Origin of the sequence: Kitasatospora sp. NPDC089797 (assembly GCF_040684795.1) — a bacterium.
Classification (GTDB): domain Bacteria; phylum Actinomycetota; class Actinomycetes; order Streptomycetales; family Streptomycetaceae; genus Kitasatospora.
This window is the reverse complement of record NZ_JBFBGS010000060.1, coordinates 1-56745: the sequence shown is the minus strand read 5'-3', so window position 1 is coordinate 56745 and position 56745 is coordinate 1. Positions and strand designations below refer to the sequence as shown.

51 protein-coding genes and 1 riboswitch (1 of these 52 only partly in view) are annotated in these 56745 nt (G+C 72.9%); of the genes, 29 read left to right on the top strand and 22 right to left on the bottom strand.

What is annotated here, in order from left to right; translation table 11 throughout:
• Nucleotides 1–1356: the 3' portion of an aspartate aminotransferase family protein gene (locus tag AB0O91_RS35105; RefSeq protein WP_363441934.1), read on the top strand. 51 nt of this gene lie to the left of the window's left edge; the window shows 1356 of its 1407 coding nt (coding positions 52–1407); its start codon lies beyond the left edge, outside the window; its stop codon occupies nt 1354–1356.
• Between the two features lie 57 nt (nt 1357–1413).
• On the opposite strand, the gene AB0O91_RS35100 is transcribed toward AB0O91_RS35105, so the two are convergent.
• Nucleotides 1414–1689, bottom strand: a complete 276-nt coding sequence (locus AB0O91_RS35100; protein ID WP_363441932.1) for a DUF6343 family protein — start codon at nt 1687–1689, stop codon at nt 1414–1416.
• Nucleotides 1690–1766: 77 nt separating this feature from the next.
• Here AB0O91_RS35100 and AB0O91_RS35095 point away from each other — a divergent pair, with 77 nt between their 5' ends.
• Complete coding sequence (locus tag AB0O91_RS35095) at nt 1767–1985, top strand: I78 family peptidase inhibitor (protein WP_363441930.1); 219 nt, start codon at nt 1767–1769, stop codon at nt 1983–1985.
• 50 nt (nt 1986–2035) lie between these two features.
• On the opposite strand, the gene AB0O91_RS35090 is transcribed toward AB0O91_RS35095, so the two are convergent.
• Both AB0O91_RS35090 and fabG read right to left on the bottom strand, forming a co-directional pair.
• On the bottom strand, nt 2036–2683 hold the full coding sequence (locus AB0O91_RS35090; protein WP_363441927.1) for a phosphatase PAP2 family protein: 648 nt from the start codon (nt 2681–2683) through the stop codon (nt 2036–2038).
• 396 nt (nt 2684–3079) lie between these two features.
• Nucleotides 3080–3847, bottom strand: coding sequence for a 3-oxoacyl-ACP reductase FabG (gene fabG, locus AB0O91_RS35085; RefSeq protein WP_363441925.1), 768 nt, complete (start codon nt 3845–3847; stop codon nt 3080–3082).
• 403 nt (nt 3848–4250) lie between these two features.
• Between fabG and AB0O91_RS35080 the strand changes: the two genes are divergently transcribed.
• A complete protein-coding gene (locus AB0O91_RS35080; RefSeq protein ID WP_363441923.1) occupies nt 4251–5117 on the top strand; it encodes a MarR family transcriptional regulator in 867 nt (288 codons plus the stop codon).
• A 214-nt stretch (nt 5118–5331) separates the two neighbouring features.
• Here the strand turns inward: AB0O91_RS35080 and AB0O91_RS35075 are convergent, their stop codons facing one another.
• Nucleotides 5332–6195: an aldo/keto reductase gene (locus AB0O91_RS35075; RefSeq protein WP_363441921.1), complete on the bottom strand. Its 864-nt coding sequence runs from the start codon at nt 6193–6195 to the stop codon at nt 5332–5334.
• A 485-nt stretch (nt 6196–6680) separates the two neighbouring features.
• On the opposite strand from AB0O91_RS35075, the gene AB0O91_RS35070 reads away from it, so the two are divergent.
• The 12 genes from AB0O91_RS35070 (at nt 6681) to AB0O91_RS35015 (ending at nt 18856) form a co-directional block, all read left to right on the top strand.
• Entirely contained in the window at nt 6681–8441 is a 1761-nt protein-coding gene (locus tag AB0O91_RS35070) for an ABC transporter ATP-binding protein (protein ID WP_363441919.1), read from the top strand.
• Between the two features lie 109 nt (nt 8442–8550).
• The gene (locus AB0O91_RS35065; protein ID WP_363441917.1) at nt 8551–10323 is read left to right on the top strand and encodes an ABC transporter ATP-binding protein; all 1773 of its coding nucleotides are present in this window, start codon (nt 8551–8553) and stop codon (nt 10321–10323) included.
• 180 nt (nt 10324–10503) lie between these two features.
• A complete protein-coding gene (locus AB0O91_RS35060) occupies nt 10504–10749 on the top strand; it encodes a LapA family protein (protein WP_363441915.1) in 246 nt (81 codons plus the stop codon).
• A gap of 47 nt (nt 10750–10796) precedes the next feature.
• Nucleotides 10797–11525: an amino acid ABC transporter ATP-binding protein gene (locus AB0O91_RS35055; RefSeq protein ID WP_363441950.1), complete on the top strand. Its 729-nt coding sequence runs from the start codon at nt 10797–10799 to the stop codon at nt 11523–11525.
• 10 nt (nt 11526–11535) lie between these two features.
• Nucleotides 11536–12459, top strand: coding sequence for a glutamate ABC transporter substrate-binding protein (locus tag AB0O91_RS35050; RefSeq protein ID WP_363441913.1), 924 nt, complete (start codon nt 11536–11538; stop codon nt 12457–12459).
• Nucleotides 12460–12471: 12 nt separating this feature from the next.
• Nucleotides 12472–13116 (top strand): amino acid ABC transporter permease, encoded by a 645-nt coding sequence (locus AB0O91_RS35045; RefSeq protein WP_363441911.1) that lies wholly within the window; start codon nt 12472–12474, stop codon nt 13114–13116.
• Nucleotides 13113–13982: an amino acid ABC transporter permease gene (locus tag AB0O91_RS35040; protein ID WP_363441909.1), complete on the top strand. Its 870-nt coding sequence runs from the start codon at nt 13113–13115 to the stop codon at nt 13980–13982. The genes AB0O91_RS35045 and AB0O91_RS35040 overlap by 4 nt, the downstream gene beginning before the upstream one ends.
• 229 nt (nt 13983–14211) lie before the next feature.
• The gene (locus tag AB0O91_RS35035) at nt 14212–15117 is read left to right on the top strand and encodes a LysR family transcriptional regulator (RefSeq protein WP_363441948.1); all 906 of its coding nucleotides are present in this window, start codon (nt 14212–14214) and stop codon (nt 15115–15117) included.
• Between the two features lie 88 nt (nt 15118–15205).
• Nucleotides 15206–15787, top strand: coding sequence for a cysteine dioxygenase family protein (locus AB0O91_RS35030; protein WP_363441907.1), 582 nt, complete (start codon nt 15206–15208; stop codon nt 15785–15787).
• Between the two features lie 14 nt (nt 15788–15801).
• On the top strand, nt 15802–16851 hold the full coding sequence (locus AB0O91_RS35025) for a putative sulfate exporter family transporter (protein ID WP_363441946.1): 1050 nt from the start codon (nt 15802–15804) through the stop codon (nt 16849–16851).
• 162 nt (nt 16852–17013) lie between these two features.
• Nucleotides 17014–17721, top strand: coding sequence for a spermidine synthase (locus tag AB0O91_RS35020; protein WP_363441905.1), 708 nt, complete (start codon nt 17014–17016; stop codon nt 17719–17721).
• A gap of 16 nt (nt 17722–17737) precedes the next feature.
• A complete protein-coding gene (locus tag AB0O91_RS35015) occupies nt 17738–18856 on the top strand; it encodes a TetR/AcrR family transcriptional regulator C-terminal domain-containing protein (RefSeq protein ID WP_363441903.1) in 1119 nt (372 codons plus the stop codon).
• Between the two features lie 22 nt (nt 18857–18878).
• Here the strand turns inward: AB0O91_RS35015 and AB0O91_RS35010 are convergent, their stop codons facing one another.
• The 3 genes from AB0O91_RS35010 to AB0O91_RS35000 all read right to left on the bottom strand — a co-directional run bounded on the left by AB0O91_RS35010 (nt 18879) and on the right by AB0O91_RS35000 (nt 22385).
• Complete coding sequence (locus AB0O91_RS35010; protein WP_363441901.1) at nt 18879–20759, bottom strand: hypothetical protein; 1881 nt, start codon at nt 20757–20759, stop codon at nt 18879–18881.
• A 139-nt stretch (nt 20760–20898) separates the two neighbouring features.
• Entirely contained in the window at nt 20899–21816 is a 918-nt protein-coding gene (locus AB0O91_RS35005) for a TetR/AcrR family transcriptional regulator (protein WP_363441900.1), read from the bottom strand.
• A 44-nt stretch (nt 21817–21860) separates the two neighbouring features.
• Entirely contained in the window at nt 21861–22385 is a 525-nt protein-coding gene (locus AB0O91_RS35000; RefSeq protein WP_363441898.1) for an NUDIX domain-containing protein, read from the bottom strand.
• Nucleotides 22386–22470: 85 nt separating this feature from the next.
• Between AB0O91_RS35000 and AB0O91_RS34995 the strand changes: the two genes are divergently transcribed.
• Nucleotides 22471–23694, top strand: coding sequence for a serine hydrolase (locus AB0O91_RS34995; protein WP_363441896.1), 1224 nt, complete (start codon nt 22471–22473; stop codon nt 23692–23694).
• A 2-nt stretch (nt 23695–23696) separates the two neighbouring features.
• On the opposite strand, the gene AB0O91_RS34990 is transcribed toward AB0O91_RS34995, so the two are convergent.
• From AB0O91_RS34990 to AB0O91_RS34980, 3 genes are all read right to left on the bottom strand, one after another.
• The gene (locus AB0O91_RS34990) at nt 23697–24020 is read right to left on the bottom strand and encodes a nuclear transport factor 2 family protein (RefSeq protein ID WP_363441894.1); all 324 of its coding nucleotides are present in this window, start codon (nt 24018–24020) and stop codon (nt 23697–23699) included.
• Nucleotides 24021–24288: 268 nt separating this feature from the next.
• Nucleotides 24289–25812 carry an aldehyde dehydrogenase family protein gene (locus AB0O91_RS34985; RefSeq protein ID WP_363441892.1) on the bottom strand — a complete coding sequence of 508 codons (1524 nt, stop codon included), beginning with the start codon at nt 25810–25812 and terminating at the stop codon, nt 24289–24291.
• Nucleotides 25813–26235: 423 nt separating this feature from the next.
• A complete protein-coding gene (locus AB0O91_RS34980) occupies nt 26236–27183 on the bottom strand; it encodes a terpene cyclase (RefSeq protein ID WP_363441890.1) in 948 nt (315 codons plus the stop codon).
• 337 nt (nt 27184–27520) lie between these two features.
• On the opposite strand from AB0O91_RS34980, the gene AB0O91_RS34975 reads away from it, so the two are divergent.
• Nucleotides 27521–30520, top strand: a complete 3000-nt coding sequence (locus tag AB0O91_RS34975) for an AAA family ATPase (protein WP_363441888.1) — start codon at nt 27521–27523, stop codon at nt 30518–30520.
• 181 nt (nt 30521–30701) lie between these two features.
• Nucleotides 30702–31778, top strand: coding sequence for an aldose epimerase family protein (locus AB0O91_RS34970; RefSeq protein ID WP_363441886.1), 1077 nt, complete (start codon nt 30702–30704; stop codon nt 31776–31778).
• A gap of 30 nt (nt 31779–31808) precedes the next feature.
• Here AB0O91_RS34970 and AB0O91_RS34965 read toward each other — a convergent pair whose 3' ends face one another.
• The gene (locus AB0O91_RS34965; protein ID WP_363441885.1) at nt 31809–32315 is read right to left on the bottom strand and encodes a GNAT family N-acetyltransferase; all 507 of its coding nucleotides are present in this window, start codon (nt 32313–32315) and stop codon (nt 31809–31811) included.
• A 308-nt stretch (nt 32316–32623) separates the two neighbouring features.
• Here AB0O91_RS34965 and AB0O91_RS34960 point away from each other — a divergent pair, with 308 nt between their 5' ends.
• The 5 genes from AB0O91_RS34960 to AB0O91_RS34940 all read left to right on the top strand — a co-directional run bounded on the left by AB0O91_RS34960 (nt 32624) and on the right by AB0O91_RS34940 (nt 38806).
• Complete coding sequence (locus tag AB0O91_RS34960; RefSeq protein ID WP_363441883.1) at nt 32624–33904, top strand: extracellular solute-binding protein; 1281 nt, start codon at nt 32624–32626, stop codon at nt 33902–33904.
• A 94-nt stretch (nt 33905–33998) separates the two neighbouring features.
• Nucleotides 33999–35000, top strand: coding sequence for a sugar ABC transporter permease (locus AB0O91_RS34955; protein ID WP_363441881.1), 1002 nt, complete (start codon nt 33999–34001; stop codon nt 34998–35000).
• Nucleotides 35001–35054: 54 nt separating this feature from the next.
• Nucleotides 35055–35990: a carbohydrate ABC transporter permease gene (locus tag AB0O91_RS34950; protein ID WP_363441879.1), complete on the top strand. Its 936-nt coding sequence runs from the start codon at nt 35055–35057 to the stop codon at nt 35988–35990.
• Between the two features lie 73 nt (nt 35991–36063).
• Nucleotides 36064–37761 (top strand): glycoside hydrolase family 13 protein, encoded by a 1698-nt coding sequence (locus AB0O91_RS34945; protein ID WP_363441877.1) that lies wholly within the window; start codon nt 36064–36066, stop codon nt 37759–37761.
• A 25-nt stretch (nt 37762–37786) separates the two neighbouring features.
• Nucleotides 37787–38806 carry a LacI family DNA-binding transcriptional regulator gene (locus AB0O91_RS34940; protein ID WP_363441875.1) on the top strand — a complete coding sequence of 340 codons (1020 nt, stop codon included), beginning with the start codon at nt 37787–37789 and terminating at the stop codon, nt 38804–38806.
• A gap of 91 nt (nt 38807–38897) precedes the next feature.
• On the opposite strand, the gene AB0O91_RS34935 is transcribed toward AB0O91_RS34940, so the two are convergent.
• From AB0O91_RS34935 to AB0O91_RS34925, 3 genes are all read right to left on the bottom strand, one after another.
• Nucleotides 38898–39098, bottom strand: coding sequence for a hypothetical protein (locus tag AB0O91_RS34935; RefSeq protein WP_363441873.1), 201 nt, complete (start codon nt 39096–39098; stop codon nt 38898–38900).
• A gap of 221 nt (nt 39099–39319) precedes the next feature.
• The gene (locus tag AB0O91_RS34930; RefSeq protein WP_363441871.1) at nt 39320–40669 is read right to left on the bottom strand and encodes a transglycosylase family protein; all 1350 of its coding nucleotides are present in this window, start codon (nt 40667–40669) and stop codon (nt 39320–39322) included.
• 7 nt (nt 40670–40676) lie between these two features.
• A riboswitch (cyclic di-AMP (ydaO/yuaA leader) is annotated at nt 40677–40847 on the bottom strand.
• A 467-nt stretch (nt 40848–41314) separates the two neighbouring features.
• Nucleotides 41315–42256, bottom strand: a complete 942-nt coding sequence (locus tag AB0O91_RS34925) for a hypothetical protein (RefSeq protein ID WP_363441869.1) — start codon at nt 42254–42256, stop codon at nt 41315–41317.
• A 560-nt stretch (nt 42257–42816) separates the two neighbouring features.
• On the opposite strand from AB0O91_RS34925, the gene AB0O91_RS34920 reads away from it, so the two are divergent.
• Nucleotides 42817–43080, top strand: coding sequence for a DUF397 domain-containing protein (locus tag AB0O91_RS34920; protein WP_363441867.1), 264 nt, complete (start codon nt 42817–42819; stop codon nt 43078–43080).
• Between the two features lie 343 nt (nt 43081–43423).
• Here the strand turns inward: AB0O91_RS34920 and AB0O91_RS34915 are convergent, their stop codons facing one another.
• A complete protein-coding gene (locus AB0O91_RS34915) occupies nt 43424–44005 on the bottom strand; it encodes an ATP-binding protein (protein ID WP_363441865.1) in 582 nt (193 codons plus the stop codon).
• A 418-nt stretch (nt 44006–44423) separates the two neighbouring features.
• Here AB0O91_RS34915 and AB0O91_RS34910 point away from each other — a divergent pair, with 418 nt between their 5' ends.
• Nucleotides 44424–45290: a helix-turn-helix transcriptional regulator gene (locus AB0O91_RS34910; protein WP_363441863.1), complete on the top strand. Its 867-nt coding sequence runs from the start codon at nt 44424–44426 to the stop codon at nt 45288–45290.
• Between the two features lie 118 nt (nt 45291–45408).
• Here AB0O91_RS34910 and AB0O91_RS34905 read toward each other — a convergent pair whose 3' ends face one another.
• Both AB0O91_RS34905 and AB0O91_RS34900 read right to left on the bottom strand, forming a co-directional pair.
• A complete protein-coding gene (locus AB0O91_RS34905; RefSeq protein WP_363441861.1) occupies nt 45409–46014 on the bottom strand; it encodes a helix-turn-helix domain-containing protein in 606 nt (201 codons plus the stop codon).
• Nucleotides 46015–46240: 226 nt separating this feature from the next.
• The gene (locus tag AB0O91_RS34900) at nt 46241–47755 is read right to left on the bottom strand and encodes an MFS transporter (RefSeq protein WP_363441859.1); all 1515 of its coding nucleotides are present in this window, start codon (nt 47753–47755) and stop codon (nt 46241–46243) included.
• Nucleotides 47756–47842: 87 nt separating this feature from the next.
• Here AB0O91_RS34900 and AB0O91_RS34895 point away from each other — a divergent pair, with 87 nt between their 5' ends.
• Complete coding sequence (locus AB0O91_RS34895) at nt 47843–48289, top strand: MarR family transcriptional regulator (RefSeq protein ID WP_363441857.1); 447 nt, start codon at nt 47843–47845, stop codon at nt 48287–48289.
• Nucleotides 48290–48353: 64 nt separating this feature from the next.
• Here the strand turns inward: AB0O91_RS34895 and AB0O91_RS34890 are convergent, their stop codons facing one another.
• The 5 genes from AB0O91_RS34890 to AB0O91_RS34870 all read right to left on the bottom strand — a co-directional run bounded on the left by AB0O91_RS34890 (nt 48354) and on the right by AB0O91_RS34870 (nt 52848).
• Nucleotides 48354–49301, bottom strand: coding sequence for a M56 family metallopeptidase (locus tag AB0O91_RS34890; protein WP_363441855.1), 948 nt, complete (start codon nt 49299–49301; stop codon nt 48354–48356).
• Nucleotides 49302–49483: 182 nt separating this feature from the next.
• Nucleotides 49484–50062, bottom strand: a complete 579-nt coding sequence (locus AB0O91_RS34885) for a DUF5134 domain-containing protein (protein ID WP_363441853.1) — start codon at nt 50060–50062, stop codon at nt 49484–49486.
• Between the two features lie 205 nt (nt 50063–50267).
• Nucleotides 50268–51026: an amino acid ABC transporter ATP-binding protein gene (locus tag AB0O91_RS34880; protein WP_363441851.1), complete on the bottom strand. Its 759-nt coding sequence runs from the start codon at nt 51024–51026 to the stop codon at nt 50268–50270.
• On the bottom strand, nt 51023–51907 hold the full coding sequence (locus tag AB0O91_RS34875; RefSeq protein WP_363441944.1) for an amino acid ABC transporter permease: 885 nt from the start codon (nt 51905–51907) through the stop codon (nt 51023–51025). Before AB0O91_RS34875 ends, AB0O91_RS34880 begins: the two co-directional genes overlap by 4 nt.
• A 59-nt stretch (nt 51908–51966) precedes the next feature.
• Entirely contained in the window at nt 51967–52848 is an 882-nt protein-coding gene (locus AB0O91_RS34870; protein ID WP_363441849.1) for an ABC transporter substrate-binding protein, read from the bottom strand.
• A 559-nt stretch (nt 52849–53407) separates the two neighbouring features.
• On the opposite strand from AB0O91_RS34870, the gene AB0O91_RS34865 reads away from it, so the two are divergent.
• Genes AB0O91_RS34865 through AB0O91_RS34855 form a run of 3 tightly spaced genes read left to right on the top strand, consistent with a single transcriptional unit; the run spans nt 53408 to nt 56636 of the window.
• Nucleotides 53408–54808, top strand: coding sequence for a DUF6421 family protein (locus AB0O91_RS34865; protein WP_363441847.1), 1401 nt, complete (start codon nt 53408–53410; stop codon nt 54806–54808).
• The gene (locus AB0O91_RS34860) at nt 54805–55563 is read left to right on the top strand and encodes an SDR family NAD(P)-dependent oxidoreductase (RefSeq protein WP_363441845.1); all 759 of its coding nucleotides are present in this window, start codon (nt 54805–54807) and stop codon (nt 55561–55563) included. The genes AB0O91_RS34865 and AB0O91_RS34860 overlap by 4 nt, the downstream gene beginning before the upstream one ends.
• Nucleotides 55560–56636, top strand: coding sequence for a low specificity L-threonine aldolase (locus AB0O91_RS34855; RefSeq protein WP_363441942.1), 1077 nt, complete (start codon nt 55560–55562; stop codon nt 56634–56636). Before AB0O91_RS34860 ends, AB0O91_RS34855 begins: the two co-directional genes overlap by 4 nt.
• The last annotated feature ends 109 nt before the right edge of the window (nt 56637–56745 follow it).

Here is a 56745-nt window from a genome sequence, read left to right as displayed (position 1 = left end):
CTCGCCGAACGGGGCGGTGAGCGCTACGAGTTGCACAGCCGCCACCTCAACCCGCAGTTGCCGAGGATGCTCCGCACCATCGGCTTCGACAAGCACTACGAGCGCGCCCGGGGCCAGTACTTCTACGACGCCGAGGGCAACGAGTACCTCGACATGCTGGCCGGCTTCGGCATCTTCGCGCTCGGCCGGCACCACCCGGTGGTGCGGTCGTCGATCCAGCAGGTGATGGACCTGGACCTGCCGGACCTGGTCCGCTTCGACTGCTCGCCGCTGCCCGGGCTGCTGGCCGAACGGCTGCTGGCGCACGCGCCCGGCCTGGATCGGGTGTTCTTCGGCAACAGCGGCACCGAGGCGGTGGAGACCGCGCTGAAGTTCGCCCGCTACGCCACCGGCCGTCGGCGGATCCTCTACGCCGACCACGCCTTCCACGGGCTGACCACCGGCTCGCTCTCGGTCAACGGGGAGAGCGGCTTCCGCAAGGGCTTCGACCCGCTGCTGCCGGACACCGCGATCCCGCTCGGCGACATCGGGGCGCTGGCCAAGGAGTTGAAGCGGGGCGACGTCGCGGCGCTGATCGTCGAGCCGATCCAGGGCAAGGGCGTCCAGGCGCCGCCGCCCGGCTGGCTGCGGGCCGCCCAGGCGCTGCTGCACGAGCACAAGGCGCTGCTGATCTGCGACGAGGTGCAGACCGGGGTCGGCCGCACCGGCGAGTTCTTCGCCTACCAGCACGAGGAGGGCGTGCTGCCCGACCTGGTGTGCGCCGCCAAGGCGCTCTCCGGCGGGTACGTGCCGGTCGGGGCGACGCTCGGCAAGAGCTGGATCTTCGAGAAGGTGTACTCCTCGATGGACCGGGTGCTGGTGCACTCGGCCAGCTTCGGCTCGAACGCCCAGGCGATGGCGGCCGGGCTGGCGACCCTGGAGGTGATGCGCGACGAGAAGGTGGTGGAGAACGCCCGGCAGGTCGGCGACCGGTTCCGGGCGCGGCTGACCGGGTTGATCGACCGCTACGAGCTGCTGGCCGAGGTGCGCGGCCGCGGACTGATGATCGGCATCGAGTTCGGCCGGCCCAAGTCGCTGAAGCTGCGCACCGGTTGGACGGCGCTGCAGGCGGCCCGCAAGGGGCTGTTCGCGCAGATGGTGGTCGTGCCGCTGCTCCAGCGGCACCGGATCCTGACCCAGGTGTCCGGGGACCACCTGGAGGTGATCAAGCTGATCCCGCCGCTGATCATCACCGATCGGGACGTGGACCGGTTCGTCGACGCGTTCACCGAGATCATGGACGAGGCCCACCGGGGGAACGGCCTGATGTGGGACTTCGGCCGGACCCTGGTGAAGCAGGCGGTCGGCAACCGGTGACGGCGGCGGGGTGGGAGGTCGGCCCGGCCGGCTTCCCACCCCGTGGGAGACACCGCGTCAGAGCTCGGTCCGGCGGCGCCGGACCACCACCACGAGGTCGACGACGGCGAACAGGGTGAGCAGCCCGAGGGCGATCGCGAAGCCGGTGAGGGTGCCCCGGCCGGGCGCGCCGTCGACGGGGGAGGTGGCCGCCCAGTAGGCGAAGCCCGCGGTGCCCAGCGCGAACAGCGGGGTGAAGGTCAGCGAGAGCAGGTAGCGGAGCTTGAGGTCGCTGCGGGCGGTGGCCGGCTCGGTGCCGCTGCGCCACCGCCGCCGCGGGGTCGTGGTGCGCATCGCCGTTCACCTCCGGGCTGCGCGGGCGGCGGCTACGATTCCAGCGTACGTCCGAGGGGGAGAGCCGGGGAGGCACGATGACGGGGGCGGACGCCGTGGGCGCGGGCACGACGGGCGAGGACGCCGAGGGGTACGCGGGGCTGCGGATCGAGCGCGCCCGGGAGCTGGCCCGGCGGCACGGCTGGGCCTCGGTCCGGGTGCTGGAGCCCGGGCAGCTGATCACCATGGAGTACCGCGGGGGGCGGCTGAACCTCACGGTGCGCGACGGTGTGGTCGAACGCAGCTGGGAGGGCTGATCCCCGGCGGTGCCGCGGGGGTCGGTGCGCTGATCCGGGGGCCGCGGGGTTCAGCGCGCGAACCGGCGGTGGAGCCGCTGCTCGGCGACGGCGACCAGGGGTTCCAGCAGCGGCAGCGAGAGCAGGACCAGCAGCCCGGCGGCCCAGCCGGCCAGCACGTCGGAGACCCAGTGGGTGCCGAGGTAGACGGTGGTGAGGCCGATCGAGCACGCGGTGCCGGCGGCGATCACCGCGCCGGTGCGCCGCCAGCGGACGGCGAGGTAGGCGAGCACGCCCCAGGTGACCACGGCGTTGGCGGTGTGGCCGGAGGGGAAGATGGTGCCGCCGGAGAACAGCTCGGGCGAGCCGACGTACTGGGCGTAGTGCGGGCCGAGCCGGCCGGTGACGATCTTGACGGCGCCGACCGTGACGTTGAGCAGCAGCAGGGCGACGCCCATCACCAGCAGCGGGCGCAGCCGGCCGAGCCGGTGGGCGCGCCAGAGCAGCCAGGCGAAGGCGGCGATGGCGCTGGGCCCGCGCTGGCCGGCGACCACCCAGGTGTTCAGCAGCGGCTCCAGGCTGGGCCACCGATCGTAGGGGCGGAGCAGCCGGACCGACCAGTCGAGGTCGACCAGGTCGGTGTTGAGCAGCACGCCGGCCAGCACCAGCAGGTAGACGGCGAAGGTGGCGGCGAACAGCGCGGCCCGACGGCGGCTCATCGGGGGCCAGCCGGGCTCGCCGCGACCGGGGGCGCCGGGGCCGGGGCCGAGGGCGGGGGCGCAGGCGCCGTGGACTCGGTCGGGGCCCGGATGTTCCCGAGGGGCGCCGGCGCGGCGTTCCGGCTGCTGTCGCGGAATGCGGGCGGCGGTACTCCTGGATTGCACGGGGCGACCATACCCAGCCGACCGGGGGTATTCCCGGGGGAATTGTCATTTTCCCGGGAAATCGACAATTGGGTGCTTCCGGGGTGACCCGGGGAGTGATTTCCAGTATTCCAGGATCGAATGCCAGTGTGGTCTTCGAATGATTCTGCAAAAGCCCCGGTAAAGAAAACGGAGCGGGAGGCCGGTTCGCCCGGCTTCCCACTCCGTGGTAACCCTGTGTAGGTTCAGTGCTCAGTCGAGGGGGCCGCCTGCGACGTAGATCACCTGTCCGGAGACGAAGCCGGCGCCCTCGCCGGCGAGGAACGCGATGGTGTTCGCGACGTCCTCGGGCTCGCCGACCCGCTGGACCGGGATCTGGGAGGCCGCAGCGCGCTTGAAGTCCTCGAAGTCCATGCCGACCCGGGCGGCGGTGGCGGCTGTCATGTCCGTGGCGATGAAGCCGGGGGCCACGGCGTTGGCGGTGATGCCGAACTTGCCCAGCTCGATGGCCAAAGTCTTGGTGAAGCCCTGCAGGCCGGCCTTGGCGGCGGAGTAGTTGGCCTGGCCGCGGTTGCCCTGGGCGGACGAGGAGGACAGGTTGACGATGCGGCCGAAACCGGCGTCCACCATGTGCTTCTGCACCGCGCGGGTCATCAGGAAGGCGCCGCGCAGGTGCACGTTCATGACCGTGTCCCAGTCGGACTCGGACATCTTGAAGAGCAGGTTGTCGCGGAGCACGCCCGCGTTGTTGACCAGGACGACCGGGGCACCGAGCTCGGCGGCCACGCGGTCGACGGCGGCCTGGACCTGCTCGGCGTCCGAGACGTCCGCGCCGACGGCGAGCGCCCGGCCGCCGGCGGCGGTGATCCGGTCGACGGTGTCCCGGCCGGCGGCCTCGTCCAGGTCCAGGACGGCCACCGCGTAGCCGTCGGCGGCCAGCCGCACGGCGGTGGCGGCGCCCAGGCCGCGGGCGGCGCCGGTGACGACGGCGACCCGGGGGGCGCTGCTCTGCTCGGTCATGCTCGCTCTCGTCTCTCTCGGGGTGCCTCCGGGGGAGCGCCCCCGGAGGAGGGTGCCCATACCCTACCGGCGGGTAGGGGAGGCGGCCAGGGTGGAGAGACGCAGGTGACGGTCGGTAAGGACCGACCGGTCGGCTTTCTGCTGAGAACGAGTTACTACAAGGCTGTGGAAGCGCGTAAATATGCCAATGTTGCCGAACCTGCGTCTACTATCCGCCCCCGCCTGCCAGCAAGGGCCAGCCGTTTGTATAGTGTCCGCCAGCAGCCACCGGCTGCACGGCTGGAGCGCCCTCCCTCATAGCTGGACGCCCACTCGCCGTTACTGCCCCACCCGGGTGTCCCACACACACCGGGTGTGACATCGGGACGGATACATGGTGCTGGGGGAGATCCCGACAACCCGCGTGTCCGCGCGACTGCAGCAGTCGCCCGGACACCTCATTCGCGTTGCACAGCAGGTCCACACCCGGCTGTGGTCCGAGCACGTCGGAGCCGATCTCACGGCTCCGCAGTTCGCGGTCCTGCTGGTGCTCGCCCTCGAACCGGGCGCGGACCAGCGCACGGTCGGCGAGCGTGCCTCGCTGGACAAGGCCACGATGGCGGAGATGGTCGCGCGGCTGGTCCGCCGCGGCCTGGTGCTGCGAAGGCGCGACCCGGCCGACGGCCGGCGCAAGCTGCTCGCCCTCTCCCAGAGCGGCGCCCAGGCGGTGCGCGAGGCCACCGGTGGTGTGGTCCGCGTCCAGCGGGTGCTGTTCGAGCCGCTCACGGCGGAGGAGCAGGTGGAGATCGTCCGGGTGATGGCCAAGATAGCCAGGCTGGAACCCGCGGCGGTCGCCGTCGTCACCGACACGCGGCCGATACTGGACGCCCAGCGGGCGATCGGCTACCTGATCAGGGTCGGCCAGCAGGTGCACACCAAGCTCTGGTCGGAGCACGTCGGCGCGGACCTCACGGCCCCGCAGTACGCCGTGCTGGACGCGCTGGAGCTGGAACCGGGCGCCGACCAGCGCACGGTCGGCGAGCTGGCCTCGCTGGACAAGGCCACGATGGCCGAGATGGTCAGCCGACTGGTGCGCCGCGGTCTGGTGCAGCGCCGGCGCGATCCCTCGGACGGGCGGCGCAACCTGCTGTCGCTCTCGCCGGCGGGTCAGGACCTGCTGCACCGCTCGGCCGCCGGAGTGGCCGAAGTCCAGCGCCTGCTGCTCGCGCCGCTGGCGGAGGAGGAGCACGAGGCCGCGCTCACGTTGATCGCCAAGGCGGGCAGACTCTAGTCCAAGCTTTGGTAACAACAGCCAAAACGATTCACCAAGGCGCCTGAGGCCCACGGCCGTTGGCATCGGCCGCCCCTGGGCGGCGGTGAATCCGGGCACACCGAAGTGCCGCTCGTCCCTGACCGGAACGGGCGGTACTTCGATATGACCGACACTCAGAAATGTCGTTGTCGGGGGCGCCGGGCCTGATCGGCCGACGCCCCCACTGCGGTCATCAGTTCCAGTCGAACCCCTGCGGGTCCGGGCCGATCCGCTTGCCGGTCGCGACCCCGGCGACCGCCGCGAGGTCCTCGGCGTCCAGCTCGAAGCCGGCGACGTCCAGGTTCTGCCGGATGCGGGACGGGGTGACCGACTTCGGGATCGCGATCACGCCGCTCTGCAGGTGCCAGCGGAGCACCACCTGGGCGACCGTGCGGCCGTGCTTCTCGGCGACCTTCGCCAGCGCCGGCTCGGCCAGCAGCTCCCCGCCCTGGCCCAGCGGGCTCCACGCCTCGGTGGCGATGCCGTGCTCGGCGTGGAAGGCGCGCAGCTCCTCCTGCGGGAAGTACGGGTGCAGCTCGACCTGGTTCAGTGCCGGGACGACCGAGGCCTCGTCCAGCAGTCGGGTCAGCTGCTCCTGGCCGAAGTTGGAGACGCCGACCGACTTGACCCGGCCGCCCTCCTTCAGCTGCTCCAGGGCCTTCCAGACGTTCAGGAAGGTGCCGTGCATCGGGCGCGGCCAGTGGATCAGGTACAGGTCGATGTAGTCGAGTCCGAGCTTCTCCAGGGAGGCGTCGAACTCGCGCAGCACCGCGTCGCGGCCCTGCTCGCCGGACCAGTCGCGGGTGCCCGAGTTCCACAGCTTGGTGGTGACGTAGAGGTCCTCGCGGGCGAGGCCGCCCGCCAGTGCCTCGTTGATGGCCGCGCCGGTGCCGGTCTCGTTCTCGTAGATCGCCGCCGTGTCGATCGAGCGGTAGCCCGCCTCGAGCGCGACGCGCACGGCGGGCGTCGCCTCGGCGTCGGGCACCTGCCACACGCCGAAGCCGAGCTGCGGGATCTGAGCGCCGTCGTTCAGGGTGACGCTGGGGATGTTGCTCACGGGAAGGGGTGCCTTCCTGGTCGTCCGTTGGTTCCAGAGGGGGCAACTGGTGCCCCGGCACGATTGTTCCCGCCGTTCGGGCTAATCTTTGGCGAAGCTTTACGGCGGCGTGGCGTGCGGCCCGGGCCGGGCGGGCGGGGGAGCCTGCGCGGGGTCGTGGAAAACCTGTTGCGCGGATCACAGCGGGCTTGGCAGGCTCGCGAGCATGGCCTCCTGACATCCGGGTCCTTCGCACCCGACCCCACGCGTCCGGCGCCCCCAGCGGGCGTCGCGACGCCGCCGCGCCGCCGCGCCGCGTGTTCCCCGCCCATGCCTTCGCGTGAGCGGGAGGTCCTCGCCGTAGGGTCCGCGCCGGCGCTCCCGCGTCCTCAGCTCCCGTACCTCCAGCAGCTCCCAGCACCGCCTGCTCCTGTTCGTACCTCCAGCCCTGCCACGCACCTCCAGCACCTCCCGTGGTTCCCGCACCTCCCCTGCATCGGAGTGTCATGCCGCTCACCCCCCTGCCGCTGGCCGATCCCGGCAGCCCCGACCTCTCCTCGGCGCCGGCCTTCCTGCGCTGGCTGCAACGCGCCCAACGGCCCGGGCAGATCCGGGCTACCTGTTGGGCGCTGCTCGAAATGGGCGCCCAGGCCGCGCTGCCGATACCGCTCGGGCGCGGTGTGCAGGCCGCCGTCGACGGCGATGCCGGCGGGATCTGGCGGGCCGGAGCGCTCGCTCTGCTGCTGGCCGCCACCGCCTCGCTCGGCACCGTGCTGCTGCACCGGCAGGCGGTCTGGAACTGGATCCACGGTGCCTGTCACGTACGGCAGTTGGTGGCCCGGCAGGCCTCGCACCTGGGGGCCGGGCTGTCCCGGCGGATCGCCACCGGCGAGGTGGTCGCGGTCGGCAGCGGCGACGTCGAGCGGATCGGCTGGTACGTCGAACTCGTCGCCCGGGTCCGGGCCGCGGTGATCGTCTGGCTGGCGGTCAGCGCGGTGGTGCTGACGGTCGAGCCGGTGCTCGGGATCGGGGTGCTGCTCGGCGTCCCGGTGCTGGCCGCCTCGGTCTGGCCGCTGATCGGGCCGTTCGAGCGGCGCTACGCGAAGCAGCGCGAGCTCGGCGGGAAGGCCACCGAGCTGGCCGCCGACACGGTCGCCGGGTTGCGGGTGCTGCGCGGCATCGGCGGCGAGGAACTGTTCCTGGAGCGGTACCGGGCGGCCTCCCAGAAGGTCCGCTCGGCGGCGGTCCGCTCGGCCCGGCTGTGGTCGCTCATGCAGGCCCAACAGGTGCTGCTGCCGGGCCTGTTCGTGGTCGGGGTGACGTGGTACGGCGCCCGGCTGGCGGCCTCCGGCGAACTCGGCGTGGGCACCCTGATCGCGGTCTACGGCGCCACCGCCTTCCTGGCCGCGCCGCTGCGGATCCTGGGCGAGGCGGCGCACGCCTGGAGCGTCGCCCGGGTCTCCGCCGGGCGGGCCGTGCGGGTGCTCTCGCTCCGCCGCACCAGCGGCGCGGCGGAGGGCGGGCTGACCCGGCCGGACCGCTCCGACCTGCACGACCCGACCACCGGGCTGACCGCCCGGGCCGGCGAACTGACCGCGGTGGTCTGCGGGGACCCGGACTTCGCCGGGGCGCTCGCCGACCGGCTCGGCGGGCACGTCCCGCTGGCCGAGGACGAGCAGCCGCTGCCCTCCGTCCGGCTCGGCGGCACCGAGCTGGACTCGGTGCCGCTGGCCGAGGCCAGGGCGGCGGTGCTGGTCCACGACAAGGGGCCGGTGCTGCTCTCCGGCACGCTGGCCGAACTGCTGGACATCCCCTCCTCCGGCCGGGTCCCGGTGGCCGAGGCGCTCGCCGCGGCCCGCTCGGAGGACGTCCTGGCGGCCCTGGTGGACGGCTCGCCGGACTGCGCGGGCGACCCGATGCGCGCCCGGCTCACCGAGCGCGGCCGTTCGCTCTCCGGAGGACAGCGCCAGCGGCTCGCCCTGGCCCGCGCCCTGCTGGCCGACCCGCCGGTCCTGGTGCTGGACGAGCCCACCAGCGCGGTGGACGCCCACACGGAGTCCCGGATCGCCGCCGGACTGCGGGACACCCGGGCCGGGCGCACCACGGTGGTCTTCGCGACCAGCCCGCTGCTGCTGGACCAGGCGGACCGGGTGGTGCTGCTGCGCGAGGGCCGGGCGGTCGCGACCGGACGGCACCGCGACCTGATGCGCACCGAACCGGCCTACCGGGCCGTGGTCACCCGGGACGAGGCGGCGGTGTCGGTATGAGCACCGCCTGTCGCAGCACCGCCGCCCTTCGGAGCACCGCCGCCCTTCGGGGCACCGCCCGTCCGAGCACCGCCGTCGACCGCCCGGCCCCGTACGCGAGGAGTACGTCATGAAGCCCCCCGTCCATCAGGAGCAGGGGCCGGCCGCCACCCTGCCGGTCGGCTCCCCGGCCGCCGTGCGCGGGTACCTGGGGGTGCTGGCGAGGCGGCACCGGGGCGGGTTCGCCGCGGTGGTCTCGCTGCACTCGGTGGCCACCCTGGCCGGGCTGGTCGGGCCCTGGGTGCTCGGCGGCCTGGTCGACTCGCTGGCCACCGGCACCGCCGGGTCCACCATCGCGGTGGCGGTCGGCTGGTACCTGCTGGCGCTGGCCGTGCAGTCCGCGTTCACCGGGTGGTCACGGATGCGCGGGGCCGTGCTCGGCGAGCGGGTGCTGGCCGACCTGCGCGAGGACTTCCTGGTCCGCTCGGTCGCGCTGCCGACCGGGGTGCTGGAACGGGCCGGCACCGGGGACCTCGTCTCCCGGGGAACCACCGACATCGACCGGCTGGACAAGTCGGTGCGCGAGGCGGTGCCCGAACTCGCCGTCGCGGTGGTGTCGTTGCTGCTGGTGCTGGTCGCCCTGCTGGTCACCTCGCCGCTGCTCGCGCTGACCTCGCTGGTCGGGCTGCCGCTGCTGCTGGTCAGCTCCCGCTGGTACTTCCGGCGCGCGCCGCAGTCCTACCGCAACGAGGCGGCCGGGTATGCGGCGGTGAGCAACGTGCTGGCCGAGACGGTGGACGCCGGGCGGACGGTCGAGACGCTGCGCCTGGGCGAGCAGCGGGTCCGGCTGACGGACCGCAAGCTGCGCGAGTGGCTGGCCTGGGAGCGCTACACCCTGTGGCTGCGCTCGGTCTGGTTCCCGACCATCGACGCGTTCTACACCCTGGCGGTGCTGGCCACCCTGGTGGTCGGCGGGCTGTTCACCCTCAAGGGCTGGCTCACCGTCGGCCAGTTGACCACCGGTGTGCTGTACGCGCAGATGCTGACCGGCCCGGTGGACCTGATCCTGCGCTGGTACGACGAACTGCAGATCGGGCAGGCCTCGTTGGCCCGGCTGGTCGGCGTCCGCGAGGTGCCGGAGCACGAGGGGGACGAGTCGGCCCGCCCGGACGGCCGGCGGGTCGAGGCCCGGGACGTCCGCTTCGGCTACCGCGAGGGCGCGGACGTGCTGCACGGGATCAGCCTGGACGTCGCCCCGGGCAGCAGGGTCGCGCTGGTCGGCCCGTCCGGGGCGGGCAAGTCGACGCTGGGGCGGCTGCTGGCCGGGATCTACGCGCCGGGCCGCGGCTCCGTCACCCTCGGCGGGGCGGCGCTGTCCCGGATGCCGGCCGAGCGGGTGCGGACGGAGGTCGCCCTGGTCAACCAGGAGCACCACGTGTTCGTCGGCACCCTACGGGACAACCTGCGGCTGGCCGCCCCCGGGGCGGACGACACCGAACTGCGCTCCGCGCTGGACGCGGTGGACGCCGGGGGCTGGGTGGAGGCCCTTCCGGAGGGGCTGGACACCGAGGTCGGCTCCGGCGGCACCTCGCTGACCCCGCCGCAGGCCCAGCAACTCGCGCTGGCCCGGCTGGTGCTGGCCGATCCGCACACCCTGGTGCTGGACGAGGCCACCTCGCTGCTGGACCCGCGGGCCGCCCGGCATCTGGAACGCTCCCTGTCCCGGGTGCTGGAGGGGCGGACGGTCATCGCGATCGCCCACCGGCTGCACACCGCGCACGACGCGGACGTGATCGCGGTGGTCGAGGGCGGGCGGATCAGCGAGTACGGCAGCCATCCGGAGCTGGTCGCGGCCGACGGCCCGTACGCGGCGCTCTGGCGCTCCTGGCGGGACGAACGCTAGAGCCGCACCGCTGCTCGGCGCCTCGGGGGAAGGGGCGCCGAGCGGCGGACCGGAGTGGGCCCGGCAGGGCGTCGGCGGTTCGAAACCCGTTCGGGGCCGGATTGCCCCGTGCGGGTTACTCCCCTGCCCGTAAGGGCGCGTAACCGGGCAAATCGGCGGCCCGGCCAGCACACTGCTCCGGTGACCAAGACTTCAGACGGCTCGTCCCGGACCCAGCGCAGTGAGATCGGCGGGATCCCCACGCGGTACATCGGGATCGGCGTGATCGTGATCCTCGCGGTGTGGTTCCTGTTCGCCAACCTCGACAAGGTCAAGATCCAGTTCTGGGTGTTCACGGTGACCGCGCCGCTGTGGATCGCCCTGCTGGCGACGCTGGTCGCCGGCGGTGTGCTGGGCTGGCTGCTCAAGGGACGGCGCGGCCGGTGAGCACCGCCCCCGAACCGGCGCCGGCCGGCTCCCCGGCCTTCACTCCGCTGATCGAGCTGCGCGGGGTCAACAAGCACTTCGGCGAGCTGCACGTGCTCCAGGACATCGAGCTGACGGTCGGCCGCGGCGAGGTCGTGGTGGTGATCGGCCCGTCCGGCTCCGGCAAGTCCACGCTCTGCCGGGCGATCAACCGGCTGGAGCCGATCGAGCGCGGCACCATCCTGATCGACGGTCAGCCGCTGCCCGAGGAGGGCAAGGGGCTGGCCCGGCTGCGGGCCGAGGTCGGTATGGTCTTCCAGTCCTTCAACCTGTTCGCGCACAAGACCGTGCTGCAGAACGTCTCGCTCGCCCAGATCAAGGTCCGCGGCCGGGCCAAGGCGGAGGCGGAGACCAAGTCCCGCGCGCTGCTGGAACGGGTCGGCCTGTCGGCGCACGCCGACAAGTACCCCGCGCAGCTCTCCGGCGGCCAGCAGCAGCGGGTCGCCATCGCCCGCGCGCTGGCGATGGACCCCAAGGCACTGCTGTTCGACGAGCCGACCTCGGCACTCGACCCCGAGATGATCAACGAGGTGCTGGACGTCATGCGCCAGCTCGCCAGCGAGGGCATGACGATGGTGGTGGTCACCCACGAGATGGGCTTCGCCCGGGCCTCGGCGAACCGGGTGGTGTTCATGGCCGACGGCCGGATCGTCGAGGACCGCGCCCCGGAGGACTTCTTCAGCGCCCCCGAGAGCGAGCGCGCCCGGGACTTCCTGTCCAAGATCCTGAAGCACTGAGGGCGGCGCCGTGAACCGTAGGACGACGCCCGTCGGACGCGCTCGCGGCCGCCTGGCCGCCGCCGCACTGCTGCTCGCCGTCCTGGCGACCGGCTGCGGCAAGGCCGGCACCCCGCCGCCCAAGGGCCCGCAACCCAGCGCGCTGCCCAGCTACCAGATGCAGGACGCCTCCGCGATCACCGGCTCGCCGACCCTGGACGCCGCCCGCAGTCGGGGCCACCTGGTGGTCGGCGCCAAGGAGGACCAGCCGTACCTGGGCCAGAAGAACCCGGCGACCGGGGTCTACTCCGGCTTCGACATCGAGATCGCCAAGATGGTCGGCGCCTCCCTCGGGTTCCCGGCGGACCGGATCCAGTTCAAGACCATCGCCTCGGCCAACCGCGAGACCGCGCTGCAGAACGGCCAGGTGGACTACTACGTCGGCACCTACACGATCAACGACAACCGCAAGAAGCTGGTCGGCTTCGCCGGGCCGTACTTCATCGCCGGGCAGTCGCTGCTGGTGCGCAAGAACGACAACAGCATCCACGGCCCGCAGGACCTGAACGGCAAGAAGGTCTGCTCCGCGGCCGGCTCGACGCCGTACCAGCGGATCCAGTCGCAGTACCCCAAGGCGCACCTGATCGGCTACGACACCTACTCGGCCTGCGTGGACAACCTGATCACCGGCCAGGTCGACGCCGTCACCACGGACAACGCCATCCTGCTGGGCTACGCGGCCAAGGTGCCGGACGAACTCAAGGTGGTGGGACCGCTGTTCTCGACCGAGCCGTACGGGATCGGCACGCCGAAGAACGACACCGTGCTGCGCGGGGCGCTGGACGACGCGCTGGTGCACCACGAGCAGAACGGTGACTGGAAGAAGGCCTTCGACGCGACCCTCGGCCTGTCCGGGGAACCCGCGCCCACCCCGCCGCCGATCGACCGGTACTGAGAGGGCCGCGCCGTGAAAACCCTGACCGACAACTGGTCGACCTACTGGGACGGCTTCCTCGGCACGCTCTCGCTGTTCGCGGTGAGCGCGGTGCTGTCGCTGGTGCTGGGCGTGCTGATCGCGGGCTTCCGGGTCTCGCCGGTGCGGCCGCTGCGGCTGTTCGGGACGGTGTGGGTGACGCTGCTGCGCAACACGCCGCTGACCCTGCTGTTCTTCATCGTGGTGCTGGGCCTGCCCCGGTTCAACATCACGCTGCCCTTCTACACCTTCGCCGTGCTGGCCCTCGGCTGCTACACCTCGGCCTTCGTCTGCGAGTCGATGCGCGCGGGCATCAACACCGTGCCGCCCGGGCAGGGCGAGGCGGCCCGCAGCCTGGGGATGAGCTTCGGACAGACCATGGGCCTGGTGGTGCTGCCGCAGGCGTACCGCTCGGTGGTGGCGCCGATCGGCAGTGTGATGATCGCCCTGGCGAAGAACACCGCGATCGCCGGGTCGTTCAGCGTCACCGAACTGCTGGGGACCTACCGGACGCTCAACGAGCTGGGCTACAGCATCATCTGGACCTTCGTCTGGATCGCCGTCGGCTACCTGATCATCACCCTGGCCATCAGCGCCGTCTTCAACCTGCTGGAACGACGAGTGGCGGTGTCCCGATGACGGTCGAATCCTCGGCGCTGTACGACATCCCCGGCCCGAAGGCGCTGGCCCGGCACCGGCTGTACGGCGGGATCGCGCTGCTCCTGATCGCGGCGCTGATCGGCTGGGTCGTCTACATGCTGTTCCACACCCACCAGTTCACCTACGCCAAGTGGGAGCCCTTCGAGTACCGGGGCGTGCAGGACCTGTTGCTGCGCGGCCTGGGCAACACCCTCCAGGCCTTCGGCTGGACGGCCCTGTTCGCGCTGCCCTTCGGCGCGCTGTTCGCGGCCGGGCGGCTGTCCGACCACCGGGTGGTGCGCTGGTTCGCCACGCTGGTGGTGGAGTTCTTCCGGGCCATGCCGCTGCTGGTGATGATCTTCTTCGTCTTCGTCGCCCTCAAGGTGCAGCCGCTCTGGGCGCTGGTGGCCGGACTGGTGCTCTACAACGGCTCGGTGCTGGCCGAGGTGTTCCGGGCCGGGGTGCTCGCGGTGCCCAAGGGGCAGCGGGAGGCGGCGTACGCGCTGGGCATGCGCAAGACCCAGGTGATGACGTACGTACTGGTGCCGCAGGCCAACCGGGCGATGCTGCCGGCCATCATCAGCCAGCTGGTGGTCGCGCTCAAGGACACCTCGCTCGGATTCCTGATCACCTTCGAGGAGTTCCTGCACGCGGGCAAGCTGATCGCCACCAACCTGGACTACGACCTGCCGTTCATCCCGGTGGTGATGGTGATCGCGCCGATCTACATCGGCATGTGTCTGCTGCTCTCCTGGCTCGCCCGCTGGGTCGAGCGGCGCAGCCGGCGCAGCCCGAGCGTGCGGGGCGGGGCGCCGGTGGCCAAGGCGGGGGTGGCGATGGGGCTGCCGCCCTCCGCCCAGCAGTGAGCGCGGCGCCGGTCGGGCCGGTTCGGGGGACGCCCGGGTCGGCGGTCCGGCCGGGTCGGCGGTCCGGTCTGTTCGGTGGGGCGCCCGGATCGGGGGCGGTCGGTTCGGTGGGGCGGCCGGTTCGGGACTGAACCATAGGTACGGGTGAGGTCGGAGCCGGTACCTCCAAATTCCTCTTATGATTGCCGGGGCAGGAGGCAGACGACCGGGCGGAGGGGCCATGGAGCCGGTGTTCGACTCGCGGCACATCAGGACGTTCCACGAGGTCGTCCGGGCCGGCTCCTACTCGGCCGCCGCCCGGGAGCTCGGCTACACCCAGCCCGCCATCACCCAGCAGATGAAGGCCCTCGAACGCACCGTCGGCGTCCCGCTGTTCACCCGCGCCGGACGCGGCCTGCGGCTCACCGAGGCCGGCGAGGCGCTCTCCCGGCACGCCGAACTGATCCTCGGCAGCCTCTCCGCCGCCCAGCAGCAGCTCGCCGCGCTCGCCCGGCTGCGCGCCGGGCGGGTCCGGGTCTGCGCCTTCCCCAGCGCCAACGCCACCCTGATACCCGAGGCGATGGCCCGGCTGCTCGCCGAGCACCCCGGGGTGCGGGTCGAGCTGCTGGAGGCCGAGCCGCCGGACTCCGTCCAGCGACTGCTGCGCGGCGAGTGCGACATCGCGCTGGCCTTCCGCTACCCAGGTCAGACCACCGAGCCGCCGGACGGGGTGGACGAGATCCCGTTGATGGAGGACCTGCTCACGGTCCTGCTGCCGGTCGGCCACCCGCTCGGCCGCCGGCACGCCGTCCGGCTGGCCGACCTCGACGGCGAGCGCTGGATCGCCGGCTGCCCGCGCTGCCGGGCCAATCTGCTGCACGTCTGCGCGGAGGAGGGCTTCGCGCCGGACATCGTCTTCTCCACCGACGACAACCTCGCGGTGCAGAGCCTGGTCGCGGCCGGGGTCGGGATCGCGCTGATGCCCGCGCTGGTGCTCTCCTTCATGTGCCATCGCAAGGTCACCGGGCGGGCCGTCGAGCCGCACCTGCGGCGGCAGGTGAGCGCGTACGTGCTGCGCGAGCACCGGCGGATCCCGGCCACCGGGCTGGTGCTGGACCACCTGCGGCAGGCGGCGGCGAGCCGGGTGGGCTGCTGAGCCGGGCGGCGATCCATAAGCACCAATGGGGGTAACACTTAGAAACCCTCGTTGGACGTGATAGGTCGATGGGTCCGAACCTGCTCGCATGACACCCTCAGCCACGGTCGACAGCGACCGGCTCACCGAGCGGATGACCGCGCTGGTCGGCGAGATCCGCGCCGTCGTGGACCGCGGACTGCCGCCCGAACTCACCGCGTACCTGGTCGGCGAACGCCTCGCCCCCCACCTGCTGGCCGCCCCCGACGGCCCCGACGCGCTGCTCACCCCCGCGCAGCGCGAGGGGGACCCGCAGCGCTACCGCCAGCACGTCCTGCACGCCGAGGAGGACGGCAGCTTCTCCGTCGTCGCCCTGGTCTGGCTGCCCGGGCAGCGCACCCCGATCCACGACCACGTCTCCTGGTGCGTGGCCGGCGTCCACCAGGGCCAGGAGAGCGAGACCCGCTACCGGCTGGTCTCCGACGGGCGCAGCGCCCGGCTGGTCGAGACCGAGCACGTGGCCGGCCCGGTCGGGACGGTCGCCGCGTTCGCCCCGCCCGGCGACATCCACCTGGTGCGCAACGCCTGCAGCAGCACCGCGATCTCCATCCACGTGTACGGCGCGGACGTCGCGCGGCTCGGCACCAGCATCCGGCGGGTCTACCGGCTCCCCGCCGACCAGGAGCGGTGAACGCCGACGTGGCACTGACCCTCCGGGAGCGGGCCACCCGCACCCGCTCACTGCCCCCGCTCGGCGGGGACGCCCCCGGCCTGCTGCTCGCGGCGGCCGGGGTGGCCGCGGCCCTGGGCGTCCACGCCCTGGTGCCCGCCGTGCCCGAACTCACCGCCGCCGTCGTGCTCGGCATGGCGGCGGCCCACCTGCCCGGGCTGCGCCCGGTGGTCCGCGGGGTCGCCCGGTCGGGGCTGTCGACGGCGGGCAAGCGGCTGATGCGGCTCGGCATCGTGCTGCTCGGGCTCAAGCTCAGCCTGGGCGACGTGCTCGGCCTCGGCTGGGCCACCGTCGCCATGGTGCTCACGGTGGTCGCCGCCACCTTCGCGGGCACGCTCTGGCTCGGCCGCCGGCTCGGACTGCCCGGGGACCAGTCGCTGCTGGTCGCCACCGGGTACTCGATCTGCGGCGCCTCGGCGATCGGCGCGGTCAGCCAGGCGGCCGGCAGCGAGGAGGAGGACGTCGCCTCCTCGGTCGCGCTGGTCACGCTGTGCGGGACGCTGGCGATCGCCGTGCTGCCGTTGCTGCAACACCCGCTGGGGCTCGGCGAGATCGAGTTCGGGCGCTGGGTCGGGGCGAGCGTGCACGACGTCGGGCAGGTGGTCGCCACCGCCCAGACCGGTGGGCCCGGGGCCCTGCGCGAGGCGGTGCTGGTCAAGCTGATGCGGGTGGTGCTGCTGGCGCCGCTGGTGGCCGGAGTGGCCGTGGTGGCGCGGCGCAACGCGCGCGGGGCCGCCGCGGACGGGGTGGCGAAGAGCGGCAGTCGGCCGCCGATCGTGCCGCTGTTCGTGGCCGGGTTCCTGGCGATGATCGTGCTGCGGACCACCGGGGTGCTGCCCGACCGGGCCCTCGCGCTGGCCGCGGACGGGCAGCAACTGCTGCTGGCCGCAGCGCTGTTCGGGCTCGGCAGTGCGGTGCACCTGCCGACCATGATGCGGACCGGCGGGCGGATCGCGCTGCTTGGGCTCGGCTCCTGGGTGGTGGTCGCGGGCGTCTCGTACGTGGGGGTGCTGGTCACGACCTGAGGCGGGCCGGGTGCGCGCGGGGCCGACCCGGACGCCCGCCGGTCCGGGCTAAAGTGCCGGTCGGGCCCGCGCGGACTCGGTTATTGTCGGGCGGGTGACCGGGCCCGGGCGGTGACCGCCGGGCCGGGCCGCACCCGTTGCCGAGTCCGTCGAGGAGGACGAATGACCACCGCGCTGCCCGAACGGGACGGTCACCAGACCGTCGTCACGCTGGACCGGCGGGAGGGGCCGTTCGGCGAGGTGGTGCTGCGGCAGCGCGGACCGCACTACGAGATCATCGCGAACGGGTGCTTCCTGATGGACACCGCCGACGGGCGCTCGGAACGGCTGCTGATCCAGGCGGCCCTGGACGAGTTGGACCGCACCGGTGGTGCGACCGCGCCCTCGGTGCTGATCGGCGGGCTCGGGGTCGGCTTCTCGCTCGCGCACGCGGTGGCCGAGCCGCGCTGGGGGCGGATCGCCGTGGTCGAGCGGGAGGACGCGATCATCGCCTGGCACCGCACCGGGCCGCTGGGCGCCTTCTCCGGCGGCGCGTTGGACGACGCGCGGGTCGCGGTCGTGCACACCGACCTGCTGGAGCACCTGGCGGCGGCCGACGGCGAGCGGTACGACGCGCTGTGCCTGGACATCGACAACGGGCCGGACTGGACCGTCACCGACTCCAACTCCGGGCTCTACGGGGCGGACGGGCTCGCCGTGTTGTGGCACCGGCTGCGGCGCGGCGGGGTGCTGGCGGTGTGGAGCGCGCAGCCGTCACCGGACTTCGAGCAGGCGCTGCGGACCGCGGGGTTCGCGGACGTCGTCAGCCGGGAGATCCCGGTCAGCCGGGGCGTGCCGGACGTGGTGCACCTGGCGCGGCGGATCGGCTGAACCCGGCTGCTAGCGTGTGCGCCGGCCGTGCACTAGTGCGGTGGGTCGAGCGGGCGGTGGTGTGGTGGAGAGCGGGACGCCTTCGGAGCGGATCACGGCCGAGCTTCGACGCCGGATCGTGGCAGGGGAGTTGACGCCGGGCGCGCGGGTGCCCTCGACGCGGCGGATCATGCGGGAGTGGGGCGTGGCGATGGCCACGGCGACCAAGGTGCTGAACCGGCTGCGGGAGGAGGGGCTGGTGCGGGCCGTTCCGGGGGTGGGGACGGTGGTGGCGGCCAGGCCGGCTCCGTCCGCCGGGACAACCCGGGCCGCCGGGGCGGTGGTTGGCTCCGCCTCCGGGCGTTCCGGTGCGGTCGGCGCCGCTGCTGGGCCCGGCGCGGGTTCCGGTGCGGTCGGTGCTGCCGGGCCGGAAGCGGGCCGGGCGCCGGAGCCGCGGCGGGGGAGGGGCGGGGAACGGGAGCTGGGTCGGGAGCGGATCGTCGCGACGGCGGTGCGGGTGGCCGACAGCGAGGGGCTGGCGGCGCTGTCGATGCGCCGGGTGGCGACCGAGCTGGGCGTCGCGACCATGTCGCTCTACCGCCATGTGCCCGGCAAGGACGAGCTGTTGCGGCTGATGATGGACCAGGTCTTCGGCGAGCAGCCGTTTCCCGAGGAGCCGCCGACGGGCTGGCGGGCGGGGCTGGAGGAGGTCTCCCGGATGCAGTGGCGGATCTACCGGCGCCACCCCTGGCTGGCGTCCACGATGTCCTTCACCCGGCCGGTGCTGGCACCGGACGCGGCGGTGCACACCGAGCGGGCGATGGCGGCGTTGACGGGGGTCGGGCTGGAGGGGGAGCAGGTCGCCCAGGCCGCGGTCTCCCTGGCGGCGTTCACCTGTGGGCTGGCCGTCCACTTCGAGCGGGAGGCGCAGGCCGAACAGGACAGTGGGATGTCCGCGGACGAGTGGATGGACCGGCTGGGCGACGGGGACCACGACCGGCTGATGGCGGACCCGGAACGGTTCCCGATGTTCGACGCGATGAACCGGGGGCCGGAGATCGACATGAGCCTGGAGGCGCTGTTCGAGTTCGGGCTGGCGCGGATGCTGGACGGCCTGGGGGCGCTGATCGCCGCACGGGGGAACGTGGGCGGGTGACGGCCCGTGCCCGCGCGCCCGGTCAGCCGAACGGCCGGTGCTCCGGCTCCGCGTCGGCGCCGCCCCCGGCGTCCGCCGCCGGCTCGTCCGTGGTGGTGATCTGGCCGGAGATGCCGAAGGGGTCGAAGTCCGGCGGCGGGATCATCACCGGCGTGCCCTTGCGACGGGTCGGCCGGGCCTCCGGCGCCGCCGGGGCGTCCACCGGAGCGGTCTGGGCCGGGATCAGCGGGGGCACGGCGGGCGGCGGCGGGACGGCCGGGCCCTGCGGGCCGACCGTGGTGCCGAAGGGGTCGGCCGGTCGGTCGGTCGCGAGCGTCGTCCCGAACGGGTCCGGGGCGGCCGGGGCGTCGGCGGGCTGCGCCGCGGGCCGGTCCGTGGTGGTGATCTGGCCGGAGATGCCGAAGGGGTCGAAGTCCGGCGGCGGGATCATCACCGGCGTGCCCTTGCGCGGCCCGGGCGGCGGCCCGCCCGGCGTGGTGGTGTCCGCGGGCTGCGCCTCCTCCACGACCGGTGCGAAGGGGTTGAAGTCGGCGGGCGGGATCCGCACCGGAGTGCCGCGCAGGTACACCGGCTGCTCGGTCGGCTCGGCCGTCGGCTCCGCCGCCTCCGCCTCCTTCGCGACCGGAGCGGGGGCTGCGGCTGCGGTGGCCGGAGCGGCCGGTGGAGCGACGGGCGGGGCGGTCGGCGGAGCAGCGGGCAGCGGCGGGGCCGCGGCCGCCGCCGGGAGCGGCACGCCGTCCCAGCCGAACTGGATGCTCTTCAGCAGTTCCGCGAACGCCTCGGTGTACAGCTCCCAGTCCTCCGGCCGGGCCGTGGACAACTGGACGCAGAGCACCGTGCCGCCGTCCGGCAGCGGTACGAAGGCCTGGACGGCCGAGGTGACCACCCAGCGCCGCTGCCCGTCCCCGGCCAGCGCTCCGGGCACCGGTACGGTCCGCCCCTCGACCAGGACCGCGGCCGGTCCGGCCGGCAGCAGCACCGTCCAGACCTCGGCGTGCCGCCGTACGGTGGCCAGTTCGGTGGCGAGCGCGGTGATCGGCAGCGGGTGCCGGGCGAGCGAGACGACCAGGGCGGCCTCCGAGGCGCGCCCGTCCCGCTCCAGGGCGCACACGCCCGCGAAGCGGACGTCGGCGTCCTGGAGCAGGTCGGTCAGGGTCGCGGAGATCACCGCGAAGTCGCGGCGCGGCTCCGGGCCGGACGCGCCGAACAGTTCCTCGGCGACCTCGGACAGGTGCCGGGTCAGTTCGGCCGCGGCCGCCACCGTCGCCCGGTCGGCGCCGTCGGTGTCCGGGACCCGGCCGTCGGCGTCCGGGAGGGCGGGCACCGCCCGGGCGGACACCCCGGCGGGCCCGCCGGGGGAGGTCAGCGGGTGGAAGCCGGGCGGGACGACCAGCCGGACCTCCGCGCCCGCGCCGGTGGCCAGTTCGACCGGCTGACGGGTCTGCTGCCCGGCCGCCAGCGCGGCCAGCGCCGGGGCGAACGGGGGGCGCAGCTTGGCGTCGGCGAACTCACCGGTGACCGGCAGTTGGAAGAGCGCGGCCGAGGTGGTGCCCCGGTCGGCGACGGCGCCGCGCACCGCCCCGCCGCCGTAGCGGGCGTGCAGTGCGGTCGTCACCCGGTCGGCGACCCGTACGCCGGTGCCCGGCCGGGCCGTTCCGGCGGTGATCACCGTGCCGAGCCGCTGGAGGGCCTCGTGCACCGGCCCGTTGGGCGCCAGCGGCAGGCCGAACAGCGCCTCGGCGGCGGGGTGTTCAGCCGGGGCCGGGGCGCTCAGCAGGGCCGCCGGGTGGCGCGAGGTGTGCTCGTCGAAGAGGGCGTCGGTGAGCGTGCCGAGGGTGGCGCAGACCTGCTCGGCTGCCGCGAAGGGGTTGGCCTCCGCGCTGAACTGGACGTCCTGGGTCACCTGGTGAGCCCCCCGCTCTGCTCCGTCTGCCGTCGGTGGTTCCCGGCCGGACCGGGCCGCCCGGGCGGCGGTCCGTCAGGTCCCCGCCCATTCCTATCAGAGCCCACCGTCGTCACCGAACCGCAGGATCACCCGATGATCAGTCGACGGTGGCCCCGGCGGTACCCGGCGTGGCCTGCGCGGACCCTTCGTCCACGGCCCCGGCGGCTGCACCCGAAGCGTCCCCCACGTCCGAAGCGTCCCCCGCGTCCGGCGGCTCCGCGGCCAGCGCGGTGAGCGCGTCCAGGATGCCGGGGACGGCGAACAGCCCGGCGAGGTCCCGGACCAGCCGCCCGGACGGCCCGTCCGGGCGTTCGTCGGCGAAGAAGGAGGCCAGCTCGACGGCGAGCGCGGGCTCCCGGGCGGCGGTGAGGGTGAGCGAGGCGACGAACTCCTGCACCAGGTGCAGCTGCAGCTCCTCCAGCGGGACGGACCGCTCGGCCAGCCACTCCAGCGAGGTGATCTCCGCGTTGGCGATCCAGGCCCGGACGGTCAGCCGCAGGCCCGCGCTGGGGGCGGGGACGGCCAGGTGGGCGAGGATCTGGTCGTGCGCGGCCCGGCGCACCTCGTCGATCACCGCCGAGGTGCCCGCGCTGGCCGCCACCGAGCCGCCGCGCAGCAGGGCGGCGAAGCCCGGCCCGTGGCTCTGCACGAAGTCCAGGTAGCGGCCCATCACCCGGTACAGCCGCTCGGACAGCGGCCCCTCCATCGGCTCCTCGAACCGCGCCGCGAGCTCGCGCCCGGCCCGGCGCAGCGAGGCCTCGTAGAGCGCCTGCTTGCCCGGGAAGTAGTGGTAGACCAGCGGCCGGGAGGCGCCCGCGGCGGCGGCGATGTCGTCGATCGACACCTCCTCCGGCGGCCGTCGGCTGAACAGCTCCAGGGCCACGGCGATCAGCTGCTCCCGCCGTTCGTCCACGCTCAGTCGCCGGCGCGGCCGCTCGCCCGCCGCCTCCCGGTCGGGTGCTGCGGCGGTCCGTGCTGCGCGGTCGGCCGTCGGCGACGGCGTGCGGGAGGCCATGCGCGCAGCCTATCCGGCGGCCGTCCGGCGGCCCATGCCGCCTGTCAGGCCGGCCCGGGCCGTTCGGCGCGGAGCTCCAGGTAGCGGCGGTACGCCTCGCGGCCGTCGGGCACGAAGGCGTCCCGGTCCAGCCGGTCGGCGAGTTCGGCGGGGGTGAGCCAGGTGTGCCAGGCGACCTCGGACTCCTGCGGGGAGACCGGGCCGTCCCACTCCGCCTCGTACATGTCGCACCACCAGGAGAGCTTCTCCTCCCGGTACAGGAACTTGAAGAGCGGGCGCGGGGCGATGCCGCGCACGCCGAGTTCCTCCTCGGCCTCGCGGACCGCGGCCTCGGGGTACGTCTCGCCGGAGCCGACCACGCCGCCGACGAACATGTCGTAGGCGCCGGGGGCGAACAGCTTGGTGTCGGTGCGCCGGTGGACGAAGATCCGGCCGGCCGGGTCGCGGACCAGGACGAAGACGCAGCGGTGGGTCAGGCCCTGCCGGTACACCTCCCCGCGCGGCGCGGTCCCGATCACCCGGTCCCGCTCGTCCACGACGTCCAGCAGCTCTTCGGCAGGGTTGGTCATGGGTGACAGGTTAGGGTTTCGGGGCCCGCTTCGAACGCGGGAGCGAGCAGGAACACGGACGCGGACGGGTTGAGGGCGGCGCACGGTGGTGGAGATCTGGGGCGAGACGGCCGAGGGGTTCGAGCCCGTGCGGGAGGCCTTCGCGCGGAACTTCGCCGAGTACGGCGAACTGGGCGCGGCCTTCGCGCTGTACCTGCGCGGCCGGAAGGTGGTCGACCTGTGGGGCGGGGACGCCCGGCCGGAGGTCGGCGGGCGGCCCGCGCCCGCGGTGCCCTGGACGGCGGACACCGCCCAGGTGCTGCGCTCGGTCACCAAGGGCCTGACCGCGGCCGCCGCGGTGCTGCTGGCCGAGCGCGGCCGGCTCGACCTGGACGCGCCGGTGGCCTCGTACTGGCCGGAGTTCGCGGCGGCCGGCAAGGGCGCGGTCCCGGTGCGCTGGTTGCTGTCGCACCAGGCCGGGGTGCCGGCGCTGGACGTGCCGCTGCGCCTGGAAGACGTGCTGACCTGGGAGCGGGCGGCGGCCGCGGTGGCGGCCCAGGAGCCCGCCTGGGAGCCGGGGACGGCGCACGGCTACCACCCGTACACCTTCGGCTGGCTGGTCGGTGAGGTGGTGCGGCGGGTGAGCGGTCGTACGGTCGGACAGTACTTCGCCGAGGAGATCGCCCGGCCGCTCGGGCTGGACCTGTGGATCGGCCTCCCGGCCGGGGCGGCGCCCCGGGTCGGCCGGCTGGTCGACCTGCCCGCGCCGGAGGCGGCCCGGACCGGCCCCAGCGGGCTGCGGCTGCGGCCCAAGCAGTCCGTCCGGGACGCCTACCAGGACCCGGCCTCGCTGACCGCCCGCGCCTTCGCCTCGGTGCTGCCCGGGGTGGACATGAACGACCCGGCGGTGCAGGCCGCCGAGATCCCCGGTGCGGGCGGCATCGGCACGGCCCGGTCGCTGGCCCGGTTCTACGCGGCGCTGATCGGCGCCGCCGACCGCCCGGACGGCTCCGGCAGGCTGCTGCCGCCGCTGTTCGGCCCGGAGGTGCTGGCCCGCGCGGTCGGGCCGGCGGTGACCGGCCCGGACCGGGTGCTGATCGTCAACTCCACCTTCGGCCTGGGCTTCTGGCGGCACGGCCCGACCGCGCCGATGGCCTCCCCGGCGAGCTTCGGGCACCCGGGCCGGGGCGGCTCGCTGGGCTTCGCCGACCCGGACCTGGGGCTCGGCTTCGGGTACGTCACCAACGGCATGCAGCCGGGCGTCACCGGGGACGTGCGCTCGCGCAACCTGATCCGCGCGGTGCGGGGGTGCCTGGAACCGGCCGGCTGACCTCAGGCCTGGCCGGTCTCGAAGCGGCTGATCCGCCCGCCGTCGACGGTGAAGCGCCAGGCGGTGCGCATCGCGCCCCAGGTGTCGTTGGTGAACTCGGCGACCAGCGCGTGCCCGTCGTGCGACTCGGTCTGGACGGCCATGCGGCCGTTCGTGGAGAAGATCTCCCGTTCGGTCCAGTCGGCGAGGTCGCGGTCGGAGCCGTCGTCGGACATGGTCGCGCCGGGGGTGAGCACGGCCGTGAAGGCGTCGCGGTCGCCCGCGTTGATCGCGACGACGAAGGCGCGTACGGCCGGGTCGCTGAGCTTGGCGGGGGAGATGGTCATGCCGGACTCCTCGGGAGGGGCTGGGGTCGGGGAGTCCTGTCTACGGCGTTCGCGCGGGCCGTCCGGGCATGTCGGCGGCGCGTCGGAGAAATCGGGGGATTCATGTGCTTAGATCCCGAACCAGGTGATTTGCCCCAAAAGCCCGCCACGGGGAGTGGCGGTGGAGCGGGAGGCCCCTCGCGGCCTCCCGCTCCACTCCTGTCCGGGGCCCGGCGGTTCCGGGCCTCCGGTGACCCGTGGTTCCCGGCATCCGGGCCTGCGGTGCGGCCTAGAAGAAGCCGACCGCGTCGGGGGAGTAGCTGACCAGCAGGTTCTTGGTCTGCTGGTAGTGCTCCAGCAGCGCCTTGTGGTTCTCCCGCCCGATGCCGGAGTTCTTGTACCCGCCGAAGGCCGCGTGGGCCGGGTAGGCGTGGTAGCAGTTCGTCCAGACCCGGCCCGCCTGGATGGCGCGCCCGGCCCGGTGGGCGGTGTTGATGTTGCGGGTCCACACGCCAGCGCCGAGCCCGTACTGGGTGTCGTTGGCGAGCGCGACCGCGTCGTCGAAGCCGTCGAAACGGGTCACCGAGACGACCGGTCCGAAGATCTCCTCCTGGAAGACCCGCATGCTGTTGACGCCCTCGAACACCGTCGGCGCCACGTAGTACCCGCCGGCCAGCGAGCCGCCGAGTTCGGCGCGCTCGCCGCCGACCAGCACCTTGGCGCCCTCGGCCTGGCCGATCTCGAAGTAGGAGAGGATCTTCTTCAGCTGTTCGGCGCTGGCCTGCGCGCCGACCTGGGTCTCGGTGTCCAGCGGGTTGCCCTGGCGCATCGCGCGCACCCGGGCCAGGCCGTCGCCGAGCAGCCGCTCGTAGACCGGGGTCTCGATCAGCGCGCGGCTGGGGCAGGTGCAGACCTCGCCCTGGTTGAGGGCGAACATCGCGAAGCCCTCGACGGCCTTGTCGTAGAAGGCGTCGTCGGCGGCGGCGACGTCCGCGAAGAACAGGTTGGGGCTCTTGCCGCCGAGCTCCAGGGTCGCCGGGATCAGGTTGTCGGCGGCGGCCCGGGCTATCAGCCGGCCGGTGCTGGTCTCGCCGGTGAAGGCGAGCTTGCGGACCCGCTTGCTGGCGGCCAGCGGGGCGCCGGCCTCCTCGCCGAAGCCGGTGACGATGTTGAGGACGCCCGGCGGCACCAGGTCGGCGGTCAGCTCCGCCAGCAGCAGCACCGAGGCCGGGGTCTGCTCGGCGGGCTTGAGCACCACCGCGTTGCCGGCCGCGAGCGCCGGCGCGAGCTTCCAGACCGCCATCAGGATCGGGAAGTTCCACGGGATGATCTGGCCGACCACGCCCAGCGGCTCGTGGAAGTGGTAGGCCACGGTGTCCTCGTCCAGCTGGGAGAGGCTGCCCTCCTGGGCCCGCAGCGCGCCGGCGAAGTAGCGCAGGTGGTCGACGGCGAGCGGGAGGTCGGCGGCCAGGGTCTCGCGGACCGGCTTGCCGTTCTCCCAGCTCTCGGCGACGGCCAGCTGCTCCAGGTTGGCCTCCATCCGGTCGGCGATCCGCAGCAGCACCTGGGCCCGCTCGGCGGCGGAGGTGCGGCCCCAGGCCGGGGCGGCGGCGTGGGCGGCGTCCAGGGCGGCCTCGACGTCCTCGGCGGTGCCGCGGGCGACCTCGGTGAACACCTCACCGGTGACCGGGGTCGGGTCCCCGAAGTACTCGCCGCGTGCCGGGGGCTTCCACTCGCCGCCGATCCAGTGGTCGTACCGGGAGCGGTAGGCGACGATGCTGCCGGGCGCACCGGGGGGCTGGTAGACGGTCATGCTCGGTGTCTCCTCGCGACGTCGGGCGCCCCCGGCGCGGATCGGGCCGGAGGCGGCACGCCGGACCGCCCGGTCGGGGGGCGCTCCGGCGGGAGGGTGCGGACACGCAGTCGGGCCGGCGCCCCGCCGGGGCGCCCGCCGACGAGCACGATAACCGCCGGGCGCACGGCGCGGCTACGGTCCGTACGACCGGCTCGTACGGACGGTGCGCGATCCGGACGTTCCCGGCCCGGGGGCGTGTGGGCGCACTCGGCGGCGCGCGGGCCCGGGTTCACGCCCCGCAGGCACGGGGCGCGCCCGGTGCCGCAGGGCGCTCCGGGCCGCCTCGGAGCGCCCCGGAGCACGTCGGGATGCTCCGGACCGCGGCGGGGCGGCCCGGGCCGGACCCGGGTGGGGCCGGGGCGGACCGGGGGCGGGCGACGGTCAGACCGCGTGGTACCGGCCGGTGCGGGCCTCCCAGCTCAGGTAGCCGGCCAGCCAGGTGAGCAGCCCGTCGGCGTAGCGTTGGGCGATCACGCGTTCGATCCGGGACAGGCCCAACTCCCGGTGCACGTCGGGCAGTCGCTCGTGCAGCTCGACGCAGCGCTCGACCATCAGCTGGGCCTCGGCCATCACCGCGGAGCAGGCCTCCTCGGCCGAGCAGCGGCGCTCGCGCTGGACGATCATGACGAGGTTGTTGACGTCGCCGCGCGGGGCTTCCAGCGGGAACGAGCGCACGTCGTTGCTGAGCGACGGTATGTCGGCCGCCAGCTGGCGGAGTTGGCGCAGCACCGGGTGGTGCAGCACGGACGCCGGGACCTCGAACTGGCCGAGCCGCTCGACCATGTCGAAGATCGTCTCCATCGCCGCGGTACCCCGTCTGAGCTCCAGGTAGCCGTCCCGGTCCGGCGGCCGGGCGGAGATCCGCCCGGCCGCCTCGGCCGGATGGCTGGCGAAGTAGTACTCCCAGTTGTAGGCCGCGCGGGCCTGCCAGCGGGCGGGCATGCCGCGCACGCTGCGGCTCCAGAGGTCCGCGAAGGCCGTCTCGACGGGGGAGCGCTGGTCGGGGCGGGCGCCGTGCAGGACGGCGATCAGCCGCTCGCAGATCGGGGCGACCTCGGTGGGGCGGCGGCCGAGCGGCCCGTCGAACTGGTCGTCGAACAGGAAGTAGAAGCCCATCAGGTCGGCCGCCAGGGCGAGTTCGTCCGGCCCGGCGTCGGGGTAGCCGAGCGCGGCGAGGTCCACGACCTCCCAGTGGGCGTAGCCGGGGTGGTCGGCGTCGGGGAGCAGCGGGTGGCGGACCAGCCAGTCGCGGTGCAGCGCGGTGGCGTACGGACCGTGCGGACTGCGGCGGTGCGGGAACGGAATCTGAAGTGAGGTGTCGTCAGACATCGGACTCCCGGTGCAGCGGTGGGTGGGGGCGCTTGTGGTTCGAACAAGGGGCGTGGGGGGAGTTGACGCGGCGGGGCGCTGAGGGTGAGGGTGGATCAGGAAAGATCATCTGCGCCTCGCGGGCCGTAGGGTATCTGATGTAATGATCGGACGTTAGGGATATAGGGCAATTGCCCTTGGCAAGCCGTCCGAACCCTGGTCATCGGCCCCAGCCTGCGTGAATGCCGCACAGTGCGCCCTACCCGGCGCTACCCTCGGCTCCACGAACGGTGATGGACCGGCTGCTCCGCGCGCGCGGAGGAGCCGTGCCGCGAGCGGGTGAGGCGGAGGCGCGACGGTGACCCAGCAGGGCAACGAACTTCGGACGGGAACCGGTGCGGACGGGGACGACGACGGCCCCGCGACCCGGGTCCGGCTGCGCGACCGCGACACCGAACTGCGCTCCGTGGAGGCGGCCGTCGACCGGCTGTGCCGCGAGTTCGCCGCCGGCGGCACCGAGATCGGCGAACTGCTCGCCTTCTCCGGGCGTCCCGGCATCGGCAAGACCAGTCTGCTGCAGGAGGTCCGGCGGATCGCCAGCCTGCGCGACGGCGCCACCGTGCTGTTCGCCCGCGGTGGCGAACGGCAGTTCAAGGAGCCGTACCACGTGCTCCGCCAGCTCCTCCAGCCCGTCCTGACCCGGCTGGAGCCGGAAGAGTTCCGGCAGGTCATGGGCACCTGGGAGGAGGTCGTCGGACCGGCCATGGGCCTCAAGCAGCCGAAGGCCGGCGCCCGCCGCCTCGACCCCCAGGGCGTGCGCGACGGCCTCGACTACGTGCTCACCCAGCTCGCACCGCGCCGCGCGCCGATGGTGATGATCGTCGACGACCTGCACTGGGCCGACGCCGAATCCCTCTCCTGGCTGGCCAAGTTCGCCGTCCGCTCCGCCGAACTGCCGGTCCTGCTGGTCTTCGCCTTCCGCGAGGACGAGAACGACTGGCCCAACGAGACCCACGACCTGCGCCGGAGCGTCATCAACCTCGCCAGCCGCAAGCACGAGCTCAGCCGGCTCACCCTGAACTCCGTCACCGACATGATCCGCGCCGAACTCGGCGACCGGGCCGAGGACGCCTTCTGCTACGAGTTCTGGAACGTCGTCAACGGCAACCCCTTCGAGGCCGTCGCCCTGCTCGACCAGGTCCGCGACCAGGAACTCGAACCGGTCGAGGAGAACTCCCGGCAACTGCGCGAACTCGCCGTCGACGCCACCGGAATGACCCTCAAGAGCTGGCTGGACCGGCTCGGACCGGCCACCCTGCGCTTCGCCTGGGCCTGCGCGATGCTGGGCACCGACATCCGGATCGACCTGGTCACCCGGATCTCCACCCAGAGCGGCGAGGGCGCCCGCGACTCCATCAAGCAACTGCGCAAGCAGCGCGTGCTCACCCAGGCCCCCAACGGGAACCTGGAGTTCGTCCACCCGCTGATCGCCAGCTCCATCTACAACACCATGCCCGAGGCCACCCGGCTCGGCATGCACGGCATCGCCGCCGTCGAGATCGAGAACGCCGGGCTCGGCCTGCTCGCCGCCTCCCGTCACCTGGTCGAGACCCACTCCGGCGAGGGCGACGACCGGATCGTCCGGAAGCTGCGCCGCGCCGCCGTCGAGCACCAGCTGATCGGCGCCCCCGAAGCCGCCCAGCGCTGCCTCCACCGCGCGCTCAACGAGCCGCCCGCCGAGGAGATCAAGGCCGAGGTGCTGTACGAACTCGGCTGCTCCGCGCTGCTCACCGACCCGGTCGCGACCGTCAACCAGCTCCGGCTGGCCCTCGACCCCGACGAGGTGCCGCTCCGCCCCGAACTGCGGGTGGACGCCACCTTCCGGCTCTCCGAGGTGCTCGCCCACAGCGGTGAGCTGGGCCAGGCCGCGCTGGTCTGCCAGGAGGAGGCCGGGCAGACCGCCGACCCGGTCCGGCGCCAGCGGCTCCAGGCCGCCTCGTTCATGTGGCACGCCTTCCGCAAGTCCGAGGAGGACGGCCCCGGCCGCTCCACCCGGCTCGCCGAGCTGTACCGGAACCTGACCGGCCGGGAGGCCGCCGACCGGGCCGTGCTGATCATGCGCGCCTGGGACCTGACCCTGCGCGGCGAGCCCTCCACCGAGGCGCTCGCCCTCGCCGACGAGGTGCTGGACGGCGGCCGGCTGCCCAAGGGCCTCGGCTGGACCGACACCACCTGGGGCTTCGAACTGCCCTCGATGCTCTGCCTCACGTACATCTACAACGACCGCATCGCCCAGGCCGAACGGCTGGCCGCCGACGCCATCATCCAGTTCGAGATCGCCGGTTGGAGCGGCGCCCACCGGGGCTTCGCGTACTTCCTGATGGGGCTGGCCCGGTTCCGGCGCGGGCTGCTCGCCGAGGCCGAGGACTTCCTGCGCCGGGCCTTCCGCATCTCCGAGCGGATCGGGGCCAAGCTGCCGCTCGCCTGGGACGCCGTCGGCGTGCTGGTGGACACCCTGATCGCCCGCGGCCGGGTCGACGGGGCGTGGGAGCAGGCCAACGAGTTCGGCTTCCACCCGCCGTACCACGCGACGGCCATGGTGCTGCCGGACGCGGCCTCGCTGTACGGCAAGCTGCTGGTCGCCAAGAAGCGGTACGCCGGCGCGGCCGCCGCGCTCACCGAGGCCGGGGCCCAGTTGGAGGTCCGCGGCTGGCGCAACACCGTCTGGGCGCCGTGGGCCGGGCACCTGGCCGTCGCGATCGCGGCCGACGAGCCCGAGCGGGCCCGCGACTACGCCCAGAAGGCCGTCAGGGACGCCCGTCGCTTCGGCACGGCCTCGGCGATCGGCAGCGCGCTGCGGCTGCAGGCGCGGATCGCCGACGGCCAGCAGGCGGTGGAGCTGCTGGAGCAGGCGGTGGAGCACCTCGGCCAGTCCCCGGCCGGGTACGAGCACGCCGTCGCCCTGGTCGACCTCGGCGGTGCGCTGCGCCGGGTCGGGCGGCTGGAGGACGCCCAGGAGTACCTGTACCAGGGCATCGAACTGGCCCAGCACTGCTCGGCCGAGAGGCTGGTCGACCGGGCCCGCCGCGAGCTGGCCAACTACGGCCTGCGGCCCAACCGGCTGGGGCTGCACGGCTTCGGGGAGAGCCTGGAGGCGCTCAGCGGGCCGGAGCGGGAGGTCGCCGACCTGGCGGTCAAGGGCGTGCCGCCGCAGCGGATCGCCGAGCAGCTCGGGGTGCACCTCAGCCTGGTCAACCGGCGGCTGGCGGCGGTCTACCGCAAGGCGGGCACCGGGCCGGACGGGCTGGCCTCGGCGCTGGGGCTGCGGCCGCCGCAGGCCGGGGAGCCGGGGGAGTAGCGGCCCCTGCGACACGGGAGGCGGGTGGTGGCGCCGGGGCGGCGCGCGGAGACGTGGAAGCGCCCCCGCCGCCGCCGCTCTCGCTAGGCTGACGGGCACCACGGGGGCCGGCGCGACGCCCCCTGGACCGAACGGGAACCGGGCGGTGGCGGGGCCCCGCCACCGCAGTGAGGAGCAGGCCATGGCGAGCGAGGCCACCAGTGTGCGCCGCGAACCCCTCGACCCCTCGGGCGCGGGCGCGGCGATCCAGCGCTGGACGCTGACCGCCGGCCCGTACGAGGCGAGCGTGCTCACCCTCGGGGCCACCCTGCACACCCTCAGCGCCCCGGACCGGGCCGGCCGCACCGCCCAACTGCTGCTGTCCACCGACGAGCTGGCGCAGATCCTCGGCCCGGCGCGGCACTACGGCACGGTGGTGGGCCGGTACGCCAACCGGATCGACGGCTCCGTCGTCACCATCGACGGCGAGGACCACCCGCTGGCCCCGACCGGCGGCGGCGTCACCATCCACGGCGGGCCGGACGGCTTCGCCCAGCGGATGTGGGCGGCCGAGCCGGTCGAGGGCGGGGTGCTGCTGCGGCTGCACAGCCCGGACGGCGACCAGGGCTTCCCCGGCGCGCTGGACGCCACGGTCTCCTACACCCTGACCCACACCCCGGGGGAGGGCGGTGAGCTGGTGATCGACTACCGGGCCGTCACCACCAGGGCGACCGTCGTCAACCTGACCAACCACGCCTACTTCAACCTGGCCGGCGAGGGCAACGGCGACGTCCTGGGGCACCTGCTCACCCTGGACGCCGACGCGTACACCCCGGCCGACGAGCGGCAGATCCCGTTCGGCCGGACCGAGCCGGTGGCCGGCACGCCGTTCGACTTCACGGTGGCCACCCCGATCGGCAAGGCGGTGCACGACGAGCACCCGCAGCTGGCCGGCCCGGGCGGCTACGACCACAACTGGGTGCTGCGGGCCCGCCCGGCGGACGGCACCCCGGCCCGGGCGGCGCTGCTGGAGGACCCGGTCGGCGGCCGCACCCTGGAGGTGCTGACCACCGAGCCGGGCGTCCAGGTCTACACGGCGAACAAGTTCCAGGGCGCGGTCACCGGCGCGAGCGGGGTGCCGTACGGGCCGTTCGCCGGGATCGCGCTGGAGACCCAGCACTTCCCGGACTCCCCGCACCACCCGGACTTCCCGAGCACCGTGCTGCGGCCGGGGGAGGAGTTCCGCTCGACCACCGTGCTGCGGCTGGGCACCAGCTAGGCCGGTCCGCCGGTTCCCGTCGGACCGGCCTCAGGCCTGCGGGAGGTCCCGGCGCATGCAGAGCCGGGGCCAGCGGTCCAGGCCGTGTTCGGCCTCCTGGCGGCGGATCGCGCGCAGGCCGGGGGTGAGTTCGGCGTCGGCCAGCGGGCGGAAGCCGCAGCGGGCGTAGTAGGGGGCGTTCCAGGGGACGTCCGCGAAGGTGGTCAGGGTGAGCGCGGGGGCGTCGGTGCCCGCGGCCAGGTGCTCGATCAGCGAGCGGCCGAGGCCGCGCCGGGCGTGGTCGGGGTGGACCGAGACCTGTTCGACGTGCAGGGCGCCGTCCACCGGCTCGGCCAGCAGGTAGCCGGCGATCGTGCCGTCGGGGGCCTCGGCGACCAGGGCCGTCCCGTGGTCCAGGTAGCGGGCCAGGTCCTCCGGGGCCGGGGGTTCGTCCTCGGCGATCTCCGGCATCCCGATCGCGGCGAAGGGGGCTCCGGCGGCCCGTTCCAGCTCGCCCAGCAGCGGCAGTTCGTCCCTGGTGGCGGTTCTGATGCGCATGCGTCCAGTCTGCGGCAAGCGCCTTTCGGCCACGCAGGGTGGTTCCGTCGGCCAGCCCGGAGCGGGGTGAATCGGACGAACGAGGACATCGCGCCCGACTGTCAACTACCGTGCGGCTACGTCCAGGACACGTGGGCGTAACGATCGCGGTTTCTTGCAGAAACTTGCTGCAAGGACTTTCCGTCGATCTTGCCCCGCTGTTAACTTCCTTCCCGAGCCCGACGGCAGCAACGGTGCGGTCGGCACGAGGCAGCCATTATGCGCATGTCTCGGAACATCTCGGGCCCCCACCCTCCCAAGGAGTTCTCATGCGGCGTGGCATCGCGGCCTCTGCCCTCGTTGTGGCCCTCGCGGTCTCGATGGCTGCCTGTGGCAGCAGTGGCGGCTCCGGCTCCGACGGCAAGGCCGACGGCCCGGTCACCCTCACCTACTGGGACACGTCGAACGCCACCAACGAGGCTCCGCACTACCAGGAACTGGTCAAGAAGTTCGAGGCGGCCAACCCGACCGTCAAGGTCGACTTCGTCAACGTCCCGTTCGACCAGGCGCAGAACAAGCTCCAGACCGCCATGGGGGCCAAGGGCGCGCCGGACGTGTTCCGCTCCGAGGTCGGCTGGACCGCCGCCTTCGCCAAGGCCGGCTTCCTGGAGCCGCTGGACGGCACCCCGGCCGCCGCCGACACCTCCGCCTTCCAGCCCAGCCTGATCCAGCAGGCCAAGTACGACGGCAAGCTGTACGGCGTCCCGCTGGTCACCGACACCCTCGGGCTCCTCTACAACAAGGACCTGTTCGCCAAGGCCGGGATCACCGACGCGCCCAAGACCTGGGACGAGCTGAAGACCGACGCCGCCGCGGTCAAGGACAAGGCGGGCGTGGACGGCTTCTGGATGAAGGCCGCCGACGGCTACTACGCGATGCCGTTCCTGTTCGGCGAGGGCACCGACGCCGTCGACGCCGCCAACAAGAAGATCACCATCACCTCGCCCGAGGCCGTCAAGGGCATCGAGACCTACAAGTCGATGTTCACCTCGCCCGGCACCGCCAAGGCCGACGTCACCACCGACGCCTACGCGCACATGATGGACGCCTTCAACAGCGGCAAGGTCGCGGCGATCATCCAGGGCCCCTGGGAGATCACCAACATCTACAAGGGCTCGGCCTTCGCCGACAAGAAGAACCTCGGCATCGCCCCCGTCCCGGCCGGCTCCAGCGGCAAGGCCGGCGCCCCCACCGGCGGCCACAACATCGCCGTCTACGCCGGTGCGGACAAGGCCCACAAGGCCGCCGCCGAGAAGTTCGCCGCCTTCATGACCTCGGCCGAGAGCCAGGCCTTCATCGCGCAGCAGAACTCCACCCTGCCGACCCGCTCCGACGCCTACACCGCCGAGGTCAAGTCCGACCCGGGCATCGCCGGCTTCCAGGCCATCCTCGGCAGCGCCAAGCCGCGCCCCGAACTGCCCGAGTACAGCTCCCTGTTCGACTCGCTCGGCACCAACCTCGGCAAGGCCGTCCAGGGCACCGGCACCCAGGACGCGCTGAACACCGTGGCCACGGACTACGCCAAGCTCCTGCCGGGCTTCGCCAAGTAGTCCCCGCAGCCCGGCCCGCCGACCCCGGCGGGCCGGGCCGTCGGCTCCCCCGAGGCCGTCGGCTCCCCCGAGAACCCCCGAGAAGGTGCAAACGATGTCAGTCGCCGTGCAGGGCGCCACCGGCAAGGGCAGCCGGGAGCGCGATCAGCGTCCGGGCCCGCTGGAACGCCTCAAGCGCTCCTACGCCAAGCACTGGTACGCGTACGCGATGGTCGCGCCGGTCGTCCTGGTGCTCGGCGCGCTGGTGCTCTACCCGCTCGCCGAAGGCATCTGGCTGACCCTCACCGACGCCAACAGCCTCAACGTCGCCCGCAAGATCGGCGTCAACGAGATCCCGGCCAGCTACCGGTTCGTCGGCTTCCACAACTACGCCGACATCCTGTGGGGCCCCGGCTCGTACGACCGCTTCTGGTCGCACTTCGTGTGGACCATCGCCTGGACGGCCATCTGCGTCTGCCTGCACTACACCCTGGGCCTCGGCCTCGCCGTCCTGCTCAACAAGAAGCTGCGCGGGCGCGCCGCCTACCGGATGCTGCTGATCCTGCCGTGGGCCGTGCCGACCTTCGTCACCGTGTTCTCCTGGCGGCTGATGCTCTCCGACGGCGGCGTGGTCAACACCGTGCTGTCCGCCCTGCACCTGCCCGAGCCCGGCTGGCTCACCGACCCGTGGGCGCAGAAGGCGGCCGCGATCCTGGTCAACACCTGGGCCGGCGTGCCGTTCATGATGATCTCGCTGCTCGGTGGCCTCCAGTCGATCCCGGCCGAGCTGTACGAGGCCGCCGAGATGGACGGCGCCACCCGCTGGCAGCAGTTCCGCCACATCACCCTGCCGGGGCTGCGCAGCGTCTCCTCCACCGTCGTGCTGCTCGGCGTGATCTGGACCTTCAACCAGTTCAACGTGATCTTCCTGCTGTTCGGCAAGGGCGCGCCCGACGCCCAGCTGCTGGTCACCTGGGCCTACCGGCTCGGCTTCGGCCAGATCCCCCGGGACTACGCCCAGTCCGCCGCCTACGGCGTGATCCTGCTGTCCATCCTGATCGTCTTCACCGCCTTCTACCGGCGCTGGCTCGCCCGCAACGAGCAGGCCAACGGCTGAGTCCCCGGACCCAGTTGACCCCCACAGGTTGACCCACGAAGGCAGGAAACCCCGATGAGCACCACCACTGAACGCCCCGCCGGCCACCCCGCCGACGGCCCCGCCCCCGCGGCGGGCACGACCGCGGCGCCGGCCGCGCGTCCCGCGAAGTTCCGCCGGCGCGGCGAGAGCAGCCCGCTGTCCAGGGCGCTGTCCCACGGCGTCCTGATCCTGGCCAGCCTGCTCGCGCTGTTCCCGGTCGCGTGGATCCTGTTCGTCTCGCTCGGACCGGACAAGAGCGACTACCTCCACCCCGGCCAGATCCTCGGCAAGCTCACGCTGTCGAACTACCAGCACGTGCTGGCCGACACCGACTTCTTCACCTGGTTCGGCAACGCCCTGCTGGTCTCCGGCGTCACCACCGTGTTCGGCGTGCTGGTCGCCGCCACCACCGGCTACGCCGTCTCCCGGATGAAGTTCCCCGGGCACAAGCCGCTGATGTGGTCGCTGCTGGTCACCCAGATGTTCCCGATCGCGGTGCTGATCGTGCCGATGTACACGATGCTCTCCGAGCTCGACCTGCTGGACAGCTACGCCGGCCTGATCCTGGTCTACTCGACCACCACCGTGCCGTACTGCGCCTGGCTGCTGAAGGGCTACTTCGACACCATCCCGGTGGAGATCGACGAGGCCGGCCGGGTCGACGGGCTCAGCCCGTTCGGCACCTTCTGGCGGCTGGTGCTGCCGCTCGCCCGCCCGGGGCTGGCGGTCGCCGCCTTCTACTCCTTCCTCACCTACTGGGCCGAGGTGCCGTTCGCCTCCACCTTCATGCTCAGCTCCGACAAGTACACGCTGGCCGTCGGCCTGCAGACCTTCGTCAGCGAGCACGACGCCCAGTGGAACCTGATGGCCGCCACGGCGGTGCTGATCGCGATCCCCTCCGCGGCCTTCTTCTACCTGGTGCAGCGCCACCTGGTCACCGGCCTGACCGCCGGTGCCTCCAAGTCGTAACGCCCTCCCACGCCTCAGCGCTGCCCGACGACCCAGCGCTCCCCGCTCCTCTAGTCCCCAAGGGATACCGTCCATGACCCAGAACCTGGCCGACACCTCCCGGCCTGCCGCCGACACCGCTCACGAGGCGAACGTCGGGGCGTCCAGAGACTGGTGGCGGGACGCGGTCATCTACCAGGTGTACCCGCGCAGCTTCGCCGACTCCAACGGGGACGGCATGGGCGACCTGCCCGGCATCCGCAGCCGCCTGCCCTACCTGCGGGACCTCGGCGTGGACGCCGTCTGGCTCTCCCCGTTCTACGCGTCGCCGCAGGCCGACGCCGGGTACGACGTCGCCGACTACCGCGCCGTGGACCCGATGTTCGGCACCCTGCTGGACGCCGACGCGCTGATCCGGGACGCCCACCAGCTGGGCCTGCGGATCATCGTCGACCTCGTCCCCAACCACTCCTCGGACCAGCACGAGTGGTTCCAGCGCGCCCTGCGCGAGGGCCCGGCGTCCCCGCTGCGCGACCGCTACCACTTCCGCCCCGGCAAGGGCGAGAACGGCGAACTGCCGCCCAACGACTGGGAGTCCATCTTCGGCGGCCCGGCCTGGACCCGCTCCGAGAACCCGGACGGCACCCCCGGCGACTGGTACCTGCACCTGTTCGCACCCGAGCAGCCCGACTTCAACTGGGACAACCTCGCCGTCGCCGACGAGTTCCGCTCGATCCTGCGGTTCTGGCTGGACATGGGCGTGGACGGCTTCCGCATCGACGTCGCCCACGGCCTGGTCAAGGCCCCCGGACTGCCCGACCTCGGCGGCGCCGACCAGCTCAAGCTGCTCGGCAACGACGTCATGCCGTTCTTCGACCAGGACGGCGTGCACGAGATCTACCGCAGCTGGCGCCGGATCCTCGACGAGTACCCGGGCCAGCGGATCGGCGTCGCCGAGGCCTGGACCCCGACCGTCCAGCGCACCGCCAACTACGTCCGCCCGGACGAGCTGCACCAGGCCTTCAACTTCCAGTACCTGGGCACCGATTGGGACGCCGCCGCGCTGCGCGAGGTGATCGACGTGTCGCTCGACTCGATGCGCCCGGTCGACGCCCCCACCACCTGGGTGCTCTCCAACCACGACGTCACCCGGCACGCCACCCGGTTCGCCAACGAGCCCGGTCTCGGCACCCAGATCCGCACGCCCGGCGACCGGTCGCTCGGGCTGCGCCGGGCCCGGGCCGCCACCCTGCTGATGCTCGCGCTGCCCGGCTCCGCGTACGTCTACCAGGGCGAGGAGCTCGGCCTGCCGGACGTCACCGACCTGCCGGACGAGGTCCGCCAGGACCCCTCCTTCTTCCGCCAGGCCGGCCAGGACGGCTACCGCGACGGCTGCCGGGTGCCGATCCCGTGGTCCGGCACCGAGGCCCCGTACGGCTTCGGCCCGGCCGCGGGCGGGCCGTCCTGGCTGCCGCAGCCGGCCGAGTGGGCCGAACTGAGCGTCGAGGCGCAGACCGGCGACCCCTCCTCCACCCTGGAGCTCTACCGCAGCGCGCTGGCCGTTCGACGGGCGCAGCCCGACCTCGGCGCCGGCACCGAGGTCGAGTGGCTGGACGGCCCGGAGGGCACTCTGGTCTTCCGCCGCGGCTCCTTCCTCTGCACCGTGAACACCACCGCCGAGCCGGTGCGGATCGCGGCCCCGGGACGGCTGCTGCTGGCCTCGGCCGACCTGGTGGTGGACGGCGGCGAGACCGTGCTCGCTCCGGACGCCACCGGCTGGTGGGCGGTCTGACGTGGTTGCAATAGGCTCTGGGACCGTGACTACGGCGCGACTCTCAGACATCGCGGCGCAGGCGGGGGTCAGCGAAGCCACCGTCTCCCGCGTGCTCAACGGCAAGGCGAACGTCTCCGCCGCCACCAGGCAGACCGTCCTGGCGGCGCTGGACGTGCTCGGCTACGAGCGGCCGACCCGGCTGCGCCAGCGCAGTGCCGGGCTGATCGGGCTGATCACGCCCGAGCTGAGCAATCCGATCTTCCCCGCGCTGGCGCAGGTGATCGAGCAGGTGCTGAGCCGGCACGGGTTCACGCCGGTGCTGTGCACCCAGACCCCGGGCGGCTCCACCGAGGACGAACTGGTCGAGATGCTGGTGGACCGGGGCGTGGCGGGCATCGTCTTCGTCTCCGGACTGCACGCCGACTCCACGGCCGACCACGACCGTTACGCCCGGCTGGCCGGGCGCGGGGTGCCGTTCGTGCTGATCAACGGTTACAGCGAGAAGATCGACGCGCCGTTCATCTCACCGGACGACCGGGCCGCGATGTGGATGGCCGTCCAGCACCTGGCCGAACTGGGCCACGAGCGGATCGGCCTGGCGGTCGGGCAGCGGCGGTACGTGCCGGTGCTGCGCAAGATCGAGGGCTTCACGGCGGCGATGCGCGAGGTGCTCGGGCTCGGCCGGGAGCAGGCGGAGGAACTCGTCCACCACACGCTGTTCAGCGTGGAGGGCGGGCACGCCGCGGCCGGGGCACTGCTCGACAAGGGCTGCACGGCGATCGTCTGCGGGAGCGACATGATGGCGCTCGGGGCGATCCGGGCGGTGCGGCAGCGGGGGCTGTCGGTGCCGCAGGACGTCTCGGTGGTCGGGTTCGACGACTCGCCGCTGATCGCCTTCACCGAGCCGCCGTTGACCACGATCCGGCAGCCGGTCGAGGCGATGGCGACGGCGGCGGTGGACGCCCTGCTGGAGGAGGTCGGCGGGAACGCGGCCCAGCGCGGGGAGTTCATGTTCCAGCCGGAGCTGGTGATGCGGGGTTCCACCGGGGCGTGCGCGCGCTGAGGCCGGTGGGTCGCGTCTCAACTGACGGGCCCCGGAGGGCGGTTGCCCTCCGGGGCCCGTCGGCGTGCGGTCCGCCCGGCTGCGGTCGGGCTCAGCCCTCCTGGACGGTGGGACGGTCGGCGGTGACCCGGTGGCCGTCGGCCGCGTCGCCGGTGCGGGTCCCGGTGCGGCGACCGCGGGCCAGGTAGTCGCGCAGGACCAGCTCGACGGCGTCCTGGGGGTTCTTGGTACCGGAGAGCAGCATCGCGTCGATCGCGAGGTTCGCGTCGAGCGTGACGGTGACCTGGGCCATGGTGACTCCTCCTCGGGTGCAGAGCAGCAGCATGCCCGCCGGGGCGGGGTTTGGCCATGCGGCGGCCGGCCTCCGGGGACGCCGAAGCCCCGGGAAGAGCGACCAGACTCTTCCCGGGGCGGTCGGGGGCCGACAACTGACAGCTGATGAAATCTGTTGTCTGTTATCTGTCAGTTGTCATCCGTCGGCCGGCATCCGTCGGCCGCGTGCCGACCTCGGGCTCAGACCCGGCCGGCGAAGTCCGGCGCCCAGTTGGCGACGGTCTGCAGGCGGACGCCGGAGCTCGGGTTGGCGGCCTCGACGTACTGGCCGTTGCCGATGTAGATGCCGACGTGGTAGACGCCGGAGTCCTGGCCGTTGTTCGACCAGAAGAGCAGGTCGCCCGGCTGCAGGCTGTCCAGCGAGACGTGGGTGCTGGCGGCGGCCTGGTCGGCGGCGACGCGCGGGATGTTGATGCCCGCGGCGCGCAGCGCGGCCTGGGTCAGGCCGGAGCAGTCCCAGCCGCCGTTGCCGGTGCCGCCGTAGACGTAGGCCTGGCCGACCTTCGACTGGGCGAAGGAGACGGCGGCGGCCATGCTGCCGGTGGCGGCCGGGGTCTGGGTCTGGGTCCCGGTCTGGGTCTGCGGGGCGGGCTTCGCGGCGGGCTTGGTGGCCGGCTTCGAGGCGGCCGGCTTGGAGCCGGACGGCTTGCTCTGGTCGACCGGCTTGGCGTTCACGGCACCGCCGTTCGAGGCCTGGCCGGACTGCTGCGAGCGGTCGAACCAGGTGAAGTCGGAGCCGGACTTGGCGGTGCCGGAGGTCTGGCCGGCCTGGGCCGCCCCGCCGTCACCGAAGGTCAGCTGCTGGCCCGGGTAGATGGTGTCGGGGCCCTCGGTCAGGGTGGTGCGGTTGAGGTCGTACAGCCGCTGCCAGCCGCCCTGGACGTTGTGCTTGTCGGCGATGGTGGACAGCCAGTCGCCGTCGACGACGGTGTAGCCGCCGGCCTGGGCCTGTGCCTGACGCTTCTGCGCCCAGGTGTTGTCGGCCGACCCGGTGGCGGGGGCGGCGGACGCCGAGTCACCGGAGGCCTGTGCCTGGTCCTGGGCGGGCGCGGCCGGCTTGGCGGGCTTGGTCGCCTTCGCGGCGGGCTTGGTGGCCGGCTTGGCGGTGGAGGCGCCGGTGGAGGCACCGGCGGAGGTGTCGACGGACGCCGCGGCGCCGCCCTTGGTCAGGCCCGCCTGGACGGAGCAGACCGGCCAGGCACCGGGGCCCTGCGAGGCGAGGACCTTCTCGGCGACGGCGATCTGCTGGTCCTTGGTGGCCTGGTCGGCCCGCGCGGCGTAGGCGTTGCCACCGAAAGCGGCCCAGGTGCTGGAGGTGAACTGGAGGCCGCCGAAGAAGCCGTTGCCGGTGTTGATGGCCCAGTTGCCGCCGCTCTCGCACTGGGCGACCTTGTCCCAGGTGGAGACCGGGGCGGCGTTCGCGGTGCCGGTGGTGAGGCAGGGGACGGTGAGGCCGACGCCGGCGACGCCCAGGGCGGCGATCACGCGGCGGGTGCGGCTGGACAGGCGGTTGCCGTTGGAAGGCAGCATGAAGACGCGGTCCTCTCCCACGCCTGCGAGGTGAGCTGTCGGATTCGGGCTGGAGTTGCCCGGCCGCGCTGTGGCGCGGCTTCACCCCTAGCCCTGGACCGTTTCCGGGAAATGGTCCGGGGCGACTTACCTGTGGTTCCCCCGCTCCTGCCGTGATGCGTTTTCGCGCTTGCCAGGACATCCGACGGCAGGACTCGGCGTCGCGGATGAACTGGGTCCGTGTGGTCACGAACGGGGAGCACGTTAAGCAGACTTAAGTTCAAACTGCAAATACCTGTGATGCGCATCACGGCTTAGCGGGAAAGGCCAAATGGGCCGTAATTCATGATCGAAAGTGATCATTTTCCAGCAATATCGCGACTGATTCTCGCAATTGGCTCAGGCTCAGAAAAAAGGTGACGGAGCGTCGAAGTGCGACGGGGGCGCACGGTCGGGCGGGTGGAGCGCCCGTGGATCGAGCGCCCGGCAACGCGCCGGCTATTCATCGACAAAAGGCACCAGAAACGGACATTGCGCCGCATTGCCCGCTGAACTCTCGAAAGGGGCGATCCGTGCACGCCGAAAGGGCCCGGAACGCGGCGGTTCCGGGCCCTTCGGTGGTGCGGGTGGCCCGCGACGGCGTCGCGGGGCGCGGAGGGGCGCCGATCAGCCCTCCAGGGGCTCCTCGGCGGCCGCGTGGGCCCGTCGGGAGCCCTCTCCGGCCCCGTCGGCGGCGACGGCCTCCGCCTCGGCCAGCTCCTCCGCGGTCGGCGTCGGCAGTGCGGCCAGGTAGGTGGAGGCGATCAGCTGGCCCACCGTCGGGTAGGCGCCCAGCGGCGCGGCCGACGGGCAGCCGGTCTCCTCGGCGGCCGTGGCGAGCAGTTCGGAGTCCGCCTCCGGGCCGATGACGAGCGGGGCCAGCGCCGGGCGCTGGGAGCCGGTCTCCTTCAGGTGGTCGACGGCCCCGGCGACCGAGCCGGGCACGTCGAGCGCCGCGGCGACGACCGGGACGGCCAGGCGGGCGGCCAGCAGGACGCCGGTGATCCCGGCCGCGGCGGCGGCCTCCTCGCCGCCGACGGTGGTCAGGACCACGCCGTCCGCGGCGGTCGCGATGGCGAACAGCCGGGCCCGGTCGGCCCGGGCCAGCCCGGCCTCGGAGAGCCGCACGTGGACGGCCTCGGCGAGCAGCGGGTGCGGGCCCAGCGTGTCGGTGACGGTCGCGCCGTACTCCGCGGCGAGGGCGTGGAGTTCGGCCAGGAAGCCGTGCGGGCCGGGCACCAGCGGCACCACGACGGGCGTCGGCAGTCCGGCCTCGGCGGCCGCCGCCAGCAGCTCCGCGACGGTGCGCTCCTCCGGGTCCTCGGTCTCGGCGCCGCCCGGGAGGTAGCCGACCGCCGCCTGGACGCCGGTGTGCTCGCTGCGGACGATCGAGAGCAGTTCCTCGACGACCGAACGGGACTCGGGCCCCGCGGCCGCGGGAACGGCGAGCACCAGGGCCGGCGAGCCGGTGCGGATCTCGGGGCGCTCGGGGCGGCGGTGGCGCCCCCGCGCACGGGAGCCTGGAGTGCGGACGGGCAGTGGCGCGCCCGGGATGGCTGCGGTGCTCATGCCGGAGATCGTAGGACATCGGCCCGTCAGGCCTGCAGTCGGCTGCCGTACGGGCTTCGGGCGGCCGCGGTGCCGAGGCCGTGTCCTGGCCGGTCGACTCCGGGTCGATTGCCTACAATCCGGACATTCTTCGCCCAACCCCCGCGTGGGCCCCCGCAGTTGCTCCTGACGTGTCCGGTGGGGCGGCGCGTTGCATGAGAGGTGCGTGAGATGTCTCACAGCCGGTGGCCGGGCTGACGGAGGGTCACGGCGGTGCGACTCCCGGCATTCGAAGATCAACATTCAGCGGGGGGCCGCTCACGGCCGGTTATGGACGACTCGTCGATTCAGTCGGCTATGTCCGTTTACGTACCGTCAGGAGAAGGGCCCGTGAAGAGTTCGCGGCGACCGGTAAAAAGGCACATGCACCTGCAATGTCCCGTGCTGATGCACGTGCACTGCGGCTATCATCGCGTCAAGTGAGGCGTTGTGCCGGGCCGGTACGGGGCCGGTCCGTTCGTTCGGCGGGTGCCGGGGGCGCCGCGCTGGACGACAACTCCGGAGCTCTTCGGGAGACTTCTATGCACGACTCGCAGGACACGCACGGCTCGAACCACACCTACAACGGGATGGCCGCCGCCGACCTCCAGGGGGTGGTCTGGCAGAAGAGCCGGCACAGCAACTCCCAGGGCAACTGCGTCGAGTTCGCGGCCCTCCCGGGCGGCGACGTCGCGATGCGCAACTCGCGCTTCCCGGACGGCCCGGCGCTCATCTACACCCGGGCCGAGATCTCCGCCCTGCTGCTGGGCGCCAAGGACGGGGAGTTCGACCACCTGGCGGTCTGACCGGCTGCCGCTCCACCATCGGGGGGCCGTCGTGGGTGCTGACACCACGACGGCCTTTTTTGTCGTCGCCGGGAGGCGGTCCTGCGGTCGGACCGGTCCGTGACGGACCGTGCGGCCCGGGGTGTCCGGCCCGTCCTGGTCCTGTGAGCGGTTCCGCGGGCGGTCCTGGGGGCCGGGGCTGCTGCGGTGCCCGCGACGGCCGGGAGCGGCACAGGGGCTGCCGGGACCGTCCGGGTCACCGGGCCCGCGGGAGTCGTCGTCCGGTCCGGCTCGGGGCCCGGCTGAAGGGCCCGGGGAGTGGTCCTCCCGGGTCGTCCGTCGGCCGGCCGTGCGCCGTGCGGCGCTAGGCCGAGCGCCGGTGCCGTCCACCGATGTCGATCCGTCCGTCCAGCGGGCGGCCGTCCGGCCCGCAGGCGTCGAGTCCGCCGCCGTCCAGTCCGCCGCCGACCGGCTCCGCCTCGAACATGGCCCAGACCACCTTGCCGCTGCCCAGCGGGTGCCAGCCCCAGGAGCGGCTGAACGACTCCACCAGGTGCAGTCCGCGGCCGGATTCGGCGACGAAGTCCGCCTCCCGGGCCACCGGGCCGGTGCTGCTCGGGTCGCTCACCGCGCAGACCACCTGGGGTGCGCGGTGCACCAGGCTTATTCGGATCGGCAGCCGTCCGTCCGGGGTCGGCTGTGTGGGAAAGTCGTACTCGCCCAGGGCGCCGCCCGAGGGGTCGGGCCGTGCGCCGATCGCATGCCGGAGCGCGTTGGTCACGAGTTCCGAGGCGACCAGCGCGACATCGTCGAACAGCTCCATCAGGCCCCAGCGCTGGAGAGCGGTCCGGGCGAAGTCGCGAGCGGTTCTCACGGCTTCGAAGCGAGGAGCGAGCGTACAGGTGACCACATGGGGGTCAACCGCCAAAGCCGTACCGGTGCTCATGAAGAGCTCCTCCCATAAGGGGGCGGACACGGCTGGACCCGCCGGGGTCATGCCGGTCACCTCCGACTCGCTCGGCCGCTCGGCCGCCCCTTCGACCAGGCGCGCGCGCACTCGAACGCCCGATGGCGCGGGGGACGCCGCCGGGTCGGTGCACGGAGTCGCGCGTGGGGTCGACGCGGAGCCCGCGGGATTGCCAGGGATGTGCAGGTGCACGTGCACCATGGTGGTGTGCGCTCACTGCAGATGCAAGAGTCGATTCACGTGCAGTCGCACTATTGGCATATGCAAGCGCCGGATGCACGTGCATCCTGGTGTGCGGAGTGCAGAACTGATAGGAACATCCGTCAGTATCGGCACCGTGAGCGCTCAACTGATGGCAGACTGTGCGCTGTTTGCCCTAGGTGGAGGTTTCGACCGCATGACCACAGTTCAGCCGGGCGGCGGCTCGATGGTCCGCCGGATCCTCCTCGGCTCGCAGCTGCGTCGCCTGCGTGAGGCGCGCGGCATCACCCGTGAGGATGCGGGCTACGCGATCCGCGCGTCCGAGTCCAAGATCAGTCGCATGGAGCTCGGCCGGGTCAGTTTCAAGGAGCGGGACGTCGCCGACCTGCTCAGTCTCTACGGCGTGGACGACGGGCTGGAGCGGGAGGCGCTGCTCGGCCTGGTCCGCGAGGCCAACAAGTCCGGCTGGTGGCACAGCTTCAACGACGTGCTGCCGGGATGGTTCCAGACGTACGTCGGCCTGGAGGAGGCCGCCCAGCTGATCCGCACCTACGAGGTGCAGTTCATCCCCGGACTGCTGCAGTCCGAGGAGTACGCACGGGCGGTTTTCGGCCAGAGTCGGCCGGTCATCAGCGACGAGGAGGTCGAGCGGCGGGTCAGCCTCCGGCTGCGCCGCCAGAAGCTGCTGACCGAGGGCGCCAGCCCGCGCCTGTGGGCGGTCATCGACGAGGCGGCGCTGCGCCGGCCGGTCGGCGGGCCCAAGGTGATGCGCGGCCAGGTCCAGTACCTGATCGACGTCGCCGAGCAGGCCAACGTGGTCATCCAGGTCATGCCGTTCCGGTTCGGCGCGCACGCGGGCGAGTCCGGGGCGTTCACGATCCTGCGCTTCCCGGAGCAGGACCTCGCGGACGTGGTCTACCTGGAGCAGCTCACCAGTGCGCTCTACCTGGACAAGCGGGACGACGTCGACGCGTACGTGCAGGTCATGGAGCGGCTCTGCGTGGACAGCCTCACGCCCGAGCGCACGATAGACCTGCTCTCCTCGATCCTGAAGGAGCGCTGATCCCGCACGGGTGCCGGCCCTGACGGGGAACCGGACCCTGCGGGGCCCGGATCCTGCGGGGCTCCGGGCCCTTAGGGACCTCACGTCCCGGCGAACGCCGTCAGGCCGCCGCCCGCCGTCAGCCGCGGGCCGGCGGCCGTTCGCGTTCCGGCGGCAGCGGCTGCGGCGGGCGGCCCAGCTCCCAGGGCAGGTCGTAGCGGCGGAACAGGTCGGCGCGGATCGGCGCCAGCGGGAGCTCCGCGCCCGGCAGCAGCACCCCGATGCAGCCGCCCATCAGCGCGCTGCGCAGCACCGCGTGCTCGGCGACCGGGTCCGGCGCGCCCCAGTCGACGAGCAGGCCCTGCAGGATCGCACCGAGCTGCTGCTGCTCCGGGTCCTGGACGAAGGCGCCGGTGTCCGGGTCGAGGATCAGCGCCAGGTGCGAGCGCATCACCCGGGGGTGGTCCATGGCGAGCCCGAGGACGGCGTCGATCGCGCGGGCCAGCCGGTGCCGGGGAGAGGCGTTCGGCGGGAGTTCGGCCAGGGCGCCGGACAGCGCCTGGTGCATCATCCGGTGCGTCGCGGACTGCATCAGCAGTCGTTTGCCGTCGAAGTAGTAGGAGAGCAGGCCGCGGGCGAGTCCGGCCCGTTCGGCGATGTCGGTCAGCGTGGTGCCGGCGTAACCGCGCTGGTCAACCAGCTCGACGGTGGCCCGCATGATGCGCCGGCGGGACCGCTGGCGCATCTCCTCATTGACCGAATCCCCGCGAGGTGCCATCGTGTCTGCTCCGAACGTTCGTTGACTCCGGGCCAATATACTTGCGGAGCCGGTAGCCGCGCCGTGGAACCGTGCCCTGACGGGCCCCGCCCGGGCGGCCGGTACAAAGACGGCCGGCTCCACCAACACGGGGGTTTGGTGGAGCCGGCACCAGTGCCCACGGTCTTCGACGGCCGTGGGCGGGGCCAGTGGGTCAGCGCTCGCTCAGGACTTCGGTCCGGGCCACGGACGGCCCGGCAGACGGATAATCATAATCCGGCACGGACAAGGGAGTTGCCGTCCGCCGCCGGTCGACCAGGGCACCCGCCGCAGCGACGACCAGTCCGACCACGGCGACCGCGGTGACCAGGACCAGCGCCGGGCGGTAGCCGTCCAACTGGGCCTGCGCGGTGTCGCTGCCCGCGCTCCCGGCCGTGATCATCGCGGTCACCCCGGCCAGCACCACGGCGGTGCCGACCTGGATCGCCGTGTTCACCAGCCCCGAGGCCAGCCCCTGCTCCTCGTCGGCCACCCCGTCGGTGGCGGCGATGTTCACCGAGGGGAAGGCCAGCGCGAAGCCGACGCCGAGCAGCAGCATCGAGGGCAGCACCAGGCCGAGGTACGAGCTGTGCTCGTCCAGCCGCAGGAACAGGGCGAACGCACCGGCCAGGGACAGCAGGCCGATCGGGAGCAGGCGGCCGGTGCCGAAGCGGTCCACGATCGGGCCCATGAACGGGGCGGAGAGGGCGATGAAGGCGCCCGCCGGCAGCAGCCCCAGGGCCATCTGGAGGGCCGACCAGCCGAGCAGGTGCTGGAGGTAGAGCGTGACGACGAACTGGAAGCCGCCGTACGCCCCGGTCATCGCGAAGGCGACCACGTTGGCGCGGGCCACCGAGCCGTTGCGGAAGATGCCCAGCCGGACCAGCGGGTGGGCGGTGCGGCCCTCGACGACCAGGAAGGCGGTGGCCAGCGCGGCGACCACGACCAGCGAGCCGAGGGTGCGCAGGCTCAGCCAGCCGGCGCCCTGGGCCTCGGTCACCGTGAAGACCAGCAGCAGCACGGTCGCGGTGCCGGTGATCGCGCCGAGCACGTCGTAGCCGCCCTTGGCGCGCTCCTCGACCGGGCGGGGGAGCAGGCGGACGGCGAAGACCAGGGCGAGCAGCGCGACCGGGACGGGCATCAGGAAGGTCCAGCGCCAGCCGACCGAGGTGAGCAGCCCGCTCAGCACCAGGCCGAGCGAGAAGCCGCTGGCGCCGCAGGTGGTGTAGATCGACAGCGCGCGGTTCCGGGCGGGGCCCTCGGCGAAGGTCGTGGTGATGATCGACAGTCCGGCGGGTGCGGTGAAGGCGGCGCTGACGCCCTTGAGGAAGCGGGCCGCGATCAGCAGGCCGCCGTCGTCGACCAGGCCGCCGGCCAGCGAGGCGGCGGCGAAGACGCCGAGGGCGACCAGGAAGACCCGGCGGCGGCCGAGCAGGTCGGCGGCGCGGCCGCCGAGCAGCAGCAGGCCGCCGTAGCCGAGCACGTAGCCGGAGACCACCCATTGCAGGGTGGAGGTGGAGAGGTGCAGTTCGGAACCGATGGAGGGGAGGGCCACGCCCACCATCGAGACGTCCAGGGCGTCCAGGAACATGGCGGCGCAGAGCACGATCAGGGTGCCCCAGAGGCGGGGTGTCCAGGTCAGCCCGCTGGTTGACGGAGCGTCGGGTGACGTGGCGGTCGCGGTGGTCATGGGGAGGAGAGTACATGCGTATGCATTCAATGCAAATGAATTAGATGTGAACGCATAAATTTACGATGCACGTGCTAGGCTGCTGGGGTGGCTGAACTCGACTCCCTCGAAGCCTCGGCGGAGGCCGGTCTGATCGCGGAATGGCGCGAGCTGCTGGCCCGCCATGCCGCGGCCGTCTGCACGCTCGACCGCGAGCTCGGCGAGAAGTACGGGCTGGGCATGAGCGAGTTCGAGGTGCTGGAGCGCCTGGTCGAGGGGTGTGCGGCCGAGGGGCGGCAGGCCCTGCGGGCGAGCGAGCTGGCCCCCACCGTCCATCTGAGCCAGAGCGCGCTGTCCCGGTTGATCGCCCGCCTGGAGAAGGGCGGCCTGGTGACCCGGACGATGTGCACGAGCGACCGCCGGGGAGTCATGATCACTCTGACCGACGCCGGGCGGGAGCGTTACGACCAGGCCCGCCCGCTGCACCGCGAGGTGCTCGGGCAGACGCTCGGCGGCCGCTTCGCTCCGCTCTGCGGGGAGTCCGGTACGGACTGAGGATCCGTCAAATTTCTTGCCCCGCAGGGCCGCTGGAGCACCCCGCAGGGGATCCGGGCGGGGCTCAGAGCAGCGAGTGGAGCCCCGGGGCGGCAGCCAGCAGGACGGCCGCCGCGGGGGCCGTCAGGGCGACGGCGGTCAGCCGCAGCCGGTGCGGGACGGACAGCCGGGGGCGGCCCGCGAGCAGTCGGTCCACCCGCTTCGGGGACTGCGCCAGGCCGGGCGGGCAGGAGCCGAACACCCCGCGGTCCAGGTTGAGTTCGGCCAGTGCGAGGGCGGTGGTGTGGCGGCCGTGCCGACGGGCGGCCCGGTCGTCGGCGGCCAGCTCGACCAACTCCGCCACCTGGTCCCGGAAGGCCCGGAACACGACCACGCCGGGGAAGCCGGAGGCGAGTGCCTGGGCGAACTGCTGCAGCCAGTGGTGCCGGGCCCGGACGTGCCCGCGCTCGTGGCTCAGCACGGCCGCCAACTCCCGGTCGGTGAGCTGCTGGAGGGCGCCGGTCGTGACCACCAGGCGGGAGTTCGGGCCGGGCAGCGACCAGGCCTCCGGCCGGACGTTCTCCAGCACCACCAGCCGTTCCCGGCCGCTCCGGGCGGTCTCGATCGCCCCGGGCAACTCCGGTGCACGGGTTGCCAGTTGGGCGTGGCAACGGTTGCGCAGGGCCTTGGCCGTCCGGACCTCGCGGGTGACCGCCAGCACCGTCTGCAGCCCGCCCGCGGCCAGCACCGCGGCGCACAGCCGCCCCCAGCCCTCGGCGTCCTGCAAGCCGTACGCGGCCTCGACGCCGTGCGGGGCGCCGGAGAACACCCAGGCGCGCAGCTCCGGTTCGGCGGCGGAGGCGGCCAGCACCAGGCCCAGGGCGCAGCACAGCAGGACGGCCACCACGATGCACTGCCACACCAGCAGCGCCAGCACCGGTTCGCGCTCCACCCAGCGGGCCCGGGTCAGCAGCCGCGGCGCGGCGGTGGAGAGCAGCAGGCCGAGCAGCAGCAGGCCGGTCAGGGCAGTCATCGCATGGGCTCCCCGAGTACGCACGGAACGCGACAACGCGCTCCCTGCCAACCTATGCGCTGGCGACGCCCGGTGGAACGGCTTTCGACCGGCCAGTGACCAACGCCACGCACGTACCTCCCGGGGGCTTCCGGGCGCGGCCCCGGCGCTGCGCGGGGCGGGCCGGGGCGGGCGGGGGAGCGTCACATGGTCAGGAGCATGGCGAACATGCCGATGCCCATGGTCAGCCGGCAGGCCCGGGGCAGACCAGCGGTGCCGAGGGCGAGCGTCCCGGCGGAGGTGTGCAGCAGCCGGGTGCCGGACCACAGCGAGTAGCCGCCGAAGTAGAGCAGCAGGGCGCCGGTCAGCAGCGGTGCGCCGAGCGCGACGCCGTGGTGGTGCCCGCTCGGGGAGGCGGTCGGGGAGGCGGTCATCGCGAGGGCCGTGTACGTCATGGCGAGCGCGCTGATCGCGTGGTGCAGCCGGTGGGTCCGGCCGGCGGGCGCGGACAGCGCGGCGACCAGGAAGGCGGCCGCGGGGAGGCCGAACAGCCAGGCCCAGACGGTGGCCGGGACGGTGGCGCCGGTGACGGCCATCGCCGCCATGCCCAGTCCCATCAGGGCTTCGGCGGCATCGGACTCGCGGGTCGGCGAGAGGTGGTGGTGGCGCCCTTCGCGGGGGGCGGTGGTGCAGGGGGAGCGCCGCAGGCGGGTCAGGCAGTAGGCGCCGGCGGTGGCGGTGAGGAGGGCGAGGAGCCAGTTGACCAGGGTCGGTCCGTGCAACGGCGGCCTCCCGGGGTGGCGGGCGGCGGACGGCGGGCGGCGAACGGGCGCTGTCCGCTCTGATCCGTTCCCCGTCGCTCGTCCGCCGCGGCGACGATCGTCCCGTCCACGATCACCGCTGAGCCCCCGGCGCGACCAGGGCGCGCGCAGGGGCGCACTGTGGTGACCACGGTGGTGCGACCGATCCGGAGCGACCCGGGCCGGCTCAGCCCTGGAGCCGCCCGGAGGCGACGATCCGGCTGAGGAACCGCCGGGTCCGCTCCTCCTGGGGATCGCCGAACACCTGCTCCGGCGGCCCCTGTTCGAGCACCACCCCGCCGTCCAGGAAGCACACCTGGTCGGCGACCTCGCGGGCGAAGCCCATCTCGTGGGTGGAGAGGACCATGGTCATCCCCTGCTCCTTGAGGTCCCGCACCACCGACAGCACCTCGCCGACCAGCACCGGGTCGAGCGCCGCGGTGATCTCGTCGAGCAGCAGCAGCCGGGGGCCGGCCGCCAGCGCCCGGACGATCGCGACCCGTTGCTGCTGCCCGCCGGAGAGCCGGTCCGGGTACTCCCGGGCCTTCGCGGCCAGCCCGAGCCGGTCCAGCAGCGCCAGCGCCTTCGCCTCGGCCTCCGCCCGGCCGATCCGGTGCACGCGGCGCGGCGCGAGCGTGATGTTCTCCAGCACCGTCATGTGCGGGAACAGGTTGTACGACTGGAACACCACCCCGATCCGCCGCCGCACGGCGTCCTCGTCCGCCCGCGGATCCGTGATCTCCTCGCCGTCCAGGAAGATCGCCCCGTCGTCGATCCCCTCCAGCAGGTTGACGCACCGCATCAGGGTGGACTTCCCGGAGCCGGAGGCGCCGATCAGCGCCGTCACCGAGTGCTCGGGCACGGTGAGGTCCACGTCGCGCAGCACCACCTGGCCGCCGAAGGTCTTGCGCACCGACTCCAGCCGGAGCACCGCCGTCCCGCTCACACCGCACCTCCCTGCAACTGCCGACGGTTCATCCGCCCGGTCAGCCAGTCGGCGACCCGGGTCAGCGGAATGGTCAGCACGATGAACACCAGCCCCGCGACCAGGTACGGCGTGAAGTTGAAGGAGTGCGCCGCGAGGATCTTCGCCGCGTACACCGCGTCGATGGCACCGCCGATCGAGACCAGCCCGGTGTCCTTCTGCAGGCTGACCAGGTTGTTGATCAGCGGCGGCACCACCCGCCGCACCGCCTGCGGCAGCACCACGTACCGCATCGCCTGGGCGTTGGTCAGCCCCAGCGACCGGGCCGCCGCCCGCTGGCTCGGATGCACCGACTCGATGCCCGAGCGGAACACCTCCGACACGTACGCCGAGTACGTCAGCACCAGCGCCGCTCCGCCGAGCAGCAGCGGATCGGTGGTGACCCCGCTGAGCCGCAGCGCCGGCACCCCGGTGATCATCACCAGCAGGCAGATGATCATCGGTAGCCCGAGGAAGAAGTCCACGTACGCGGTGGCGAGCAGCCGCACCGGCAGGAACACCGGCCCGCGCAGCGTCCGCAGCACCGCGAGCAGCAGCCCGAACACCAGGATCAGCGCGCCGCAGCCGACCATCAGCTCCAGGTTGAGCCGCAGCCCCCGCAACACGTCGGGGAGCGCCTGACGGGCGTAGTCCAGGCTGAAGAAGGTGCGCCGGGTCACCTCCCAGCCGGGGGAGTTGACGATCAGCAGGTACAGCACGACCGCCGTCAGCGCGGTCGAGGCGGTGGCGATCAGCGCCGAGCGGCGGGCGCGGGAGCGCCGGTACGCCTCGTGCGCCAGCCGCCGTTCGGACGGCCGGTACCCGTCGTCCCCCGAGGGCTTCCGCCAGGGCTCCTCCGACAGCTCCGACGGCTGCGACGGCTGCGGGAGGTCGACCGGACCGGCGGTGCCCGCCTCCCCGCTCACTTCAGCACCGGCGCCGAGACGGCGTCCGACAGCCACTGCTTCTCCAGCGCGGCCAGCGTCCCGTCCGCCCGCAGCGCGTCCACCGCCTGCGACACGCACGGCGTCAGCGTGGAGCCCTTGTCCAGCACCAGACCGAACTGCTCGCCCTGCGCGGCCGAGGCGAACTGCCCCACCACCTGGGCCTCCGGCACCTCGGCGCCGGTGATGTAGAAGGCGGTCGGCAGGTCGACCACCAGCGCCTCGACCTGACCGTTCTTCAACGCGGCCTTCGCCAGGTCGTTGGAGTCGTACACGGCCGGCTGGGTGCTCGGCTTGATGGTGCCGGTGATGGTCTCCAGGCTGGTCGTGCCGATCTGCGCGCCCAGCTTGGCGCCCTTCAGGTCGGCGATGCTCCTGGCCCCCGCGGCCTTCGAGCCCTTGAGGGCTATCACGGCCTGGCGCACGGTGTAGTAGCCGGACGAGAAGTCCACCGCCTGCTTGCGCTCGTCGCTGATGGACACCTGGTTGATGTCGAAGTCGAAGTCCTTGGCCCCCGGCGAGGTCGCCTTGCCGAACGGCGCGACCACCCAGCCGACCTTGTCCTGCGGGTAGCCCAGCTTCCCGGCCACCGCGTAGGCCACCGCCGACTCGAAGCCCTTGCCGTTCTCCGGCTTGTCCTCGGAGAACCACGGGTCGTACGCCGGCTTGTCGGTGCCGACGGTCAGCTTCCCGGCGGTCCGGGTGGCCAGCGCCCCCGGCGCGCAGCTCGCCGTCGCCCCGGTCGCACCGGAGGCGGCGGCCCCGTCGGACTTGGCGCCCTGCGGAGCGCACCCGGAGAGGGCGGCGGCGAGCGCCAGCGCGGCGACGGGCAGGACGGCGGCGGGCTTGCGGAGGCTCATGGCGGGGCTCCAGGGGAAGGACCGGGCAGGACGGGGGAGGGCGGGTGGGGCCGGCTCGGCACGGCCGGGCCGGGAGGCCGGTTCCCGGCGGGTCACTTCCCCCCGGTGGCGGCGCCGGAACACACACGGCATGGTCGGCGTACGGGCTCGCGTCCGCGGCGCCCCGATCCGGATCGGCGACAGCCGCCCGGCCGCGACCGGACCGACCGCCGCGGCCGGATCAGTGACAGCGACAGCGGCGGCAGAAGCCGCACGTGCGACAGCGACAGCGGCAGCGACGACACGCCTGCTGACGGAGGGGCACCCGGAACGGGCTGTCGTGGCGCTCGGCCATCGTGATCACCGCCGGGAGCATGCGGGGAGGTTCGCATCAGAACCGCGCATCTGTCCAGAGCATCCAGGACACCGTCCACATGTCGGACACCCGGGCCCCGGTGCAGGTTCTGGGGCCGGAACGGCATCCCACGGGAGTTTTGTCGGTCGGGGCCCCCTTGAACGGGAGAACCTTTCGTACATATGGTGTCCTCGTTGAAATAACTCCTGCCGAAGTGAGTCCACGATGCAGAATCTTTCGCCAAGGCTCGCTGCGGCGGCCGACGCCCCGGTCTCGACCCTCGCCGCCCACCCGGCCTGGCTGCGCCTGAAGGAGGCCGTCGAGACGCTGCGCCCGCTGCAGTCCAAGGACGGCTCGATCGACCTGTCCGCGGTCCAGCGGCACACGGTCGACCCGCTGGTCGCCACCGTCCGGGCGTCCGTCAAGGAGCTCGCCCCGCACTTCCCGCACGACGCCGCCTACCTGGCCGCCGTGGACGCCGACCTCTCCAAGTGGGCCGACACCGGCTACCGGGAGCCCGACTTCCTGGACTCGCTGCTCGCCTTCCAGCCCGCCGACCAGCGCGAGGACGGCCTGGAGCACCTGGTCGTCTTCCCGATGTACACCCAGAACGGCAACCCGGACCGCAACCTGGAAGCCGTCCTGCTGAGCGTGGTGTGGCCCGACTGGCTGGACGAGCTGGAGCGGACCCGCTTCGACAACCCGATGTTCGTGCCGATCACCTTCACGGACTTCACGGCCGGCTACGACACCAACTCCGCCGTGCTCTTCCCCGAGACGGTCGCCGTGCGCAAGGCGCCGGAACGTTTCACCTGGGGCGGCATCTTCTGCGACCGCGAGGCCGCCCGCTTCCGTGCCGTCTCCACCAGCGCCGTCCAGCAGCTCGGCCTGGAGATCCCGGCCGACGCCGAGGGCCTGCTCCAGGACCAGCAGCGCGCGCAGGAGACCTTCGTCCTGTGGGACCTCGTGCACGACCGCACCCACAGCCACGGCGACCTGCCGTTCGACCCCTTCATGATCAAGCAGCGCAGCCCGTTCTGGATGTACGGCCTGGAGGAGCTCCGCTGCGACCTCACCACCTTCAAGGAGGCGGTGAAGCTGGAGACCGAGGGCAACCCGCACGCCCGCGACGTGCAGTACGCGATCCTCTTCGACCGGCTGTTCCGCTTCCCGGTCACCGGCGACCGCGTCCGCAACTACGACGGCATGGGCGGCCAGCTGCTCTTCGCGTACCTGCACAAGCACGACGCGCTGCGCTGGCGCGACAACCGCCTCACCATCGACTGGGACCGCGCCCAGCAGGTCACCAACGAACTCTGCGGCGAGATCGAGACCCTCTACCGCGACGGCATCGACCGGCCCAAGCCGGCCCACTGGATCGCCGCCTACGAGCTGGTCTCCCGCTACCTCACCCCGCACCCGGCCTCCACCTGGGCGAAGGGTCCGGAAGCCCTCCCGCTGGACATCACCGACGGCAAGGCCCTGAACAAGGCGCTGTGCGACGCGGTGCTCCCGGACGAGTTCCCGCTGAGTATGTTCTACGAGGCCCTGTCCAAGAAGCTCCGCGGCGTCATCGCCGCCACCGCCGGCATCACCGGCGCCGGTACCCAGGGAGTCGCCGCGTGACCATCACCCCCTCCACCAAGCTGGCCGGCAAGGTCATCGCCGTCGCCGGAGCCAGCGGCCCGGCCGGCCAGGCGGTGCTGCGCCGCCTCACCGCCGAGGGCGCCACCGTGATCGGTGCCGACATCGACCCCCAGCGCCTGGACTCCGCCCTGGACGCCACCCGCGTCGCCGTGCGCGGGGCGAAGGTGAGCGGCCAGGTGATCGACCTGCTCGACCCGCAGGAGGTGCACGACTGGGCCGACCACCTGGAGGCCCAGCACGGCCACGTCGACGGCCTGTTCCACCTGGTCGGCGGCTGGCGCGGCAGCAAGACCTTCTTCGACAGCCGCCTGGACGACTGGGACTTCCTGCACGACACCGTCGTGCGCACCCTCCAGCACACCTCGCTGGCCTTCCAGCCCGCGCTGGTCCGCAGCCCGGCCGGTCGCTACGCGATGGTCTCCGCGGCGGCGGCGCACAAGCCGACCGCCGGCGGCGCCGCCTACGCGGCCGCCAAGGCCGCCACCGAGGCCTGGACCCTCGCCATGGCCGACTCCTTCAAGAAGGAGACCACCTCCCCGGACGGCGAGCCCACCGCGGCTGCTGCGATCCTGGTGATCAAGGCGCTGGTCAGCCCCGAGATGCGGGCCGAGAAGCCGGAGGCGAAGTTCGCCGGCTTCACCGACACCGCCGACCTCGCCGGACACCTGGCGGACCTCTGGGACCGCCCCGCAGCAGAACTGAACGGACAGCACCTGTGGCTGACAGCACGATGACCGACCTCACCCGTACGGACGCGGTCCGGCGGCACGACCCCGCCGTCCGCGGCTTCGCCAGCGACAACTACGCGGGCGTGCACCCGGAGGTCCTCGCCGCGATCGCCCTCGCCAACGGCGGCCACCAGGTCGCCTACGGCGAGGACGACTACACCGCGCACCTCCAGGAGGTCTTCCGCCGCCACTTCGGCGACCAGGCCGAGGCGTACCCGGTGTTCAACGGCACCGGCGCCAACGTGGTCGCCCTCCAGGCCCTGCTGCCCCGCTGGGGCGCCGTGGTCTGCGCCGACACCGCCCACATCCACGTGGACGAGGGCGGGGCCCCGGAGAAGATGGGCGGCATCAAGCTGCACACCGTCCCGACCCCGGACGGCAAGCTCACCCCCGAGCTGCTCGACCAGCAGGCCTGGGGCTTCGGTGACGAGCACCGCGCGCAGCCGCTCGCGGTGTCCATCACCCAGAGCACCGAGCTCGGCACCCTCTACACGGTCGAGGAGATCCGCGCGCTCACCGACCACGCCCACCAGCTCGGCATGCTCGTTCACATGGACGGCTCCCGGCTGGCGAACGCGGCCGCCTCGCTCGGCCGGCCGATGCGGGACTTCACCACCGACGCGGGAGTGGACGTCCTCTCCTACGGCGGTACGAAGAACGGCCTGCTGCTGGGCGAGGTCGTGGTGGTGCTGAACCCGGAACGGGTACGCAACATCACCTACCTGCGCAAGACCTCGATGCAGCTCGCCTCGAAGATGCGCTTCGTCTCCGTCCAGTTCGAGGCACTGCTGTCGGGCGACCTCTATCTGCGCAACGCCGGCCACGCCAATGCGATGGCCCGCCGCCTGGAGACCGCTGTCCGGGAGATCGACGGCGTCGAGGTCGTGCGCCCGGTCCAGGCCAACGCGGTGTTCGCGGTCCTCCCGCGCGAGGTGAGCGAGCGGCTTCAGAAGCGGTACCGCTTCTACTTCTGGAACGAGCACACCGGCGAGGTGCGCTGGATGTGCGCCTTCGACACCACGGAGGCCGACATCGACGCCTTCGCGGCGGCCATCGCCGAGGAGATGGGCCGCGCCTGACGGCGCACCTGACCCTGCATCGCCTCCGCCCGGACTGCCGGGCGGAGGCGATTTGCATGTGGCGGGCCGGTCACCGTACAGTTCCGGAGTCGCCGCGGGAGACCGGGGA

Coding starts and splice junctions, on each gene's coding strand:
- AB0O91_RS35000 (WP_363441898.1), bottom strand. CDS start 22,385: ATGACCAACCCTGCCGAAGAGCTGCTGGACGTCGTGGACGAGCGGGAC.
- AB0O91_RS34855 (WP_363441942.1), top strand. CDS start 55,560: ATGACCGACCTCACCCGTACGGACGCGGTCCGGCGGCACGACCCCGCC.
- fabG (WP_363441925.1), bottom strand. CDS start 3,847: ATGACCGAGCAGAGCAGCGCCCCCCGGGTCGCCGTCGTCACCGGCGCC.
- AB0O91_RS34910 (WP_363441863.1), top strand. CDS start 44,424: ATGACCACAGTTCAGCCGGGCGGCGGCTCGATGGTCCGCCGGATCCTC.
- AB0O91_RS35090 (WP_363441927.1), bottom strand. CDS start 2,683: ATGAGCCGCCGTCGGGCCGCGCTGTTCGCCGCCACCTTCGCCGTCTAC.
- AB0O91_RS35095 (WP_363441930.1), top strand. CDS start 1,767: ATGACGGGGGCGGACGCCGTGGGCGCGGGCACGACGGGCGAGGACGCC.
- AB0O91_RS34965 (WP_363441885.1), bottom strand. CDS start 32,315: ATGCGCATCAGAACCGCCACCAGGGACGAACTGCCGCTGCTGGGCGAG.
- AB0O91_RS34960 (WP_363441883.1), top strand. CDS start 32,624: ATGCGGCGTGGCATCGCGGCCTCTGCCCTCGTTGTGGCCCTCGCGGTC.
- AB0O91_RS35030 (WP_363441907.1), top strand. CDS start 15,206: ATGACACCCTCAGCCACGGTCGACAGCGACCGGCTCACCGAGCGGATG.
- AB0O91_RS35070 (WP_363441919.1), top strand. CDS start 6,681: ATGCCGCTCACCCCCCTGCCGCTGGCCGATCCCGGCAGCCCCGACCTC.
- AB0O91_RS34870 (WP_363441849.1), bottom strand. CDS start 52,848: ATGAGCCTCCGCAAGCCCGCCGCCGTCCTGCCCGTCGCCGCGCTGGCG.
- AB0O91_RS34915 (WP_363441865.1), bottom strand. CDS start 44,005: ATGAGCACCGGTACGGCTTTGGCGGTTGACCCCCATGTGGTCACCTGT.
- AB0O91_RS34925 (WP_363441869.1), bottom strand. CDS start 42,256: ATGAGCACCGCAGCCATCCCGGGCGCGCCACTGCCCGTCCGCACTCCA.
- AB0O91_RS34920 (WP_363441867.1), top strand. CDS start 42,817: ATGCACGACTCGCAGGACACGCACGGCTCGAACCACACCTACAACGGG.
- AB0O91_RS35065 (WP_363441917.1), top strand. CDS start 8,551: ATGAAGCCCCCCGTCCATCAGGAGCAGGGGCCGGCCGCCACCCTGCCG.
- AB0O91_RS34930 (WP_363441871.1), bottom strand. CDS start 40,669: ATGCTGCCTTCCAACGGCAACCGCCTGTCCAGCCGCACCCGCCGCGTG.
- AB0O91_RS34935 (WP_363441873.1), bottom strand. CDS start 39,098: ATGGCCCAGGTCACCGTCACGCTCGACGCGAACCTCGCGATCGACGCG.
- AB0O91_RS34955 (WP_363441881.1), top strand. CDS start 33,999: ATGTCAGTCGCCGTGCAGGGCGCCACCGGCAAGGGCAGCCGGGAGCGC.
- AB0O91_RS34900 (WP_363441859.1), bottom strand. CDS start 47,755: ATGACCACCGCGACCGCCACGTCACCCGACGCTCCGTCAACCAGCGGG.
- AB0O91_RS34950 (WP_363441879.1), top strand. CDS start 35,055: ATGAGCACCACCACTGAACGCCCCGCCGGCCACCCCGCCGACGGCCCC.
- AB0O91_RS34990 (WP_363441894.1), bottom strand. CDS start 24,020: ATGACCATCTCCCCCGCCAAGCTCAGCGACCCGGCCGTACGCGCCTTC.
- AB0O91_RS35020 (WP_363441905.1), top strand. CDS start 17,014: ATGACCACCGCGCTGCCCGAACGGGACGGTCACCAGACCGTCGTCACG.
- AB0O91_RS35040 (WP_363441909.1), top strand. CDS start 13,113: ATGACGGTCGAATCCTCGGCGCTGTACGACATCCCCGGCCCGAAGGCG.
- AB0O91_RS34970 (WP_363441886.1), top strand. CDS start 30,702: ATGGCGAGCGAGGCCACCAGTGTGCGCCGCGAACCCCTCGACCCCTCG.
- AB0O91_RS34985 (WP_363441892.1), bottom strand. CDS start 25,812: ATGACCGTCTACCAGCCCCCCGGTGCGCCCGGCAGCATCGTCGCCTAC.
- AB0O91_RS35100 (WP_363441932.1), bottom strand. CDS start 1,689: ATGCGCACCACGACCCCGCGGCGGCGGTGGCGCAGCGGCACCGAGCCG.
- AB0O91_RS34890 (WP_363441855.1), bottom strand. CDS start 49,301: ATGACTGCCCTGACCGGCCTGCTGCTGCTCGGCCTGCTGCTCTCCACC.
- AB0O91_RS34905 (WP_363441861.1), bottom strand. CDS start 46,014: ATGCGCCAGCGGTCCCGCCGGCGCATCATGCGGGCCACCGTCGAGCTG.
- AB0O91_RS34865 (WP_363441847.1), top strand. CDS start 53,408: ATGCAGAATCTTTCGCCAAGGCTCGCTGCGGCGGCCGACGCCCCGGTC.
- AB0O91_RS34980 (WP_363441890.1), bottom strand. CDS start 27,183: ATGTCTGACGACACCTCACTTCAGATTCCGTTCCCGCACCGCCGCAGT.
- AB0O91_RS35005 (WP_363441900.1), bottom strand. CDS start 21,816: ATGGCCTCCCGCACGCCGTCGCCGACGGCCGACCGCGCAGCACGGACC.
- AB0O91_RS34945 (WP_363441877.1), top strand. CDS start 36,064: ATGACCCAGAACCTGGCCGACACCTCCCGGCCTGCCGCCGACACCGCT.